Here is a 57,671-nt window from a genome sequence, read left to right as displayed (position 1 = left end):
TCACCGGGTTGTGGCTGGTAGTCGAAGAGGAAGATGTCCCGGGTCGCCTGGTCCTGGGCGCGGGCGGAGAGCCCGCCGAGGGTCGTGTTGACCACGACCCCGGTCGGGTACCGGTGCACCCAGTGGCCCTCGGCGTACCGGACCCGGCAGCGGGACTGCGAGCGGGCGGAGAGGAACAGCGAACCGAGCCCGGCGACCACGCGCCGGTCGACCCGCTCGTCCAGGGTGTCGAAGAGGCGTTTCCTGAGACTTGTCGGCATGCGTCGTGCTCCGATCTCTGCGCCGAGCGGCGGGACTGGTCAGCGGGCGGGACCGCTCAGCGGGCGGGGCTCGCCAGCGGGGCCGGCTGCCGGGGCAGGGATCCCGTCGCGTCCAGCCGGTCGCGGTACCACTCGAAGGTGCGGCGTAACCCGTCGGCCAGTGGGACGGCGGGTTCGAAGCCGGTCAGCCGTCGGAGTTTGCCCAGGTCGGGGCGGCGTCGCGTGACCGATCCGGGTGGTGCCGGCAGCCGCTCGATGGTCGGGCTGACGCCGGCCAGGTCGAGCACGAGGTGCGCCAGGTCGGCGATGTTGGTCTCGGCGGTGTCGTCGCCGATGTGTACGACCTCGCCGGTCACCTCCGGGCGGGCCATCAGCCGCAGCACCGCCTCGACCGCGTCGTCCACGTGGCAGAACGCCCGGTACTGGTCGGCGCCCCAGACCCGGAACGGGTCCTCGCCGCTCAGCGCCCGCAGCGCCATCTCCGGGATGACGTGGTCGGTGCCCATCCTCGGGCCGTAGACGTTGTGGAACCGCCCGACGACCGCGGTGCAGCCCTTGGCTGCCGCGCCGTGGATGAAGGCTGCCTCGCCGAGGAGTTTGCTGATCGCGTACGCGAACCGGGGCGAGGTCACGTCGGCCACCATCACCGGCACGTCCTCGGCGGTGGGTACGGGCACGATGCCGGCGTCGACGCCTCCGGCGTACACCTCGCTGGTGGAGCTGAAGAAGATCCGTTCGCCGGGCTGTACCCAGTCCAGCAGGTGCAGGGCGGTGAGCGTGTTGACCCGGATCACCCGGGCCGGGTCGGCTTCGACGTTGCGTACGCCGACCACCGCGGCGAGCAGGTAGATCTGGTCGTAGCCGGGTGGCAGTTCGGCCCATGCCCGCGCGCTGGTCAGGTCGGCGGAGCGGACGTCGACTCCGGGATGCGCGCGGAGCGCGCCGATCCGCTCGTCGTCCCGGCCACGGGAGAAGTCGTCCACGATGGTGACGGTGTGCCCGTCGGCCACCAGCCGGTCGGCGAGGTGCAGGCCGACGAAGCCGGCGCCGCCGAGGATGAGTGCGCGCATCAGGCACCTCTCGCCGGGGTGGGTGTGCGTGGGGACGGTGGCACCGCCGGGGTGGGTGCGGGCGTACGCGGAAGCGGCAGGTAGCCGATGCCGGCGTAGCGGACACCGGCCGCGGTGATGGCCGGCTCGTCCAGGATCCGCCAGGAGTCGTAGACCAGGGCGGGTCGCGGACCGCTCCCGGCGAGCAGGGTATCGACCCGGATCGCCCGGTAGTCGGGGTGGTCGTTGATGACGAGGACCGCGTCGGCGTCGCTGAACGCCTTGTCGATGCTGGTCGGCTCGCCACCGTAGCGGTGGATCACCTCGTCCGGCACCATCGGGTCGTGGCCGACGACGGTCAGTCCGGCGGACCGGAACACCGGCATCATGGTGGCGATCGGGGTGCCGCGCATGTCGTCGGTGGGCGGCCACCCCTTGTACGCCCACCCGAGTACGGCCAGCCGGGCGCCGATCGTGCCGCCGCGTATCTGGCGTAGCAGTTCCACGACCCGGTTGGCGACGTGCAGCGGGAGGTACTCGTTGAGCCGTCGGGCCGCGCCGACCAGGAAGGGTCCGGGTTCGCCCCCGGCACTGTCGATCATGATGTACGGGTCCTTGGACAGGCAGCCGCCGCCGACGTACCCGGGCCTGCTCAGGTCCGGCCGGGGGTAGTCGAGGTTGGCCGCGCCGATCACCTCGAGCGGGTCGAGCCCGTGCCGTTCGGCGATCAGCGCCAGCTCGTTGCCGAACGAGTAGATCAGGTCGGTGTGGCAGTTGTTGGAGAGCTTGACCAGCTCGGCCGCCTCCAGGCTGGACACCGGCACCACCCGGGTGGCGAGCCCGCCGAAGAACTCGGCTCCGGCCCGCCCGCTCTCCTCGTCCAGCCCCCCGACCACCTGCGGCAGCTCGACCAGTTCGCGCAGGGCCTGGCCCTGGATGGTCCGTTCGGGCGCCATCACCAGCCGGGCCCGGCCCCACGCGGCCAGGAGTGCGGGCAGCACCACCCGGCGGCTGGTGCCGACCGGTACGGTGCTGCGGACGACCACCAGCGTGTCCGGCCCGCACCGGGCGGCGACGTGCTCGGCGGCGGCGGCGAGGTTGGTCAGATCGGGTTGCCGGGTGTCGTCGTCGACCGGTGTGGAGACGGAGATGACCGCCACGTCGACGTCGGCCGGCAGGTCGGTGTGGACGAAGACGGTCCTGCCGACGGCTTCGGCGAACACCTCCTCGATGCCGGGTTCGAAGAGGTGGACCCGCCCCTGGCGCAGTGCGTCCCGGACGGCGGGCGAGGTGTCCACGCCGTGCACCTCGTAGCCCTTGCGCGCGAGCGCGGCGGCCAGGGTCAGGCCGACATAGCCGAGTCCCACAACGCCGATCTTTCGGTACAACTCAGGCCTCCTCAGGTAGGGAACACATCGGAAAGGGCAGGTAGCCGTCGGGTCAGGCGGGTGCTCCGCTGGTCGCCGGGGTCCGGGCGGGGTCGGGGCCGATCCCGGTGGCGGTGGCGACCGCCGCGTCCCAGAGGTCGCGGACGGAGTCGACCAGGTCGTGGGTGGGTGCCCAGCCGAGCACCCGCAGGGCGAGCGAGTTGTCCCCGCACATCCAGGGGACGTTGGCCGTCCGGGCGGCGGCGGGGGCCGGGGCCTCCTCGCGGATAGTGCCGGTGAATCCCGCGCTCCGGGCCAGCATCCGCACCGCGTGCCGGGTGGCGACCGCGTACCCGCTGGAGATGTTGAACACGACGTGGGGCGGCTCGGGCACGCCGATCGCGGCCCGGACCGCGAGCGCCACGTCGCGGACGTCGACAAAATCGCGGTACGCCCCGAGCGCGCCGAGCCCGATCTCCGGTGTCCCGGTCTCGCTCGCCTCCAGCAGCAGCGCCGCCGTCCGGCCGAGCACGTTCTCGGTGGACAGTCCGGGGCCGATCGGGTTGAACACCCGGAGCACCACCGCGTCGATCCGCCCGGCGGAGCGGGCCAGTTCGACCAGTTGGGTGCCGGCGAGGTGGCTGAGGCCGTACTCGCTGACCGGGGTGGCGGGTTCGTCCTCGGCGACCGGGGCACCGAACGGGACCGGCCCGTACTCGCCGGCCGAGCCGAGCCGGACGAACCGGGCCCGGGGGGCGCCCGCCGAGACCGCCTCGATCAGCTTGGCGGTGACCAGGGTGTGCGCGCGGATCATCGTGTCCGCGCCGCCGGTGAGCTGCCCGGTGCAGTTGACCACGGCGTCCGGCCGGGCCGCGTGGACCAGTTCGGTCAGCTCCGCCACCTCGGCGGCGAGCAGGTCGCACTCGGCCCGTCCGGGGCAGGTCAGCTCGGTGTCGGGTTCGAGTACGGCACGTACCCGCGCCCCGACGAAGCCGGACGCGCCGAAGAGCAGCACCCGGCTCACACCGGCTCCCGTACCCCGGTGGGGAGCAGGGTCGACCGGAGGTCGTCGAAGGTCCGGTTCGCCTCGTCGTAGTCCTCGGGGCGGCCGATGTCGAGCCAGTACCCGTCGAACGGGTAGCTGGCCGGCAGCCGGCCCGCCCGGAGGAGGTCGATCATGAGCTGGTCGAAACCGAACGGCAGCCCGGCCGGGTACGCCGAGATGGTGTCCCGGGACAATCCGTAGAGCCCCATGCTGACCTCGTAGTCGAGGGTGGGCTTCTCGGTGAACTCGACCACGTGGTCACCCCGGCTGACCAGCACCCCAAAATCGATCTTCACGCTCCGACGGAAGGTCGCCACCGTCAGCGGGGCGCCCGAGACGCTGTGCGCGGCCAGCAGGTCGGCGTAGTTGAGGTCGGTGAGGATGTCGCCGTTCATCACCAGGAAGTGCTCGGGGAGCCGGTCCCGGAGCCCGAACAGCGGGCCGACCGTGGAGAGCGGCACGCGCTCCTCCACGTAGTCCACCCGCAGGCCGTAGCGGGACCCGTCGCCCACGAACGCGCGGATCAGCGATCCCATGTGGTTGATCGCCAGAGTCGCCCGGGTGAACCCGCAGTCCGCCAACTGGAGCAGGACGATCTCCAGGATCGCGTGGCTGTCTCCGATCGGCACCAGGGGCTTCGGCAGTGACGTGGTGTACGGGCGAAGCCGGACTCCCTTGCCGCCAGCCATGATCACCACGTGCATGTCGTCTTCCACACAACCCCCCACCTGCCTGGCCCGGTCCTCTGTCGTCAACGACGGGCCCACCGACGAGTCACGCAAAGAGGCCGAGTACGCAAATAAAGTGAATGTGATGGCAAATAAAGTGAAACAACCCACCTAACGCGAAAAGAGCGACTAAGTGTTTGTTACCTGACAGCAACCGCAGCAGCCGCAGACCCGGACGCGGCGATGCCCGACCCGGATCAGGGAGCCATCCCATGCCACTCGCCGCAGTCCCCGCCCCCCACCTCCACCCCGTACGCCGACGACCGGGCGCCCGGCGTCGTACGGCGGCGCTGCTCGGCGTCGACACGGCCGCCTGGATCACCGGTTTCCTCACCGCGGCCTGGACCCGGTACGAGTTCGACCTGAGCACCCAACTGGTGAGCCAGGTCCTCGTCGCCGCCCTGCTCGCCAGCGTGATCTTCACCGGCCTGACCACGCTGCACCGCCTCTACCTGGGACGACACCCGCTGGGCAGCCTTCTGGAGGCACGTACGCTCACCGGCGCGGTCGCCGCCACCGCGGCCCTGATCGTGATCGGGGTGCTGCCGCTCGACACTCACCCGATCCCGGCCAGCACTCCCCCGGTCGGCGGGGCGATCGCTCTGCTGCTCATGCTCGGGCTCCGGTCCGTGCACCGGCACCGGCGCAGCCGGTCGCTGCGCCCGAGCACCGGGTCGGCCCGCCCGGTGCTGCTGTTCGGTCTCGGCTCGGCCGGTCAGTCCCTGCTCAAGGCCATGGTCAGCGACCCGCGCGGCAAGTACCTGCCGGTTGGGCTGCTCGACGACGACCCGGAGAAGCGACACCTGCGCCTGGACGGCGTACCGGTCCTCGGCGGACGCCCCGAGATCGCCACCGCGATCGGCCTGACCAGGGCGAACACCCTGATCCTGGCGATCGCCAGCGCCGAACCCGAGCTGATCCGTCAGGTCCGTGCGACCACCCTGGAGGCCGGCGCCGAGTTCAAGGTCCTACCCCCGGTACGCGAACTCGTGGACCACCGGATCAGCGTCGCCGACGTACGCGACCTGAAGATCACCGACCTGCTGGGACGCCCGCATGCCGTCGCCGACCTGGGCACCCGGGGCGCGGAGGTGACCGGACGGCGGGTGCTGGTGACCGGCGCCGGGGGCTCGATCGGCTCCGAACTCTGCCGGCAGCTCATGCGGGCCAACCCGGGCGAGCTGATGATGCTCGACCGGGACGAGTCGGCGCTGCACGCCCTGCAACTGTCGCTGACCGGACGGGCTCTGCTGGACGGACCGGAACTCATCCTCGCCGACGTACGCGACGCCGAGGGGATCGCCCGGGTGGTGGCCGAGCGCAAGCCGGACATCGTCTTCCACGCCGCCGCACTCAAGCACCTCACGCTGCTGCAACGGCACCCCGGCGAGGCGATCAAGACCAATGTCTGGGGCACCCTGTCGGTGCTCAGCGCCTGCAGGGACGTGTCGAGGTTCGTCAACATCTCCACCGACAAGGCGGCGAACCCGATCAGCGTGCTCGGCTACTCCAAGCGGATCACCGAGCGGCTGACCGCGCACACCGCCGCCGCCACCGACGGCACCTTTCTCAGCGTCCGCTTCGGCAACGTACTGGCCAGCCGGGGGTCGGTGGTGGGGGCGTTCCAGGCCCAGATCGACGCCGGACTGCCGATCACCGTCACCCACCCGGAGGTGACCCGCTACCTGATGACGGTGCAGGAGGCGGTGCAACTGGTGCTCCAGGCATCGGCGATCGGCCGCGACGGTGAGGCGCTGGTGCTGGACATGGGCAGTCCCGTACGCATCGACGACATCGCCCGCCAGCTCGCCGCGCAGGCCCCCGGCGCCCCGCAGATCGTCTACACCGGCCTGCGTCCCGGCGAGAAACTGCACGAGGACCTGATCGGTGCCGGTGAGGAGGACCTGCGTCCGCTGCACCCGCTGATCTCGCACGTGACCGTCCCCCCGCTCGACCCGATCGAGGCCAGCGCACTGGATCCGTTCGACACCCCGGCCAAGGTGATCGAACGTCTGGCCTGGCTCTGCGAGCAGCCCGCCACCTTCGCCCCACCGGTCATGCACGTCCCCAACACCCGCGCCACCCACCCCCCGATCACCATCCCCACCGAGGGGTGAGGAAGGGCGTTACAGCCGTACGGGCAGCGCGGCCAGCCGCCACGCACCCGGCACCAGCTCGCGCTGGAGTTCGTCCGGCGGCACGGCGAGCGCGAGGCCGGGAAACCGGCGCAGCAGGGCCCCGAAGGCGACCTCGCCCTCCTGGCGGGCCAGGGGTGCGCCCAGGCAGTAGTGCAGCCCGTGGGCGAAGGCGACGTGCCGCTCCCCGCACCCGTCCCGCTCGCGGGTCAGGTCGAGCCGATCCGGATCGTCGAAGACACGCGGATCGTAGTTCGCCGCGACCAGGATGGGCATCACCGCCTCTCCCCTGCGTACGAGCACGTCGCCGATCCGGATGTCCTCGGTCGCGTACCGCATCCGGGTCGCCTGGGCCGGGCCGCACCAGCGCAGCAGTTCGTGGACGGCGCCGGGCATCAGGTCGGGGTCGTCACGCAGCAGGGCGAGCTGGTCGGGGTGGGTGAGCAGGGCGACCGTGCCGTTGCCGATCAGGTGCGCGGTGGTCTCGTGGCCGGCGATCAGCAGGGTCAGGATCATGGCGATCATCTCGGTGTCGCTGAGCCGGTCGCCGTCCTCGTCCTGGGCCCGGATCAGCCCGGAGATCAGGTCGTCCGCCGGTTCGGTCCGGCGTTGCCCGATCAACTGCCGGGTGTGGTCGACCAGGTCGGCCAGGGCCTCGGCCAGACCCGCGCCGGACGGGTCGACCAGGGCCGCACTGGCCCGGCGCCACCGTGGACGGTCCTGCTCCGGTATGCCGACCAGGTCGCAGATCACGATGATCGGCAACGGGTAGGCGAAGTGCCGCAGCAGGTCGACGGCACCGCCCTCGGCCGCGTCGGGGAGCCGGTCGAGCAGGTCCTCGGCGATCTCCTCGATCCTCGGGCGCAGTTGCCCCACCCGGCGGGCGGTGAACGCCCGCGACACCAGCCTGCGCAGTCGGGCGTGGTCGGCCCCGTCGAACTCGAGGATGTTGGCCAGCAGGTAGCGGGCGTGTTCGTCGGGGACCCCACGGGCCCTGAGCACCATCTCGGCAAGGTTGACCCCGTTGCTGCCCGGCACGCTGGCCGGGTTGGTCACGAAGCGCGGATCCACGAGGACCGCCCTGACGTCCTCGTGGCGGGTGACCACCCACGGCGGTTCGATGCCCGGAATCGTGGCTCGGGCCATCGGTGTCTCCTCCCGGATCCGGGAGTATCCGGTGAACGGGTCGCGCAGCAACCGCTCGTCCATCAGGTCGAACGTCCCGGTGCTGGCAGCGGCGTCGGGCGGGGTCGCGGTCATGGCTTCTCTCCCGGGGTGCTCAGATCTTGCACGTTGCTCAGAAGGCGAGCTGACGGCTCAACTGGTGGTGCAGGCGGTCGAGCGTGCGGTGGAGCAGGGCGCGTACCTGCTGTGCGGCCGGGTCGGGTGCCCCCTGGGCGGGCGACGGTTCGAAGGCCGCACCGGCGATCCCGGCGACGAAGTCGGCGGTGGCCTCGGCGGCCGACGCCCCGACCGGCGCGCCGGCCTCGGTGAGCAGGTAGCCGGTCAACAGGGCGACGAATCCGTGGCACTGCTGCTCGGCGTCGACATCCGTACGGGCCACGCCGTGCTCGCGCAGGATGTCGAAGTAGTCGGCGATGATTCGGTCCCGCTCGTGCGGGATGCCGCCGACGTCCGGGCCGTGCGCCAGGGCGCCGAGGATGTCGGTGTCCCCGGTGAACAGTGCCCGGCTGATCGGCTCCTCCCGCATCCACCGGTAGCCGAACCGGGCGACCCGGCCGGGTGACACGGCCGACGGGTCGGCGTCGATGTCACGCAGCAGCGCGTCGACCAGCACCACCGCGGACCGGGTCAGCAGGGCCAGGAACAGCGCCTCCTTGGTGGGGAAGTGCAGGTAGACGGTGCCCTTGCCGACGCCGGCCCGGCGGGCGACCTCGCCGATCGTGATCCGCTGGTAGCCCCACGACACCAGCAGGTTGCCGGCGGCGTCCAGGATCCGATCGGCCCGCAGGCCGCGCTCGACATCCACCTGGCCGGAGTTCTGGCGCTCGACCTGGTCCACCCGAAATCTCCCCTCATGACCGCGTGACCAGATTCGACTATCCGGTCACGCCCTGCCTGAGGGCACGGTAGAGCAGCACGGAGTCCGTACGCAAGCCATCGAGGCGTGTGAGGGAACGCCGGGACCCCTATCCGGCGAAGACCTCGGGAATCCCGGTCCTGATCCGGTCCACGGTCCCGGCGACGTCGAGCCGGGTCGTGTCGACGCCCAGGTAGCGGTAGTCGGCGTCGGTCGCCTGCCGGAGGGTCGGGTCCTCCGGAATCAGGTCGACCATGTCCCGCCACTCCTGCGTGGTCCGCTTCGCCCGGGTGGTTCGCCGCAGGTCCCGTACGTCCTTGGCGACCAGCAACTCCACCAGGAACACCGCCGAGGGCTGGGGCAGCAGTTGCCGGAAGGCCAGGTAGTCCGGATAGCCACGGAGGAAGCTGCCGGCGATGACGTTGACGTACCCCGCCTCCCAGAAGTTCTCCACCAGGCCGGCGACGTTCCGGCGGAGCAGGCCGAAGAACCGGTCGTCCATCGGGCAGGGATTGGTCTGTCCGATGTCCTCCGCGTCGATCCGGGCACCGTCGTGCGCGTACGGCAGCAGGGCGCGGACGATGGTGGACTTGCCCGCACCCTCCTCGCCGTTGACGATGACGAGCCGGCGCTCCCGCCGCGGGTCGGGGGTTCGTTCCGGAGCAGACATCCACCGAGTATCACCGGACGGAGCCGCCGCTGCCCGGTGCTCATATCGAGCGGAGGCGGCGGCGTACCGGCGGATTGTCGATCCAGCCCACGAAGCGCGCCTCCACCTGCTCCGCCGTCAACTGGACCAGTACGAGTGCCGCCCGGTCCCGGAAGTGCACCATGAACGTGGCCAGGCGGTCGTGGTCGTCCTGGTAGAGGATCCACATCCGGCGCCGGAAGACCGGGCAGGGCCATTGCTCGCCGTCGTCGCGGCAGAGCCAGTCCCCACCGGGCCGATGCGGGGCCACGAGGTCGTCGTCGTCCGCATCGCTCACACCCGCGCCCCCATCTGCGTCGCCAGTTCGGTGACCAGCGCGGGGGCCGTACCTTTTGTTCTCCGGAGGATGTCCGCCATCAGCTCGTGCGCGATCGGCCGGCCCCGGATCTCCCACGGCGCGACCCGGTCCGCCTCGACCAGCGCCTCCCCGGCGCAGCCGGTCTCGCCGACCAGGAGGTAACCACGGGCGAGGTCGAGCAGGTGGTGCGCCCGCCGCTCCGGCAGCAGCCCGGCGAGCGCCCGGTGGTTGAGCTGGTGCGCGTGGATCGAGACCGCCTGCCGGCCGTCCCCCAGCTCGACTGCTGCCGCCGCGCGGTGCAACTCCACGTTGGTCGGGCCGAAGCTGGTCCAGTATTCGTTCCGGTCCCCGCCGAGCATCTTCGCCGCCTCGTCGGCGGCCCGGAACAGGTCGTGCACGCCCGCGTTGTCGCCGAGCCGGGCCGCTGCCATCGCCGCCTGGAGCAGCAGTGACCCGTACACCGACAGGTGGGCCGGGTCGGCGGTGCCGAGGTCGGTCGGGGCGAGCCGGTGGGCCATCACGATGTTCGCCTCGAAGGCCGGGCGGGCCCGGCCCATGGCCAGGAGGGCGTTGGCCATCCTGCTGGTCGCCAGCGCCGCGAGCAGGTCGTCCTCGGCCCGCCGGGCGGTTCCGATCGCCCGGTCGGCGGCCAGCCGGGCCAACTCGCCCTCGCCGAACTTCCGCAGCGCCGAGGAGGCGATCTGGAGCACCTGCCCGAGCAGGCTCGCCGCCTGCCGCCCGGCGTCGCCACGGTGGTACGCGTCCGCCGCCTGGGCGTCGCGCAACAGTCCCGGCAGCCCCCGGACCAGTACGCCGTACCGCGCGTACTGGTAGGTCAGCCAGGCGTGGTTCACCGACTGGGCCAGCTCGTGCAGCGGTGTGGCCGGGGCCCGACCGAGCGGGGCGACCGGCGCCGACCGCTCCAGCGCCTGCCGGAGATCGTCCAGCTCCCGTTGGTCGTAGCTGCCCGACGGGCTCGACCCCCGCTCGGGATCCCGGTTGAGCAGCATCGCCACGTCGATCTGGAGGACGACGGCGATCTGGTAGAGCATCGAGAACTTGTCGAGTCGCCGGTCCCCCCGCTCGACCTTGTCGACCCAGCTCTTGGATCGGCCGATCCGATCGGCGAACACCTGCTGGGACATCTTCCGCTGGCCACGCCAGTAGGCGACCCGACGCCCGATCGGCAACTCGTCCATCAGGCGGTCGGGTTGCGTCGGATCCGACCGGACACCCCAATCGAGAAGAATTCGTACGGTTCGGAGGCCGACTTGGTGTTGAACCTCCCGCCGTTGCGGGGCTGTTTGCGAGTTTCTGTTTCCGCCGGGATGCCAGGGGTGGTTGTCGCGTGTTCCGGGGTGACGGTCGGATCCGAACCGAGCGTTGTTTGCGATTCGCGTTCCTCGTTGGACATCGTGCTCTCCCTTTCGTCGTTGGAAGGGGCCGCCCCGGACGCTGGCTGGGGAAGCCGGAGCGGCCCCGCGGTCACACCCGGTCGAGTTTCGTTTGCCGACGAATCCGAGCACTTCCGCTAGTGACACTCTGCTGTGGAACCGCCTACCGTCGGGAGCGGTTACGCTCCGGCGTGGTTTGGTACCGAATCGACGGTCCACGCGTGAGACACGCGACGGACGATGTGAGGACGGTGTGGGATCCGATGGATGACCGGCTGCAATTTCTCCTGGACGAGTTGCGCCACGCACGCGCGTCGCGGGGCATGACGCAGGAGGATCTGGCCAGGGCGATGAACTACTCGCCCTCCACGATCGGGATGGTCGAGACCGGTGGACGCCGCCCGCCGCCCGGATTCTGGGAACTGTTGGACAAGGTGCTCAAGACGGGCGGCCTCTTCGTCCGCCTCCTGAAGCGACTCGGCTCCCCGCAGTGGATGCAGGAGTGGGAAGGCGCCGAACGCGAAGCCCTGGTGCTCCGGTCGTACCAGTCGATGGTGGTGCCGGGGCTGTTCCAAACCGAGGCGTACGCCCGCGCGGTGTATCTCAGCGGAAACGTGCTGACCGATGAGGAGATCAACGAAAAGGTGGCCGCTCGGTTGGAGCGACAGTCGGTGCTCACCCGCGAGAAACCTCCACAGGTCACCGCGGTGATCGACGAATCCGTGCTTCATCGTCCGATCGGCGGCCGTTCCGTCATGCGCGAGCAACTGCTGCATCTCGCCAAGGCAGCCGAACGACCCCGCGTCCGTCTGCACGTCGTGCCATCGACGGTCGGGGCGTACCTTGGCGTGAACGGGCCGTTCGTGCTCGCTACGCTGCCCGGTGGGGAGGATGTCGCCTATCTGGACAACCAGCTCAAGGGTCAGGTCATCGATCGAGCCGAGGATGTGACGCTGGTCCGTCAGGCGTGGGAGTCCATCCACGGCGAGGCACTTCCGCACCAACAGTCAGTCGAGTTGATATTGGGAGTGGCGGAGACATGGATCTGAGCGGCGCGATCTGGCGCAAGAGCACCCGTAGCAGTGCCAACGGGGGTGACTGCGTCGAGGTGGCCGACAACCTGACCGGACACGTGTACGTCCGGGACACCAAGGACCGCGACGGCGGCACCCTGACCTTCGGACCGAACGCCTGGCGTGCGTTCGTCTGCGCGGTCAAGGTCCGCTGATCCGATCCCCGTACGACGCCCCCGCGCCGCCAGGGCCGGGGGCTTCGTCCGATCCGCCGGTCTGAATCCGTGCCGCCGGCCGCTTGCGTCAGGCCCGTGGCCTGCGCCGGGTCCGCCCGGACATGCCGATCACGAAGGTCTTGTACGGCACCGACGCACCGCCACCGTCGGCCATCGAGCCGTCGGGGTCTGCCGTCTTTCCCGATGTCGTCTTCGGGATGACGGTGGTCGGGCGCTTGGGCGTGGAGGTCGTGGTCGACTCGGACTCTTCGCTGGGCATCAGGAGCTTCCTCTTCGTTGGGATGTGTATGCGGTACCCAACCGTAGGAGCTGACAACCGCCGACCGTACGCATCGACACGGAACTTGATCAGAACTTGAGCCTCCGTACTCGGGTAACTTGGGGGGCGGATGGTGGTGGGCCTCACAGTGCTTCGCCTGGTCACGCTCGGGGTCGTACGCCGGGGACGCCGGATAGCCTTGCCGGTTGGACGATGACCCCGACCGGGAAAAGTGGCAGCGATGAGCATCAGGCCCGACGAGCACGACATCTCAGGTAACCCCGTCTGGTCCTCGCTGACCGGTCGGCATGCCCGCTTCGCCACCGCCCACGGTCGGGCCGTCCGCTTCCAGCCGGACATCTCACCGTTCTCCGCCGTTACCGACTGGCACGACGAGGGGGCCTGGTCCGACCTGGCGACGCTGGCCGGACCCGGTGCGATGGTTGCCGTCGCGGGCGTCGGGCTCGTGCTGCCCGCCGGGTGGGATGTGGTGTGGCACGGCGAAGGGCTGCAAATGGTCGACGTCGCCGTGGAGGCGGCCGACGATCCGGAGGCGGTGACGCTGACCGGGGCTGACGTACCGGAGATGCTCGACCTGGTGGCGCGTACCGAGCCGGGGCCGTTCGCCCCGCGCACGATCGAGCTGGGCACGTACCTGGGGATCCGCCGGGGCGGTGCGCTCGTCGCGATGGGGGGCGAGCGGCTGCGGGTGCCCCGCCTGACCGAGATCAGCGCGGTCTGCACCGATCCCGGACATCGGGGCCAGGGGCTGGCCAGCCGGCTGGTCAAGGCGGTGGCGGCCGGGATCCGTCGCCGGGGCGACACCCCGTTCCTGCACGTCGCCGGGAACAACATCAACGCGATCCGGCTCTACGAGGCGATGGGGTTCAAGGTGCGTACGGAAATCACCTTCGCCGCCCTCCGTACGCCGTCGGCCGAACCGACCGGGATCGCCTGACCCGCGCGGACCCGGTCTTTCGAATTGATCGCGGCGGAGGCACCATGCCCACATACGTGATCGGGAAACACTGACCCCCGCCGAACCGCTCATCCGTCCGGCGGTGCCGGCCGACGTCGACGTGCTGCACCGTTCCTGCGCCTCGACGGCGACCTGCTGCGGGACCTGGCCGGCGCTACCCGCTGAACGCCCGCCGGCTGTGCACCAGCAACTCGCGCACGGCTGGGCTGTGCGCGTCCTTCCAGACCAGGGCGAGCAGAGCCGGCGTCTCCAGGTCGTCGACCATCCGGGCGACGAGCCGGTCGGTGTAGCGGGTGGCCATCGAACTGCTCAGGATGCCGACGGCGAGACCGCGGGCGGCCAGGTCCGCGATGGCATCGGCGGCGCTGGCCTGTAGCGCGATCGTCGGCCGGAGGCCCCGCGCGGCGCAGGCCTGGTCGAACACCGTGCGCAGGCCGGTCCCGACCGGCATGCAGACGATCGGGTACGCGTCTAGGTCGCGCAGGGCCACCCGGCGCTTCCTCGCCAACGGGTGCCCCGCCGGGACCGTGACGACGAGCCGCTCACTGATGATCGTCAGCGCCTCCAGCCCGTCCGGGGTGGCGGTCGCGCAACCGATGAGTGCCAGGTCGATGCTGCCGGCACGCACACCCTCCACGAGCCGGTCGGAGTTGTCCTCCAGTAGTGCGACCTCCACACCGGAGTGGGCGCGATGGAAGGAGGCGAGGGCATCGAACAGCGGCGTGACGGTGCATCCGATGACCATCCCGACGGTGATCCGCCCCCGGATCAGGTCGGTCACCTCACCCACCGCCTGCCCGACCGCTCCGGCGGCGGCGAGCGCGACGCGGGCGTGTTCGAGCGCCGCCTTCCCCGCAACGGTGAGCGTGGCGGTACGCGCGGAGCGGTCGAACAGCTCGGCACCCACCTCGCGTTCGAGCTGGCGGATCTGGGCGCTGACCCCGGACTGGCTGATGTGCACCCGCTCGGCGGCCCGGGTGAAGCTCTGCTCCTCGGCCACCGCGACGAAGTATTCGAGCTGCCTCAATTCCATAACCAGCGATTCTAGCTCCCAGCAGATCCATCTGTTGGACTTCTGATCGCCGGGCTACCACGCTGGGAAGCGACCAAGCCCCACGCACTTCCCCACCGCCCCGAGAAACGCAGGTATCGACATGCGCAAGTGGCTGCCGCTGATGACGGTCTGCCTCGGTACGTTCATGCTCCTGATCGACGTCACCATCGTGGTCGTCGCCCTGCCCGACATGGTCGGTGACCTGGACGCCTCCTTCGGCGCCCTGCAATGGGTGATCAACGCGTACGCCCTGGCGCTGGGCGCTCTGGTGCTCGGGGCGGGTTCGATCGCCGACCTCGTCGGGCACCGTCGCGCGTACGTCGTCGGGCTCGCGATCTTCGCCGCCTCGTCCCTGATGTGCGGCCTCGCCCCCAACACCGGCGTGCTGATCACCGCCCGTACGGTCCAGGGCATCGGTGCGGCGGCCATGTTCGCGACCACGTTCGCCCTGCTCAACAGCGCGTACGCCGGACGCGACCGGGGCACCGCGTACGGGATCTGGGGTGCGGTGTCGGGCGCCTCCGCAGCGGTGGGTCCGATCCTCGGCGGGCTGCTCACCGAGGGCCTGTCGTGGCGCTGGATCTTCTTCGTCAACCTGCCTGTCAGCGCCGTCGCCATCGTGCTGTGTCTGACCACGCTCGCCACCGTCCACATTTCGGGTCGGGGCAGGGTGGACATCGGTGGCATGGCCAGCTTCACGGCGGCGGCGGCCTGCGCCACGTACGCGCTCATCCGGGCGAACGAGGACGGCTGGTCCGATCCGGGGGTGTGGGCGCTGCTCGTACTGGCGGTGGCGCTGCTGGCCGGGTTCGTCGCGTTCGAGTCGCGCTCCCCGTACGCGATGTTCGACCTCGCCCTGCTGCGCAACCGCTCGTTCGTCGCGGTGCTGCTCGCCGGCCTGCTGCTGACGTTCGCCGCCTTCGCCACGTTCACCTACACCTCGATCTGGCTCCAGTCGGTGCTGGGCATGAGTGCGATCGGGGCGGGGCTGACCGGGCTGCCGATGTCGATCACGGCGTTTGCCGTCTCGGCGGTCCTGGGGCGGATCCTGCACGGGCGGCGGCCCGATCTGGTGATCGGTGGAGGGCTGCTGCTCGTCGGTCTCGGGAGCCTGCTCACCGCCGTGCTCGTACACGGTGCGGCCGGCTGGCCGGCGCTGGTTCCCGGTCTCGCCGTGGTCGGGGTCGGCGTCGGCCTGGTGACGCCGATCCTCGGCTCGGTCTCGATGTCGCTGGTGCCGCCACAACGTGGGGGCATGGCCGCCGGTGCGGTCAACACCGCCCGCCAGCTCGGCTTCGCCTTCGGCATCGCCGTGCTGGGCAGCGTCTTCGCCGCCCGCGCGCAGGCTGTCCTGTCCGGACGCGAGCTGCCGGATGCGGGTCGGGTCGCGCACGGCATCGCGGGCGGTCAGACGCCCGGCCTGCTGCACGCGGCGCCGCCGGACGGGCGGGAACTGCTCGACAGCGCGGCGCACGCGGCGGCGGTCACCGGCGTCCAGGGGACCTTCGCCGTGGCCGGAGCCGTCGGCATCGTCGCCGGCCTGGTCGTGGTCTTCCTCATGCGCCCCGCCCCGGCCCGGCTGGGACACGAGCACGAGCGCCCGCCGCTCCCCCAGCCGACGCCGCGCTGACACCTGCTCGCCCCGCCGACGCCGCGCTGCCACTGGGGCGTGCGCGGTCCACCGGCTCCCACCGTGCTGTGGCGTGCGCGGTCCACCGGCTCGGCCTGCCGAACCGGTGGACCCCCCACACCCGCCCAGCGGCTCGCCGCTGAACGACGGTGACTCGATCAGGGCTTACATACCCAGCGGAGTAGGTACATCAAAGATGATGTAAAGAAAATTCGCGTCGTACGCCTCGGGCGGTGCCCGGTCCCCCGGTCGCCCGGTCAGCGTCTCGGCGGCGACCGCCCGGGCCGTACCACGGGTCAGGCCGCCGGGCGGTCGGACAGTGGGCGTCGGCGGCGGACCGGGTCGGTCAGGGACACCGGACGCCAGGCGCCGTCGGGCTGGTAAACGTTGGTGCCGGGCGGGACGATCTCGTCGATCCGGTCCAGGGTGGCGTCGTCCAACAACAGCGAGGCGCCCTTGAGCGACGCTTCCAGGTGCTCCATCGTGCGCGGCCCGATGATCGCCGAGGTGACGCCGGGGTGGGCCACGGCGAAGGCCAGGGCAAGCTCCGGCAGCGTGCAGCCGATGCCCTCCGCGACCTCGACGAGCTGTTCGACGATCTCCAACTTGGTCACGTTGACCGCGAGGGAGGGGTCGAACCGGCCCGGGTTGAGCCGGGGACGGCCGGTCGAGAGGTCGACGGACTCCCCCCGGCGGTACCGACCGGAGAGAAAGCCCGAGGCGAGCGGGCTCCAGACCAGGACGCCCATGCCGTACCGCTGGGTCACCGGGAGCACGGAGGTCTCGATCCCCCGGGCCAGGATCGAGTACGGCGGCTGCTCGGTCCGGAACCGCCCGACAGCTCGGCGCTCGGCCACGTGGTGCGCCTCGACGATCTCCTCAGGCGGGAAGGTCGAGCACCCGAACGTACGGATCTTGCCTTGGCGTACGAGGTCGTCCAGGACCGACAGGGTCTCCTCGATGTCGGTGGTGTGGTCGGGGCGGTGGATCTGGTAGAGGTCGATCCAGTCGGTCTGCAACCGCTTCAGGCTCTCCTCGACCTCCTTGAGGATCCAGCGCCGGGAGTTACCGCCCCGGTTGCGACCCTCGCCCATGTGGAAGTGGACCTTGGTGGCGAGCACCACGTCGTCGCGCCGGCCCTTCAGGGCCTTGCCGACGATCTCCTCGGACTCCCCCAGGGAGTACATGTCCGCGGTGTCGACGAAGTTGATCCCCTGGTCGAGGGCGGCGTGGATGATCCGGATGCTGTCGTCGTGGTCGGGGTTGCCGACGGAGCCGAACATCATCGTGCCGAGGCAGTGGATGCTCACTTCGATGCCGGTGCCGCCGAGAATTCGATAACGCATGGACGGCAACGTATGACCTAGAGTCGACTCTAGGTCAAGCTCGTATCCTTGGCGGCATGGAGAGCACCCGGACCGAGAGCCCCGGTCTGAGCATCGGACAGGTCGCCGAACGCACCGGACTCAGCGTGCACGCCCTGCGCTTCTACGAACGCGAGGGCATCATCGAGCAGGCCGTACGGCGCGACGGCGGAGGCCGCCGGGTCTACACCGAGTACGACGTGGCCTGGCTGCGGGTCTGCATCATCCTGCGCGTCTCCGGCATGCCGCTGCCGACGATCCGCCGCTACACCGAGATGGTCCGGCAGGGCACCGGCAACGAGACCGAACGCCTCGCCCTCATGCTCGAACACCGCGACCGGGTCAACGCCCAGATCGCCCAGCTCACCCGGTCTCTCGACCTGATCAACCACAAGGTCGGGGTGTACGAGGACATCCTCGCCGCGAACCCCGCCGACCCGTCCGCCTCCTGCGTCATCCCGGAGGGCTGACCAGGGCGGAGACGCCGGTCGGGGCCACGCCGGTCGGGGCGACGCCGGTCGGGGCCACGCCGGTCGGGGCCACGCCGGTCGGGGCCACGCCGGTCGGGGCGACGGCGGTCGGGGCCACGGCGGGGGCGACGCGGAGGCTCACCGGGTGGTCGTCCGGTCGACGGCGACGAAGCGGAACTCGGCGCAGTAGCGGCGGCCGGCGGTGTCGGCGAGCCAGAGCTGGTCCGGGCCGGGCAGCATCTCGGTGACGGTCACCCTGGCACCGTCCGGGTCGAGCCGGGTCGCCCGGCGGACCGCCCGCGCGAGCACGTCCACCGAGGCGAGACTCGTCAGGTCCAGGTGGATCGGCTTGCGCTCCCCGGTGACCCGGGCGAAGACGTACCGGGGCAGGCCGTGCCGGGCGACCCAGCGACGTACGGCGAGGAACCGGTCGGCCTCGTCCGGCTCGGCGAACGGCGTCAGGGCCCCCGGCCCGAAGGTCCACGACTCGCGGTGGATCACCAGCCGGTCGACCTGCACCCTGGGCGTGTGCGGGGCGGGCGGCAGCAGCCGGAACTGCTGCACCAGCCGGGCCGAGACCAGGTCGGCGACGACCTCCAGCAGCTCGTACTCCCGGCCGCCGGAACGACGACGGACCACCAGGCGACCGTCGGACTCGTACAGCTCGCAGGCACCGACGAGCAGGTCCCGGTCCGGGTCGTAACCGCAGGTGTCGGGGGCGAAGACCAGCCGTACGTCGCCCGGCCCGGCCAGTTCCGGCGCGGTACGCACGGGTGTCCCGCCCTGCGCCTCGGTCGCCCCCATCAGCACCACCCCCGGCGACAGGTCCGCCGCCATCGCCGCCCGCATCCGCTCCGGCTCCGGGTGGTACGCGAACCAGCTCGCGTACCGCATGGTGTTCGCGCCGGGGTGCAGCTCACCGAGGATCCACTCGAAGTCGCCGGCCTCGACCGCGGCCGGGTCGGCGGCGGCGAGCATCAGGTCCGGGCTGTGCTGCACCGCCCCGGTCCAGCCCGGTCGGGTGGCCGGGAACGCCGCCCGGACGGCCGCCCGCAGCGCCGCACTGTCCCGGTGCACCCGGCGTTGCTCCGGCCCACCGATCCCGGGCGTGGTGCCGCCAGGCGTCCCGACACCGAGAACCTCGCCGCCGAACGTACCGACACCGGGAGCGTCGGCGGCGGGCAACACCAGCACCTTGGCCCACCGGGCCTGCAACGCCCGGGTCAGCGGCCGGACCAACGATTCCGCCGGCTGGACCAGCAGGTCGTGGGCGAGCAGCCAGAACTCGGCGAACGGGACCGGACCGGCACCGGTCGGGCCGGCGAGTTGCCGGTAGAGGTCGCGGAACGCCCGGCGGTAGAGCGCCGCGCCCGCCGAGGTGAACCAGCGGGCGCTGTCGAGGACCAGCCCGAGCGGGGCCCGCAGCGGCTCCAGCAGTGCCGGACCGAGGGTCACCTCGTCGGCCCGCCGGCACTCCTCGAACACCAGCGTCCGGCCCGCGTACGCCTGGCCGTTGTCGCGTCGGGCCGCCAGGTCGGTGAGCCGGGTGAAGGTGTTGTCGAGCCGGTCGAGGGCCGGCAGCAGCGCCCGGTCGTCCCCGCGTGCCGCCGCGACCGCGTCACGGGCGGCGGTCAGCTCGGCCAGGGCGGCGACCGCCGGGGCAGGCACCGCCGGATCGTCCACCCGGTCCAGGATCCCCCGCAGGGTGATCTCCGAACGCAGGTCGTCGGCCGGCGCCTCCAGGTCCCAGGTGATCCACCGGGCCGCGTGCAGGCGGTCGAGGGTGGCGAGCACCTCGGCCGGGTCGGTGGTCGCGGTGCTCGGGTCGGCCAGCACCTCGGCCACGATCCGGTCCGGCAGCCGTACGCCGTCACAGGCGCGCAGCACCGCCGCCGCAACCGGGTCCAACGGGACAGGGTCGGCCAGCGGCACCCGCAGCGCCCCTTCGACCACGTCGAGCAGCGGCATCCGGCGGGGTGCCAGCCACCGGCGCAGTCCCGGGGCGTGTGCCGCCGCCACCGCCGCCACCGCCCAGTGCTCGAAATAGAGCGTCCGGGCGGCGACCGGGTCCGCCGTCCGGGTGTGCCGCAGCGGGGTGACCTGGTCGGGGACGACCTCGGCCCAGCCGACCGGGCCGAAGAAGCCGATCGTGTCGTTCTTCGCGCAGTACCGGTGCAGGTAGTTGGTGACCAGCGCCTCGTACCGGCGGTGCCGGGCTGTCCGTACGACGGTGTCCGGGTCGCGGCGCAGGAGGGTGTCCAGCCCGGTGCGTACGGCGTGCGGGTTCTGCCAGGTGACCGCCTCCCGGAAGCGCGGCTCGGCCGCGACCCGGTGCAACGCCGCCGCCAGGTCCCGTCCGGCCACCCGGAACCGTTCCCGGTACGCCTCGGTCCCCGCCGTCGGCGCGCCCGGCTCGACGGAGGTGATCAACTGGTCGGCGGTGGCCGCGAGTGCCGGGCTGGCCAGCCCGTCGAGCAGGTCGAACGGGAAGCCCGTGCCCCGCAGGCAGACCGACCGCCAGAGCGCCCACTCGCGGTCAACCAGCGGTGTCAGGTGCGGGGCGGCCCCGGTGACCCGCTCCCCGGCCGGTGCTTCGTCGAGGTCGGCCGGCACGGGTTTCCTCCACAGGAGACGGTGGATCGGGCCGCGCAACGGTAACGCGAACGGGTGCCTACGGGACATGGCGAAACAGTGGGTTACCAACCGGTCACTGATCGCCGTAGAGCAACCGATCGAATCATTGACACGTCTGAGCCGGCACAGAATGCTCGCGCGTAGAGATCCTTCGAACGAGGGGGCGCAATGCGCAAAACACGGCTGGCGATCGCCGGCGTGTTCACTTTGGTCGGCGTTCTGGTGCTGACCACACCGGTAAGTGCGAAGCCACCGGCCACACCGGATGGCGGCAACAGCAACCTGGAGGTGTACGTCGGCTCGGCCGATGCGAAGCAGATCGACGTACTCCGAGATAGCGGGGTCGACGTCGGGCACGCGGTCGGTGCGGTCGACAAGGCCGGGAACTCCGCCGTACAGGTGGTGCTCAGCAAGGAGCAGGCCGCTCGGCTTGCCACCAAGGGCGTCAAGCTGTCCGTCAAGAAGGTACGCGGCAAGGAGGCCTCCCGGGCGCTGCGCGAGCAGTCCGCCAACGGGTGGTCGGCGTTCCGGTCGTACAGCGAGCCCGGCGGTATCCGGGACGAGATCACCTCGACCGCGGCCCGGTTCCCGAAGCTGACCAAGGTCGAGACGATCGGCAAGACCGTCCAGGGCAAGCCGATCCTCGCCGTCAAGGTCACCAAGAACGCCAAGAACGTCGAGGACGGCAAGCGCCCGGCCGTGCTCTACGGCGCCGCCCAGCACGCCCGCGAGTGGATCACCCCGGAGATGACCCGCCGGCTGCTGCACCATGTGCTCGACAACTACGGCACCGACCCGGAGATCACCCGACTGGTCGACACCACCGAGCTGTGGTTCCTGCCGGTGTCGAACCCGGACGGGTACGACTTCACCTTCACCGAAGGCAACCGGTTGTGGCGCAAGAACCTGCGCGACAACAACGGGGACGGTCAGATCACCTCCGGCGACGGGGTGGACCTGAACCGGAACTTCTCCTACAAGTGGGGGTACGACAACGAGGGCTCGTCGTCGGACCCGTCGAGCGAAACCTACCGTGGCACCGGCCCGAACTCCGAGCCGGAGACGAAGGCGCTCGACGGCCTGTTCCGGCGGGTGGGCTTCGAGTTCTACATCAACTACCACTCGGCCGCCGAGCTGCTGCTCTACGGTGTCGGCTGGCAGGTCGACACCCCGACCCCGGACGACGTGATCTACGAGGCGATGGCCGGTGACGACGCCAACCCGGCGATCCCCGGCTACGACCCGGACATCTCGGCCGAGCTGTACACCACCAACGGCGACACCGACACGCACGCCACGGTCCGCTACGGCACGCTCGGCTTCACCCCCGAGATGACCACCTGCGAGACAGTGTCGAACTCGGACCCGAACGACGAGTGGCTGGCCGAGGACTGCGCCAGCGGGTTCAACTTCCCCGACGACGAGGACCTCATCGCCGCCGAGGTGGCGAAGAACCTCCCGTTCGCGCTCGCCGTGGCCAAGTCCGCCGCCACCCCGGACAACCCGGTGTCGGTGGTCGGCCGCAGCACCCCGGACTTCGAGGTCGACAAGTTCGACACCTCGTACGGCAGCCGCCAGCCGGTCGCCACGATCGCCCGGCGTTCGCTGAAGAACGTCCAGATGCACTACGTGATCAACGGCGGTCGCCCGAAGTCGGTCGAGGTCAAGGAATGGCGGGGTGGCGAGCGGTACGGCGACACCCACGACGACTACTACGCCGAGGTACGCGGCACGGTGACCGGCGCCAAGGCCGGTGACCGGGTGGAGGTCTGGTTCACCGGCACCAAACCCAAGGGCGGCGGACCCACCGCCAGTGAGCACTTCACGTACCAGGTCAGCACCGACATCGGTGGCGACGTGCTGGTACTGGCCGTCGAGGACGTGACCGGGCCAAGCCCGGTGCAGACCGGCACCAGCGCCAAGTACGCCGACGAGGTGGCCGCCGCGCTCACCGCCGCCGGCAAGACCAGCGACGTCTACGACTTCGACACCCGTGGTCGCAAGGCGCCGCACCCGCTCGGTGTGCTGTCGCACTACGACGCGGTGGTCTGGGAGACCGGTGACGACGTGATCCTGCGGGCGCCGGGCCAGGTGGCCGGGACCACGGCGAAGGCCGCGATCGAAACCGAGTTCGCGGTCCGGGACTACCTCAACGAGGGTGGCAAGCTCCTGGTCAGCGGGAAGAACGCACTCTTCGCGCAGTCCGCGGACGGTGCGTACTACTACGCGCCGGGCGCACCGCCGGAGTGTCCCGCACCGGGCGGGACCTGCCTGCCGATCCTCAACGATTTCCAGCAGTACTACCTGGGCGCGCACACGTACGTCAGTGGTGGCGGCCAGGACGGCGACGGCAACCCGTACCCGGTGGTCGGCAACGACGGTGCGTTCGCCGGGTTCAACGGGGTGCTCAACGCGCCGGGCTCGGCGGCCAACCAGGACCACACGGCGTCGTTCCTGACCACGTCGAGCTTCCTCCCCCCGGACCAGTTCCCACAGTTCACCAGCACGGCACCGGTCGGCTGGGGCCGTCCGGGCGGCGCGCCGTTCGACCCGCGTACGGGTGACTGGTACCTGTTCAGCGGCCAGGCGGACGTGTCGTACAAGCGGCTGACCCGGACGGTCGACCTGACCGGGGCGACCAGCGGTGCGTTGAACTTCTTCATCTCGCACGACATCGAGGCGGACTGGGACTTCCTGTTCGTCGAGGCGCACGAGGTGGGGACCGACAACTGGACCACGCTGCCGGACGCCAACGGGCACACCGGCACCGGCACCGGCGAGAGCTGCGCGTCCGGTTGGGTGGCCGAACTGCACCCGCAGCTCGCCCACTACATCGGCGAGGACTGCTCGCCGACCGGCACCACCGGCACGTGGAACGCGGCCACCGGCGCCTCCGGTGGCTGGCAGGAGTGGTCGGTCGACCTGTCGGCGTACGCCGGCAAGCAGGTCGAGCTGTCCATCTCGTACGCGTCGGACTGGTCCACCCAGGGCCTCGGTGCCTTCGTCGACGACACCAAGGTGATCAAGAACGGTGTCGCCGTCGAGGAGACCTCGTTCGAGACCGACCTGGGCGGCTGGACGGTGGCCGGTCCGCCGGCCGGCTCCTCCCCCGGTTCGAACGACTGGTCGCGCAGCCAGACGGCGTTCGAAGAGGGTTCCGTGGTGACCACCCCGGACACCGTCTACCTCGGCTTCGGTCTGGAGGGGCTCGCCCCGGCGGCCCGTGACGACCTGGTGGCCAAGTCGCTCACGCACCTGCTCGGCGGTGGCGCGAAGAAGCCGCTGTCGTAACGGAACCACGCACCACGGCGGGGCGGTCGGCGCGAGCCGGCCGCCCCGTCGGCGTCAAAACCCTTTGCGGTACGGGTGACGGCGCTGACAGGATCATCGGATGCCCACCCTCACCAGCGTTGACGGGACCCTGCTCGCCTACCACGTCACGGGAACGGGTGAGCCGCTGCTCGTCCTGCCCGGTGGGCCGATGCGCGACTCGGCGTACCTCGGTGACCTGGGCGGGCTCGGGGCGCACCGGACCCTCTACCGGCTGGACCTGCGGGGCACCGGGGAGTCGGGCATCCCGGCCGACCCGGAGTCGTACCGGGCGGACCGTCAGGTGGACGACGTCGAGGCGTTGCGCGAGCACCTGGGCCTGGACCGGATCGACCTGCTCGCCCACTCGGCCGGCGGCGACCTCGCCACCCTGTATGCGGCCCGCCACCCGGACCGGGTCAGCCGGCTGTTGCTGATCACACCGGCCCTGTACGCGCTGGGTATCGCGTTCACCGCCGAACAGCGCCAGGAGGGTGTCGCGCTGCGCGCGGATGAGCCGTGGTACCCGGAGGCGGTGGCCGCGTTCGGCAACATCGCCGCCGGCAACCCGACCGACGAGGACTGGCGGGGGATCGTGCCGTTCACCTACGGCCGGTGGGATGCCGCCGCACAGGCGCACGCCGCGGCCGGTGTCGGGCAACGCCATCCCGAGGCGGCCGAGCGTTACTACGCCGTGGAGGCGGCCGACCCGCCCGGCATCCGTTCGGCGATCGCGGCGCTCGACGCCCCGGTCCTGATCCTCGCCGGAGAACTGGACACCAGCCCGAGGCCGGCGACCGCACGGGAAGGGGCAGCGCTCTTCCCCAAGGGTGAGAGCGTCGTCCAGCCTGGCGCTGCGCACTACCCCTGGCTGGACGACGCCGAGACCTTCACCCGCCTGGTGGCGGATTTCCTGCGCTGATCCGGGAGCGGCTACCGCTTGTTGCGGTAGAGGTACATGGTGACCGGGCCGAAGACCCCGACCAGCACCGCGCAGGTCAGCAGCACCGCAACCAGTTGACCGGCGGTGACCGTACCGGCCATCAGGCCGCGTACGGCGGTGGAGGCGTGACTGATCGGGTTGGCCCGTACCGCCGCCTCCAGCCACCCCGGCATGGTGCCCGGGTCGACGAAGATGTTGCTGCCGAAGGTCAGCGGGAAGAGCACCAGCATGCTCACCCCCATCACCGAGTTCTGGGTGCGCAGCATCAGGCCGAACATCGTCCACACCCAGGTCAGGCTGAACGAGAAGACCAGCACCAGGAGCACCCCGAGCAGTACGCCGAACACGCCGCCACCGGGCCGGAAACCCAGCGCCAGGCCCAGTCCGAGCACCACGACCGAGGCGAGCGCGTACCGGACGGCGTCGCCGAGCAGTGCACCGACGATCGCCGACGGCCGCCAGATCGGCAGCGTACGGAACCGGTCGAAGATGCCCTTTGCAATGTCGTTGTTCAACGTCATGCCGGTGTACATGGTGATCATGACAACGGTCTGGAGCAGGATGCCCGGCAGCAGATACTGCAGGTATTCGCGGGGCGAGCCGGCCAACGCCCCACCGAGCAGATAAGTGAAGATCAGGGTCAGCATCACCGGGAAAATAGTGACGTCGAAAAGCTGTTCCGGCACGTGCCGGATCTTGCGCATGGCCCGCCACCCGAAGGTCACCGAGGCCGACAACGCGCTGGGGCGGGGCGGCCGGTCCCGGGTGGCGAGGACCGTACGCAGCGCGTCGGAGTCGACCGGACGGGTCGGGGTGGTGGTTGTCGTGGTGGTGGTCATGCGGGCACCTCTGCCTTGGTCTCGTCCGCGCCCTCCCGGGCCGGGTGGCCGGTCAGGGCCAGGAAGACCTCGTCCAGGCTGGGCTGCCCGAGCGAGAATTCGGTGACCGCGAGCCCGGCCCGGGTCAGCGCGGCCAGCGCACCCGCCACCCGCTCCGGGTCGTTCACCCGGGCCGAGAGCGCCGACGGGTCGGACTCCAGCGTCACCGGCACACCCAGCGCCCCGGTCAGTACGAGTTCGGCCGCCGGTCGCTGCTCGGCCTCGCCCAGCCGGACGCGTACGGCACCGGCGCCGACCGACGACTTGAGCTCGCCGCTGGTCCCCTCGGCGATCACCCGCCCGTGGTCGATGACCGCTATCCGGTCGGCGAGCTGGTCCGCCTCGTCCAGGTACTGGGTGGTGAGCAGCACGGTCGTGCCCGAGGCGACCAGGGCCCGGACGATGTCCCAGACCTGGTTGCGGCTGCGCGGGTCGAGCCCGGTGGTGGGCTCGTCCAGGAACAGCAGGTCCGGCGTGACCACGATGCTCGCCGCGATGTCGAGCCGGCGGCGCATCCCGCCGGAGTAGGTCTTCACCAACTTTCCGGCCGCCTCGGTCAGGCCGAACGCGGCGAGCAGCTCGTCGGCGCGCCGACCTCCCGCCGCCCACCGGAAACCGAGCAGCCGGGCGAGCATGAGCAGGTTCTCCCGGCCGGTGAGCTCGTCGTCGACCGAGGCGTACTGGCCGGTCAGGCCGACCCTGGCGCGTACCGCGTCGGCCTGCCGGACGATGTCGTGGCCGAACACCCGCCCGGTGCCGCCGTCGGGGCGCAGCAGGGTGGCGAGCATCCGGATCGTGGTGGTCTTGCCGGCACCGTTGGGGCCGAGGAAGCCGTAGACGGTCCCGGCCGGTACGGCGAGATCCACCCCGTCGACCGCCCGGTTGTCGCCGAAGACTTTCACCAGCCCCGACGTTTCGATGGCAAGATCCGTATCTGAACTCAAGAAACCGTCCTCCAGTGAATCAGCATCACCGGGGTCCGATTCTCTGTCGCCGCGCCCCCGGTCACAGTTGCCCGACGTTATAACAGCGCGGTACGACATTCAGACGAATAAAACCGAACAAGGGCCGCTTTGTTGTCGACCGGCGACGACAAAGCGGCCCTGTTGCGATTCCGGATCAGCCCACGACGGTGCCGGAACTCCATATTGGTCGACCCGCGGAATAGATCACCAGGTTGCCGTCGCCCTGGAGGTAGAACACGGTGTCGGGTTGGCCGGCGGTGGCCGTACGCCAGAAGGTCTCGCCGGTGGAACCGGTCAGGGTGAGGTCGCCGTCGGACCGCAACGCCGCCTGGGCGACCGCGCGCCCGGCCGTCCCGGTGGACCAGAGGGCGGCGGTGCCCTGGTAGAGCACCAGGTTGCCGTCGCTCTGGAGGCGCAACTGGAACCGGCCGTCGCACGAGGCCAGGGTCTGCCCGGTGGTCAGGCCCTGGCCCGGCAGCAGCCGGCCGCAGTCGGTGGGGGCACCGATCGGTGTGGTCGGCGGCGGGGTGCCGCCACCGGTGAACAGGCTCGGGTTGACCGCGTTGGCGATCGCCTGTAAGCCCGCCTCGTTCGGGTGCAGGTGGTCGCCGGTGTCGTACGCCGGCAGGAACCACGTCGGCCGGGCCGGGTCGTGGGTGGCGTTGTCCTGGTCGACGACGCCGTCACAGCCGCTGCCGGCGCTGCGGACAAAGGTGTTGATCGCCGCACGCGACTGCTCGCCCTCGGCGGACCAGCCACCGGAGCCCTGGAACGGGGTAAGGGTGGAGCAGAGGAACTTCACCCCGCGCTGGTGTGCCCGGTCGATGAGCTGCCGGAGCCCGGCGATGAGCTGGTCGGCGCCCGGTCGGCCGCTGCCCGCCCCGAGGTCGTTGATCGGGTCGTCGGAGAAGATCACCCACCGTACGCCCGGCTGGTTGAGCACGTCCCGGTCGAACCGCTTCAGCGCGCTCTGCCCGGCCCCGTCCTGGAGCAGCTTGTTGCCGCTGATCCCCTGGTTCAGTACGCCGATCGTCCGCCCGGCGGAGGCTAGGTTGCGGGCCAGGTGGTTGGGCCAGCGGCGGTTGACGTCGAACCCGGAGCCGATGCCGTCGGTGATGGAGGCGCCGAGCGTCACCACCGCCCCCTCGGCGGCCGGGTTCTGCACGTCGAGGTTGGCCAGGAAGTAGTAACTGCCGTTCGTCTGCGCCCCGGTCAGGGTGGCGTTGCCGCTCTGGTTGCCGGCGGCCACGTAGTTGTTCTGCAACCCGCTCTGGTGGTAGGTCGCCGGCCCGGTCGGCTGGGGCAGGTAGAGGCTGACCACCACGTCGGCGCCGGTCGGGACGGTGAACGCCACCGCGTCGCTGGCCGCCAGCGCACCGACCGGGATGGTCACGCCCGGCTGCCCGCCGAAGGTGACCCGCCGGTCGGTGCCGGGGTCGATCGAGGAGCCGGAGGTACGCCGGGCGACGTGCACCTCGCTCACCACCAGCGGCCGGTCGCCGAAGGCGTTCGACAACTGGATCCGGGCAGCGGTTCCACCGATGCTGGTCCGGACGATCTGCCGGATGGTCTGCTGGTTGAAGCTGGTGCCGCCGCTCTGCGGCGATGCGGCCCAGGTGCCGGTCCAGGTGTCCGCAGCGGCGGCGGCCTGCGCGGGCCCGGGTGGGGTGAGGGTGAACGCGAGCATCGTCACCGCCCCCAGTGCGGCGCCCCAACGGGTGACTCTCATCCTGACTTTTCCTTCCTCTCCGACCGGTACGGGTACGTCACGTACCGGTCGGGTGATCTCGGACCAACCGGGTGGGTTTACCCACCTGCGGTACGAAGATCACAAAAGGAAAGATCACGTTTGGGCAACAGGAGTGAGCCGGGTCACACCTTCGCCAGGACCTCGGTCACCAGGGCCCGCGCCTCCTCCTGGATCCGGGTCAGGTGCTCCGGACCCCGGAACGACTCCGCGTAGATCTTGTAGACGTCCTCGGTGCCGGACGGGCGGGCCGCGAACCACCCCGACTCGGTGGTCACCTTCAGCCCGCCGATCGCCGCTCCGTTGCCCGGCGCGCTGGTCAGCGTCGCCGTGATCGGCTCACCGGCCAGCTCGGTCGCGGTCACCTGGTCCGGCGAGAGCTTGCCCAGTGCCGCCTTTTCCGCCCGGCTGGCCGGGGCGTCGATCCGGGCGTACGCCGGGTCACCGAAGCGGGCGACCAGGTCGGCGTAGTGCTGGCTCGGCGAACTGCCCGTACTCGCCTGGATCTCGGCGGCGAGCAGGCAGAGCACGAGCCCGTCCTTGTCGGTGGTCCAGACCGACCCGTCCCGGCGCAGGAAGGAGGCGCCCGCGCTCTCCTCACCGCCGAAGCCGACCGAACCGTCCAGCAGCCCCGGCACGAACCACTTGAAGCCCACCGGCACCTCGATCAACGTACGTCCGAGGTCGGCGGCGACCCGGTCGATCATCGAGGACGAGACCAGGGTCTTGCCGATCGCCGCCTGCGGGGACCAGTCCGTCCGGGTCCGGAACAGGTGCGCGATCGCCACGGTCAGGTAGTGGTTCGGGTTCATCAGGCCGCCGTCGGGCGTGACGATCCCGTGCCGGTCGGCGTCGGCGTCGTTCCCGGTGGCGATCTGGTAGTCGGCGCGGGCGGCGATCAACGACGCCATCGCGTACGGAGACGAGCAGTCCATCCGGATCTTGCCGTCCCAGTCCAGGGTCATGAACCGCCAGGTCGGGTCGACACCCGGGTTGACCACCGTCAGGTCCAGCCCGTGCCGGTCGGCGATCTCGCCCCAGTAGCCGACGCTCGCCCCGCCCAGCGGGTCGGCGCCGATGCGCACCCCGGCGGCCCGGATCGCCGCCACGTCCACCACCGAGGGCAGGTCGTCGACGTACGCGCCGAGGAAGTCGTACCGGTCGGTGGTGCCCGCCGTCCGGGCCCGCGCGTACGGGATCCGCCGGACCCCGGCGAGGCCGTCGGCCAGCAGTTGGTTGGCCCGGTCCTGGATCCACTTCGTGGCGTCGGTGTCCGCCGGCCCCCCGTTGGTGGGGTTGTACTTGAACCCGCCGTCGGACGGCGGGTTGTGTGACGGGGTGACCACGATGCCGTCGGCCAGGCCGGTGCCGCGCCCCCGGTTGTGGGTGAGGATCGCGTGCGACAGCGCCGGGGTCGGGGTGAAACCGTCCCGGCTGTCGATCAGCACGGTGACGTCGTTGGCGGCCAGCACCTCCAGCGCGGTGACCAGCGCCGGCTCGGAGAGGGCGTGCGTGTCCCGGGCCAGGAACAGCGGGCCGTCCACACCCTGGTCCCGCCGGTACTCACAGGTCGCCTGGGTGATCGCGGCGATGTGGTCGTCGTTGAACGCGGTGTTCAGGCTCGATCCCCGGTGCCCGGAGGTGCCGAACGCGACCTGCTGGCCGGGATCGGCCGGGTCGGGATGCTCGGCGTAGTACGCGGTGACGAGGTGCGCTACGTCGATCAGGTCGGCGGGGTCGGCGGGCTGGCCGGCACGGGCGTGGACCGACATCGGCGATTCTCCTCCTGGGTGTGGCACGGGCTGTACAAGCTGACCTTACGGCTCGACCCGTTGGCCCTTGCCGATGACGACGATCCCGCCGTCGGAGACGGTGTAGCGGGTCCGGTCGAGTTCCAGGTCCACGCCAATCTCGGCCCCCTCGGGGACCACCACGTTCTTGTCCAGGATGGCGTTGCGGACCACCGCGTGCCGGCCGATGTCGACACCCTCCATCAGCACCGACCCCTCGACGTGCGCCCAGGAGTTGATCCGGGCGTTCGGCGAGACCACGGAGTTCTCCACCAACGCGCCGGAGACGATCACACCGGGCGAGATCAGCGATCCGATCGCCCGGCCCACCCGCTCCTGCCAGCCGTGCACGAACTTGGCCGGCGGCCACGGGGGGTGGTCGGTGTAGATCGGCCAGGCCGAGTTGTAGAGGTTGAAGATCGGGTGGATGGCGATCAGGTCCATGTGCGCCTCGTAGAACGAGTCCAACGTCCCGACGTCGCGCCAGTAGCCCTGGTCCCGTTCGGTGCTGCCGGGGACCTGGTTGTCGCGGAAGTCGTAGACGTTCGCCTCGCCCCGCTCGACCAGCATCGGGATGATGCTCCCGCCCATGTCGTGCCGGCTGCTCTTGTCGGCCGCGTCGCGCTCCACCGCCTCGCAGAGCACGTCGGTGGTGAAGACGTAGTTGCCCATCGAGGCGTAGATCTCCCCCGGCGCGTCCGGCAGGCCGCGGGCGTCGGTGGGCTTCTCCCGGAACGCCTGGATCCGGCGCCCGTCGGCGGCCACCTCGATCACCCCGAACTGGTCCGCCTGGCTCAGCGGCTGGCGGATCCCGGCCACGGTGACACCGGCGCCGGAGGCGATGTGGTCCTCCACCATCTGCCGGGGGTCCATCCGGTAGATGTGGTCCGCCCCGAAGACGATCACGTAGTCGGGCTTCTCGTCGTTGATTAGGTTGAAGCTCTGGTAGATGGCGTCCGCCGAGCCGGCGAACCACCAGGGGCCACGGCGCTGCTGGGCGGGGACCGGGGCGACGTAGTTGCCGAGCAGGTTGGACATCCGCCAGGTCTTGGTCACGTGCCGGTCCAGCGAGTGCGACTTGTACTGGGTCAGTACGACGATCTTGAGAAAGCCGCCGTTGGCCAGGTTGGACAGCACAAAATCGATCATGCGGTACATACCGCCGAACGGCACGGCCGGTTTGGCACGGTCTGCGGTCAACGGCATCAGGCGCTTGCCCTCGCCGCCGGCCAGGACGATGGCGAGGACCTTGGGCGACATGCACCGACGCTAACCACACCCGGCCGTTCGCACCAGTCGTACCGGGCAACATGCTGGACTAGTGTGCGGAACGTGGCCGAAACCGCTCCGTACGACGGACGACTCCGGATCGATCTGCTGACCCGCGAGTACCCACCCGAGGTCTACGGCGGGGCCGGGGTGCACGTCGAGTACCTCGCCCGGGAACTGCGCCGGCTGGCCGACCTGCGGGTGCACTGCTTCGGCGCGCCGCGTACCGGGCCGGACGACCCGCCGGGGGTGACCGCGTACCCGGAACCGGTGGAGCTGGCCGGCACCAACGCCGCGCTCCGGACCATGGGCGTCGACCTGGCCATGGCCGCCGGAACCGCCGGGACCGACCTGGTACACAGCCACACCTGGTACGCCAACCTCGCCGGGCATGTGGCGAAGCTGCTGCACGGGGTGCCGCACGTGGTGACCGTGCACAGCCTGGAGCCGCTGCGGCCGTGGAAGGCCGAGCAGCTCGGCGGCGGTTACGCGCTCTCCTCCTGGTGTGAGCGGACCGCGCTGGGCGCCGCCGACGCGGTGATCGCGGTCTCCGCCGGGATGAAACGGGACCTGCTGGGCGCCTATCCGGAGGTGGCACCGGAACGGGTCCGGGTGGTGCACAACGGCATCGACACCCGCCAGTACGCCCCGGACCCGGAGACCGACGTGCTGCGCCGGATCGGGGTGGACCCGGACCGGCCGAGTGTCACCTACGTCGGCCGGGTGACCCGGCAGAAGGGCCTGCCGTACCTGCTCCGGGCGGCCAGGTCACTGCCGCCGGAGACCCAGCTCGTCCTGCTCGCCGGCGCCCCGGACACGGCCGAGATCGCCGCCGAGGTGGAATCCCTGGTGGCCGAGCTGCGGGCCAGCCGGTCCGGGGTGTTCTGGGTGGCCGAGATGCTGCCCAAGCACGAGGTGGTGCAGGTGCTCACCCACAGCACGGTTTTCGTCTGCCCGTCGATCTACGAACCGATGGGCATTGTCAACCTGGAGGCGATGGCCTGCGAGACGGCGGTGGTGGCCACCGCCACCGGCGGCATCCCGGAGGTGGTCTCCGACGGGGAGACCGGGCTGCTGGTCCCGATCGAGCAGGCCGCCGACGGCACCGGCACCCCGCTGGCGCCGGAGGTCTTCGTCGAGGACCTGGCCGGGGCGATCAACAAGCTGCTGGCCGACCCCGCCCGTACCGCCGAACTCGGTCGAGCGGGACGCCGTCGCGCGGTCCAACACTTCTCCTGGGACGCGATCGCGGAGCGGACGATGGGGGTCTACCGCTCGGTCCTGCCCGCCCTCTGACCGGAAACGGCCGTCCGACCTGCGGCGGCGGGGATGATCGGATTTCGACCGGGCGCCGGGACTGCCGGGGCAGTAGGTTGGCACCGTGACGGGACGGTTTCCGATCGAGAAGATCACGCCCTCGGTGGCCTGCGGTCGCTACCCGGCCAAGGCGGTGGTCGGTGAGCTGGTGCCGGTCTCCGCGCGGGCCTACCGGGAGGGGCACCGGGCGCTGGGCTGCAACGTGGTCTGGTCCGGCCCCGACGGCGAGACACGCCCGTTCACCCGGATGCGCCCCGGCCGGGACGACCACTGGCACGCGACCATCTCCCCGGACGCGGTCGGCGACTGGACCTTTGCCGTGGAGGCGTTCGACGACCCGTACCTGACCTGGCGGGACGCGGTCACCAAGAAGTCCGCCGCCGGGCAGGACGCGACCGAACTCGGCAACGACCTGGCCGAGGGCGCCGCCCTGATGGACGCGGCGTCCGCGCTGGTCCCGGCCGAGTTCCAAGCCGGCGTACGGGCGGCAGCGGCGGCGTTGCGCGATCGGGAACTGCCGTTGGAGCAGCGCCTCGCCCCGGCCCTGGACCTGGCCGAGCTGCTGTGGTCGTACCCGGTGCGCCGGCTGGTCACCCGCAGCGACGACCATCCACTCTGGATCGATCGCCCCCGCGCCCTCTTCTCCGCCTGGTACGAGTTCTTCCCCCGTTCCGAGGGGATCACCCCGCCGGGCGAGGGCAAACCGGCCGAGCACGGGACCTTCGCCACCGCCGCCGCCCGGCTCCCCGGTGTCGCCGCGATGGGGTTCGACGTGCTCTACCTCCCGCCGATCCACCCGATCGGCCGGGTCAACCGCAAGGGCCCGAACAACTCCCTGGTCGCCGGCCCGGACGACCCCGGTTCGCCGTGGGCGATCGGCGCGGCCGAGGGCGGCCACGACGCCATCCACCCCGATCTCGGTACGGCCGACGACTTCCGCCGGTTCGTCGCCTCGGCCGGCGAGGTCGGCCTGGAGGTGGCGATGGACCTGGCGTTGCAGGCCGCACCCGACCACCCCTGGGTGACCGAGCACCCGGAGTGGTTCACCACCCTCGCCGACGGTTCGATCGCGTACGCCGAGAACCCGCCGAAGAAGTACCAGGACATCTACCCGCTGGACTTCGACCGCGACCCCGACGGGATCCGGGCCGAGGTGCTGCGGGTGGTGACGCACTGGATCGACCACGGGGTACGGATCTTCCGGGTGGACAACCCGCACACCAAGCCGTTCGACTTCTGGCAGTGGCTGATCCACGAGGTCAAGCAGCTCGACCCGAACGTGCTCTTCCTGGCCGAGGCGTTCACCCGACCGGCGGTCATGCACGGCCTGGGCAAGATCGGGTTCACCCAGTCGTACACCTACTTCAGTTGGCGGTACAGCGCCGACGAGCTGCGCGAATACTGCACCGAGCTGATCGAAGCGGCCGACTACATGCGCCCCAACTTCTGGCCGAACACGCCCGACATCCTGCCCGAGCCGCTGAAGCTCGGCGTACCGTCGATCTTCAAAATCCGGGCGGTGCTGGCCTCCCTGCTCTCCCCCTCGTGGGGCATCTACGCCGGTTTCGAACTCCTCGAACACGAGGCCCTGCCCGGCGCCGAGGAGTACGCCGACAGCGAGAAGTTCCAGCTCCGTCCCCGGGACTGGACCGCCGCCGAGGCGCAGGGGCGGTCGCTGGCGCCGTACATCGCGCGGCTCAATGCCGTACGGCGGAAGAACCCGGCGCTGCACTGGCTGCGCAACCTGCGGTTCCACCACAGCGACAACCCGGCCCTGTTCTGCTGGTCGAAGCGGGACGAGCGGACCGGGAACACCGTCCTGGTGGTCTGCTCGCTCGACCCCTTCGAGGCCCAGTGGGGCAACCTCAGCCTCGACCTGCCGGCGCTGGGCCTGGACTGGGCCGACCGGTTCACCGTCTACGACGAGATGAGCGGCGCCCGGTACGACTGGGGGCAGCACAACGTCGTCGGGCTCGACCCGAACCAGCCCGCGCACGTGTTCACCGTGCACCGCAACGATCCGCCACCGCCACCGGCCACCGCCCCGAGCGTGCCCGCCACCACCGAGACCGCGAAGTGAGCCCGCTGATGGACGTTGACCTGGACTCGCTCGTCGCCGGGGTGGCGTACGACCCGCACGCCCTGCTCGGGGCGCATCCGCGCGGCGGGCAGACGCTGGTCCGTACCTGGCGGCGCGGTGCCCGGGAGGTCTCGGTGCTGGTCGCCGGGGACCGGTACCCGATGCGCAGGGTGCACAACGAGGGGGTCTTCGAGGCGACCGTGCCCGGCACGGTGCTGGACTACCGGATCGAGGTCGACGGGGAGCCGCGCGACGACCCGTACCGCTACCCGCCGAGCCTGGGCGAGGTGGACCTGCACCTGATCGGCGAGGGCCGGCACGAACGGCTCTGGTCCGCCCTCGGCGCCCGTCCCCGCACGGGCGGCGGGGTCGCCTTCGCGGTCTGGGCGCCGAACGCCCGGGGCGTACGCGTGGTCGGCGACTTCACCGGTTGGGGCGCGCACGAGGGCTGGCCGATGCGGTCGCTCGGCGGCAGTGGGGTGTGGGAGATCTTCGCCCCCGAGGCGGCGCCCGGCCAGCGGTACAAGTACCGGATCCTCGGCCAGGACGGGATCTGGCGGGACAAGGCCGACCCGATGGCCGCGCACACCGAGGTCCCGCCCCGGACCGCCTCGGTGATCTACCAGTCGTCGTACGAGTGGAACGACGCCGAGTGGCTCGCCGACCGTGCCCAGCGCCACCCCCACCGGGAGGCGATGAGCGTCTACGAGGTGCATCTCGGCTCGTGGCGCCCCGGTCTCGGCTACCGGGAGCTGGCCGACCAGCTCACCGCGTACGTGGTCGACCTGGGCTTCACCCACGTGGAGTTCATGCCGGTGGCCGAGCACCCGTTCGGCGGTTCCTGGGGTTACCAGGTGACCGGCTACTACGCCCCGACCTCGCGGTTCGGCACCCCGGACGACTTCCGCTACCTGGTGGACCGGCTCCACGCCGCCGGGATCGGGGTGCTGCTGGACTGGGTACCGGCGCACTTCCCCCGCGACGAGTGGGCGCTGGCCCGGTTCGACGGAACCGCCCTGTACGAGCACGCCGACCCGCGTCGCGGCGAGCACCCCGACTGGGGCACGTACGTCTTCGACTTCGGCCGCCGCGAGGTACGCAACTTCCTGGTCGCCAACGCGCTCTACTGGTGCGCCGAGTTCCACGTCGACGGGCTGCGGGTGGACGCGGTCGCCTCGATGCTCTACCTGGACTACTCCCGCGAGGACGGCAAGTGGCTGCCGAACCAGCACGGCGGCCGGGAGAACCTGGAGGCGATCGGCTTCCTCCAGGAGACGAACGCGACCGTCTACCGGGAGCATCCCGGCGTGGTGATGATCGCCGAGGAGTCCACCGCCTGGCCGGGGGTGACCCAACCGACCCACGCCAACGGGCTCGGCTTCGGCTTCAAGTGGAACATGGGCTGGATGCACGACACCCTGACCTACCTGAGCAAGGAGCCGGTCCACCGCCAGTGGCACCACAACGAACTGACCTTCTCCCTGGTGTACGCCTGGAGCGAGAACTACCTGCTGCCGATCAGCCACGACGAGGTGGTCCACGGCAAGGGTTCGTTGGCCGGCAAGATGCCCGGCGACACCTGGCAGCGGCTGGCGAACGTCCGTGCGCTGCTCGCGTACATGTGGGCGCATCCGGGCAAGCAACTGCTCTTCATGGGCAGTGAACTCGCCGACGACCGCGAGTGGAGCGAGGACCGGGGACTGGACTGGAACCTGGTCTACGACCCGGCACGGGCCGGGGTGCAGCGGCTGGTCCGGGACCTGAACCGGGCCTACCGGGCCGCCCCGGCGCTCTACTCGCAGGACACCTCCCCGGACGGGTTCCGGTGGATCGTCGGGAACGACTCGGGCAACAACACGGTGGCGTTCATCCGGATCGCCGCCGACGGGTCGCCGCTGGTCTGCGTGGCGAACTTCTCCGCCGTACCGCACGAGAACTACCGGCTGGGCATGCCGGTGGCCGGTGTCTGGCAGGAGACCCTGAACACGGACGCGGAGAGCTACGGCGGCTCCGGGGTGGGCAACCTCGGCACCGTACGGGCCGAGCCGATGCCGTGGCACGGGCAGCCGGCCTCGGCCACGCTCCGGATCCCCCCGCTCGGTGTCCTCTGGCTCCGCCCGGCACCCCGCTGACGGTTCGCTAGCGGGGCAGCAGGCCGGCAAGGTACGACTGGCTCAGGTCATTCTGTCCGTCGAAGTCGGTGGACCGGCTGACCTCGGCCCACCGGGAGGTCTCCTGGCCCCGTGCCACCGACGCCTGTTCGGCCAGCTCGAGGGCGTCGGAGCCGAGCAGGAGGCGTAGCGGCGGGTCGGGCAGCGCGACGACGCCGACGATCACCTGGGCGGCCCGCCCCGGATCACCGGGCTGCTTGCCGTCCGCCTCCCGGCGGTAGGCGTGGATCCGTCCCACCGTCTCCTCGTAGGCCGCCCCCACCTCGGCGATCCGCATGGACGAGCCACCCCAGTCCGTACGGAAGGCGCCCGGCTCGACGATCGTCACCTTGACCCCGAACGGCTTGACCTCGTTGTTCAGCACCTCGGAGAACCCCTCCACGCCGAACTTCGCGGTCTGGTACGCGGCCAGCCCCGGTGTCCCGCCGACCCGGCCGCCGATCGAGGAGAACTGGAGGAAGTGACCGGAACGCTGGCGGCGCAGGATCGGCAGGGCCGCCTTGGTCACGTTGATCACGCCGAACAGGTTCGTCTCGATCTGCCGGCGGAAGTCCTCGTCCGAGGTCTCCTCGATCGGCTCGCTGTCGGCGTAACCGGCGTTGTTCGCCACCACGTCGAGCCCGCCGAACACGTCCACCGCGACCCGGACGGCGGTGTGCGCGGCGGCCGGGTCGGTCACGTCGAGGGCTACCGCGCGGACCCGGTCGCCGTACGTGTCGACGAGTTCGGCAAGCTGCTCGGGGCGGCGGGCGGTGGCGACGAGGTTGTCACCGCCGGCAAGGACGGCGCGGCTCAGTTCCCACCCCAGTCCACGGGAGCTTCCGGTGACGAGCCAGGTCTTGGCCATGGTCGAAAATCCTCTCCTGATCCTGCCCGCTGCCTGCGGTTGTGTCAGACCGAGCTTCGCAGGAGGGTCGTCCGCTCGCGGGTCGCCTGTTAAAGTGGAGGCGTACCTCCAGATTAACGGAGGGATGCCTCCGGTACAAGTCGGGTCGGTCACAGCCCGTCGGATCGGCCACAGCTCGGGAGGAACGGTGACGGAGCAGGGGTCCGGAACACCCCGGGTCGCGGTGCGCCGCCCGCACCGGGCCGACGCCCGCCGCAACTTCGACGCGCTGCTGGGCGCCGCCCGCGAGGTCTTCGCCGAGAGCGGCACGTCGGCCTCCCTGGAGGAGATCGCCCGTCGGGCCGGAGTCGGCATCGGCACCCTCTACCGGAACTTCCCCACCCGCCAGGACCTCTTCGACACCGTCTACCTCGGCGAGGTCGAGGAGCTGTGCCAGGCCGCCGACGAGGTCGCCGACCTGCCGCCCTGGGACGGCTTCGTGATCTGGCTGCGCCGGTTCGTCGACTACGTCGCCACGAAACGAGCCATCTACGAGTCGCTCAACCGGGACTCGGAGACGTTCCGCTCCTGCCGGGTCGCCATGTACGGCGCCGGCGAGCCCCTGTTCGAACGCGCCCAGGCGGCCGGCGAGGCGCGTACGGATGTCAGTTTCGACGACGTACTGCGCATGATCACCGGGCTCACCGCGACCGGGTTCACCGACGAGCGGCAACGCGACCGGGTGCTCGGCATCGCCCTCGACGGCGTACGGAGACGACCCGCGGGGTAAGCGGGTGGCATGGAGAACCCGAGGGGTGTGCTCTTCGACATCGACGGCACCCTGGTCGACACCACGTACCTGCACACGGTCTGCTGGTGGGAGGCGCTGCGGCAGGCCGAACACGACGTACCCATGGCCTCGATCCACCGCTCGGTCGGGATGGGCGCGGACAAGCTGCTGGAACACGTACTCGGGCCGGAGCACGACCGCGACGGCGACCAGCGGATCCGCGGCGCGCACGACAGTCTCTACGCCGAGTACTGGCCCCGGCTGCGCCCACTGCCCGGCGCCGTCGCCCTGCTGCGCGCCTGCGCCGGCCTGGGGCTGCGGGTGGTCCTGGCCAGTTCCGCTGCCGAACACGAGGCGTCCGCCCTGCGCGCGGTGCTGAACGCCGACGACGTCATCGCCGCCGTGACCACCTCGGCGGACGCCCGGGAGAGCAAACCCGCCCCGGACATCGTGGCCGCCGCGCTCGACCAGTCCGGCCTGGAAGCCTCGCGGGTGGTGTTCGTCGGCGACTCGATCTGGGACGTCGCCGCCTCCGGCCAGCTCGACATCCCCTGCATCGGCCTGACCTGCGGCGGAACCAGCCGGGGCGAGTTGGCCGGCGCGGGCGCGGTGGCCGTCTACCACGACCCCGCCGACCTGCTCGCCGCGCTGTCCGAATCCCCGATCGCCGCCCTGTCCTGAGTCCGCAAACAGTTTCCCGGCCTGAGTCACCGGCCACTTCAGGAGTGGGCGGGGCCGCGCCGGGGAAAGCCTAGGCACCACCTGCCCGTCGGGCAGATCGGGAGAGGTGGTGGCGTGGAGCCGGTCGATGTGGCGTTCGCTCTGGTCGGAATCGGTGCACTACTGGCCGGGATCCTGCCCCGGATGGTGGAACACCGGCCGCTCTCCATGCCGATAGCGTTCCTCGGGCTCGGCATGCTGGTCTTCCTGCTGCCGACCGGGCTACCCAGCCCCGATCCGATCGCCCACCCCCAGGTGACCACCCACCTCACCGAAATCGGGGTGATCGTCGCCCTGATGGGCGCCGGCCTCAAGATCGACCGTCGGGCCGGGTGGCGACGCTGGTCGTCGACCTGGCGACTGCTGGCCATCGGCATGCCGCTCTGCATCCTCGCCGTGGCCCTGCTCGGGTGGTGGTGGGCCGGGCTGGTGCCGGCCGCCGCGCTGCTGCTCGCCGCCGCGCTCGCGCCGACCGACCCGGTGCTCGCCGCCGACGTACAGGTGGGTGAGCCGACCGACGTCGAGGACAACGAGGACGAGGTCCGGTTCGCGCTGACCTCGGAAGCCGGGCTCAACGACGGGCTCGCGTTCCCCTTCGTGTACGCCGCCATCGCGATCGCCGCCACCAGCCTCGCCCCGGCCGACTGGCTCGGCCACTGGCTCGCCGTCGACGTCCTCTACAAGATCGCCGTCGGGGTGGGTGGTGGGCTGCTCGTCGGCTGGCTGCTCGGCAAGCTCTTCTTCCGGGCCCCGTCGCAGTTGCGGCTGGCCCGCCACGCCGAGGGCTTCGTCGCCATCGCGGCCACCTTCCTCGCGTACGGGCTGATCGAGGTGGTCGGCGGCTACGGCTTCCTCGCCGTCTTCTTCGCCGCACGGGCGATCCGGGCATCGGAGCGTACGCACGAGTTCCACGGGGTCCTGCACGACTTCGCCGAGCAGATCGAGCGGCTGCTGACCGTACTGCTGCTGTTGTTCCTCGGCGGAGCCGTGGTCGACGGCCTGCTGGCACCGCTGACCTGGCCCGCCGCCCTGTCCGGGCTCGCGCTGCTGTTCGTGATCCGCCCCCTGGTCGCCTGGCTCTCGCTGCGCGGCGCACCGGGGCGACCCGCCGAGCACTGGGTGATCGCGTTCTTCGGCATCCGTGGCGTCGGCTCGATCTACTACGTCGCGTACGCCGCCAGCCACGCCGAGATCCCGCAGCTCGACCTGGTCTGGGCGACGGTGGGCCTGGTGGTGATCGTCTCGGTGGTCCTGCACGGGATCGCGGCCACACCGGTCATGCGCCTGCTCGACCGCACCGGCGAACGGACCACGGACGGAAACGAGCGCCGGTCCGCCCCCGGTAAGCCAAACGCCGAGCGGACCCCGGTTGACGTCCCCCGTCCCGGCTAGCCGGCACGGGCGCCGGGGTGCGGCGTGCGACCGGCGGGAGCGGGCAGGACCGGTAGATTGCCGGCATGACGGACCAGGCGGCCGAGAAGGTCGTGGAGATCTACACCGACGGCGCGTGCAGCGGAAACCCCGGACCGGGCGGCTGGGGTGCGGTGCTGCGCTACGGCGAGCACGAACGCGAACTGTACGGGGGCGAGTCGGCGCCCACCACGAACAACCGGATGGAGCTGATGGCCGCCATCCAGGCGCTCGAGAGCCTGAACCGGCCGGTGACCGTACGCCTGCACACCGACAGCACATACGTCCGCAACGGCATCACCAGCTGGATGGCGAGCTGGAAGCGCAACGGCTGGCAGACCTCGGCGAAGCAGCCGGTCAAGAACGCCGACCTGTGGCAGCGCCTGGAACTGGCGGTCAAGTCGCACAAGGTCGAGTGGCTCTGGGTGAAGGGGCACAACGGCGACCCCGGCAACGAACGAGCCGACGCCCTGGCCAACCGGGGCGTGACGGACGCCCGGAGCGCCCTGTCCGGTCGGTGAGTCGGCACCTCGGAGCAGGGCACTCATAATCCCTCGATCGCGGGTTCGAGCCCTGCCCGCCCACCCGCTGCGCCTGGTGGTGCGTGGGGTGCCCCGATGGCCAGCTTCCGGGGTGACGGCGCGATTCAGAAGTCGTCCAGTACCTGTCAACTGGGTCTCCCTATCTTCGGACTCAACGGGATCCCGGCTTTCCTGCCGGGACCGGATCGTCCACCGAGAAGCTGAGGGTGACCTTGACCGCGCAGGAAGAAGCCGACGTTGTCGTGGTCGGATCGGGCATGGGCGGTCTGGCGGCGGCCCGCATGCTCGCGCAGTTCGGCCGGAAACGGGTTCTCGTCCTGGAACAGCACTACACCCTCGGTGGGATGACGCACGAGTTCTCCCGCGAAGGGCGGTACAAGTTCGGAACCGGACTGCACTACATGAGCGCGAACGCCGGTCCCTTCCTCGACTTCGTGACCGACGGGCGGGTGCAGCTCTGGCCGCTGCCGGACGACTACGACGTCCTGCACTTTCCCGGATTCGATTTCACCGTACCCGCCGGCCGGGAACAGTTCCGGGCCCGACTCAAGGACCGGTTCCCGGGCGAGGCCGAGGCCATCGACCGCTATTTCCGAACGGTACGGCAGGCGATGGCCGGGCTCGCCACGCGCAATATTCTCTCGTCGATGCCCGCGCCGGTGCGCAGACTCGGGTTCCCGATCGTCGAGCGACTCTTCCCGGCCACGTACCGGTCGTCGCGGGACCAGATGGCCCGCAGCTTCCGGGACCCGAAGCTCCGGGCGATTCTGGCCGCGCGGTGGGGGCTCTACGGGACGCCGCCCGGGTCGAACGCCTTCGGCTACCACGCCGCGGTGCCGACCACGTTCTTCATGGCGGGCACCGCGCATCCCGTGGGCGGCCCGAGGGCGCTCAACCAGATCGTTCTCGAGATCCTCGACCGGTACGGTGTCGAGCTGCGGACCCGTCAACAGGTTCAGCGGATCGTCCTGGAGCGGGGCCGGGTGGCCGCTGTCGAGGTGGAGGACCGCGCCACCGGACGCACCTATCGGGTACGGACCCCGGCCGTCGTCTCGGCGGCGGGCGTCCGCAACACGTACGCCTTGCTGGAATCGGCGGCCGAGCCACAGTGGAAGCGCGAGGTCGCGAACCTGCCGGCGGAACCGTCCGCGATCATGCTGTTCCTGGGCCTGGACCGGTCACCGGCCACGTTCGGCCTGCACGGGGAGAACCACTGGTTCATGCCCGACCTCGACGGTCATGACGGTTTTCACCGGCAGCTCGGTGACGGCACGCTCTACGTCTCCTTCGCCTCCCTCAACAACCCGGCCGCTCGCCACCACACCGTCGAGGTGGTGGAACTCATCGACCCGGCGGCGTTCGACCAGTGGCAGGGGACGCCCGACGACGAGCGGCCGGACGACTACCACAGGCTCAAGGACGCACTGACCCGGCGACTGATCGACCGCCTCGACGAACGGTGGCCCGGCATCCGGGAGACCATTGCCTTCGCCGAACTCGCCACACCGCTGTCGTTCGAGACCTACCAGCACAGCGTCCGGGGTTCCTTCTACGGCCTCGCAGCGACCCCGGAACGGCTGCGCTCGCCGCTGGCGGGGGCGCGTACGCCGGTGCGGGGCCTGGTCGTGGCCGGACAGGACGCCTGGGGTTCCGGCGTGGTCGGGGCGCTGGCCGGAGGGCTCGTCGCGGCCGGCGCCGTGCTGCGGCCCAGGCAGACCGGAGCGATGTGGAGATCCATCTTCGCCCGCAACCCGGTACGCGAATCGACCACCACCTGGCAGGGCTACCTGCGCGTCACCGAGATCGAGGCGCTCACACCGACGATCCGGAAAATCCGGCTGGAAGCGATGGACGGCGGCACGGTGCCGTTCTCCTTTGCCGCGGGCCAGTACCTCAAGATCGATCTGCCCGTGGCGGTCGAGCCGATCGAGCGCTCCTACTCGATCTCGAGTGGCCCGGGTGCGAAGCATCATGTCGAGATCGGGGTGAAGCGGGATCCGATCGGCCTCGGCTCCACCTTCCTGCACGACGACCTGGAGATCGGGCAGGCACTGCGGGTGAGCGGCCCGTTCGGTGAGTTCACCTGGGACCCACAGCGCGACACCGGTGGCGGCACACTGCTGCTGATCGCCGGCGGAGTCGGGATCACCCCCCTGATCAGCGTCCTGGCCGCAGCGGCGGACGCCGGTCATCACGGCCGCATCGTCCTGCTGGCCGGGTGCCGGACCGAGGACGAAATCCCGTACCGGCAGGAGCTGGAGCAGCTTCAGGCCCGGCTGCCCGGGCTCGAGGTGGCCGTCTTTCTCACCCAGCCGGGTGCCGGGTGGCCGGGCCGGCGTGGCCGGATCGACCTCGAAGCGCTCCGCCCCTACGTCGCCGGCGTCACGCGCGTACACCTCTGCGGCCCGGCGCCGATGATGCAGGACGTGCTCGGTCTGCTGACCGCACTCGAGGTGCCCCGCGACACCCTCCACACCGAAGCCTTCGTGTCGGGCCGCAGCACACAGACCCGCCGGGAAAGGGCGCACGCCATCGCCGTCGCCGCCGAGCAGGCCGGCGTCACGGGCTACACGATCGCCGAGCGGGACCGGAGCACGACGTTCGCCTGCCCGCCCGGGCAGACGGTCCTGGACGCCGCCAACGCCGCCCGCATCCCGTTCCCGCAATCGTGCAGCGAGGGCGCCTGCGGCACCTGCAGGGTCCGGATCCTCTCCGGCAGCTACGAGACGGACACCCGGGGGATGTTCTCCACCGAGGAGATCGACCAGGGCTGGCGGCTCGCCTGCCAGACGCTGCCCACCGAAGACCTGGTGATCACCCGCAGTACGTGATCGCAGGAACCAACGTCCGCCGAACAATTCGAGATGCGAGGACACCAAGATGAAGACAAACCATTCCGCGAGCCCTGCCGATCCAGACCCGGTGCGCGCACGCGCCATCCGCCGGCTGCGCCAGAAGATGGGCGTGCAGGCCCACGTGCTGGTCTACCTGTTGGCCAACATCACCCAGGTCATCGTGTGGTGGGCCTACACTCCGGACCAGTTCTTCTGGCCGCTGTGGTCGATCCTCGGCTGGGGCGTCGGGTTGATCTTCCACGTCTGGGCGGTGAATTCGTGGTCGGGCCTCGACGAGGGTCGTATCGCCCAGGAGATGAACCGGATCGAGCCCACCGGACCGGCTCAGAACTGAGCGTTTAGTTCACCGTCCTCCACCGTCCTCGTCGTCCGCGAGCGATTTGCGGAAGGTCATCCGAGGGCGGTGCAGGTTGGTCCGGAGACCCGCCCGGACATCAGCGCGCTTGCCCCGGTAGGAAAAGTCACCGTCTCTAGTTCACCGGATGCTCGGCCGCGCTGCGGAGCATGCAGAACTCGTTGCCCTCCGGGTCGGCCAGCACCGCCCACCCCGTTCCGTCCGGCCGACGGCGGTCGTCGACCATCGTCGCGCCCAGACCGAGCACCCGTTCCACCTCCCCGTCCCGGAGCTGGTCCGGTTCGAGGCAGACGTGCAGCCGGTTCTTGACCGTCTTGGGCTCGGGCACCTCCGCGAAGTACAGCGTCGGCCCCTCCGACATCTCGACCACAACCTCCTCGTCACCCGGCTTGTCGTCGGCGCCGAGCGGTCGACCGACCACGACGCTCCAGAACGAGGCCAGCTCGTACGCGTTACGGCAGTCGAAGACGATGTTCTGCAGTCGCATGGCCGGAACGTTATCGCCCGGCTGCCATCGCTCGTTGAACCGGTAGGTGCCCCGGTAATTTGCAACCGCGCGGACCGTGGCGGCATGTATGCGACCGTTACGGGAACGAGGCATCTTCCGGCCCGGAGGGAGTGGAGCGCTGATGACGCTCGTCGACATGCGGTTCGTCGGCGGTCCCGCCGACGGCGAGATCCACCAACTACCGGTCGACCCGGACGGGGTGCCACCGGCGCGTTGGGTGCTGAGCCATCGAGGCGAAGGCGACCGTCTCCCCGAGATAGATCATCTTTACCAGCGTCAGCCCGTCGGCAATGGCGGCTGGGAGATGAGCTTCGTCCGATCCGACCCCATGGGCATGACCGAATAGCGGGTACGACCCGGTGGGGGTGGGCCCTGTTCGGGCACACCCCCACCGGTATCTCCCCGTGAGTGAAGATCAGTCGGACGTACGGGCGTGGCGTACCGCCCAGTCCAGGGCGTAGTCGGCGACCTCTTCCCACCCGGGCTGGGCGGGGAGCAGGTGGCAGCGGCCGGCGTACTCCTTGACCTCGGTGACGGTGTTCGAGGTGTAGTGCTTGGCGTTGGAGTGCTGGACCGCAGGCGGCATGAGGTGGTCCTCACCACCGGCGACGAACAGCAGCGGCGCCCGGTTGTCGTTGGCGTAGTCCACCCACGCGGCCTGGTGGCCGGGCTGGAAGTTCGCCAGTACGCCCGCCCACACGATCTGTCCGGGGCCCGGGATCGCGTACCGGGCGTAGAGCTGCCGGGACTCCTCCTCACTGAAGGTGTTGGTGAAGGCGTAGCGCCACTGGTCGTGGGTGAAGGCGACGGCCCGGTGCCGGTTCGCCGGGTTCTTCAGCACCGGGAACGTCGACTTCACCTGCGAGGCCGGCAGCACGGTGACGCCCTCGGTCGGGGCCGAGTTGATCGCCACACCGACGGCTCCCACCCCGTGGTCGAGCAGGATCTGGGTGAAGACCCCACCGGCGGAGTGGCCCATCAGGATCGGCGGGCGGTCCAGCTCGGCGATCACCGACTTCAGGTGGCTGACGATGCCCGGGATGGTCACCGCCTCGATCGGTGACGGGTCGGCGTTCAGCGCCTCGACCTCGACCTCGAATCCGGGGTACGCCGGAGCGATGACCCGGTAGCCCCGCTTCTCGTAGTGCTCGATCCAGTGTTCCCAGCTTCTCGGCGTCACCCAGAGGCCGTGGATCAGCACGATGGTGTCGGGTGCGGTACTCATCGGTCGTCCTTAGCTGTTGAGGAAGGCGAGCAGGTCGGCACCGAGCTGCTCCTTGTGGGTGTCGGTGATGCCGTGCGGGGCCCCCGGGTAGACCTTCAGAACCGCACCCTTGACCCGCTCCGCCGATGCCTTGCCGCCGACCTCGAACGGGACCACCTGGTCGTCGTCGCCGTGGATGACAAGCGTCGGTACGTCGAACGCGTCGAGGTCCGCGCGGAAGTCGGTCGCGGAGAACGCGGCGATGCACTCCAGGGCGTTGCGGTGTCCGGCCTGCATGCTCTGGAGCCAGAACGCGTCCCGGATGCCCTGGGAGACGTTCGCGCCGGGCCGGTTGTTGCCGAAGAACGGGCCGTCGGCGAGGTCCTTGTAGAGCTGGGACCGGTCGGCCAGTGACCCGGCGCGGATCCCGTCGAAGACCTCGATCGGCACCCCACCGGGGTTGTCGTCGGTCTTGAGCATGAACGGCGGCACCGCCGAGACCAGCACGATCTTCTCCACCCGGCCGGTGCCGTACCGGCCGATGTAGCGGGCGACCTCCCCGCCGCCGGTGGAGAACCCGACCAGGGTCGCCTCGCGCAGGTCGAGGGTGTCGATCAGGGTGGCGAGGTCGTCGGCGTACGTGTCCATCTCGTTGCCGTGCCAGGTCTGGGTCGAGCGGCCGTGTCCGCGCCGGTCGTGGGCGATCACCCGGTATCCGTTCGCGGCCAGGAACAGCGCCTGCGCCTCCCAGCTGTCCGAGTTCAGCGGCCAGCCGTGGGCGAGGACAACCGGCTTACCGGTCCCCCAGTCCTTGTAGAAGATCTGCGTACCGTCCGGGGTGGTGACAAAGCCCATCGTGAATCTCCCTGTGCTCAGCGGACGGTGGTCCGGGCGGCGTCGGTGACGAGGTCGACCACCGCGGTCGGCTTCGACATCATCGCCACGTGCGAGGCGTTGACCTCGACCTTGTGGGCGTTCGCCCGACCGGCCATGAAGCGCTGCGCGGCGGCCGGGATCAGGTTGTCGTTGCGGGCGACCAGGTACCAGGACGGGATGGTCTTCCACGCCGGTGCCCCGGCCGGTTCCTGGAGCGTGTGCCCGTCGCCGGGGCGCTGGGTGGCGGCCATGACGGCGGTGGTGGCGGCCGGCAGGTCACCGGCGAAGATGTCGCGGAACAGGGCCGGCTTGACGTAGCCGTCGACGCTCGGGCTGCCGTCCGGCAGCAGGTACGGACGGAAGTCGAGTGCCGCCGGGCTGAGCTTGCTGCCCGGGAACTTCGTCTGCAGCCCCTCGACGGTGTCACCGGCGTCGGGTGCGAACGCGGCCACGTACACCAGGGCCTTGACGTTGGGGTTGCCGTTCGCGGCGGCGGTGATCACCATGCCGCCGTACGAGTGTCCGACCAGGACGATCGGGCCGGTCAGCGTCGCCAGGATGCTGGCCACGTACGCCGAGTCGGAGGCGACCCCGCGCAGCGGGTTGGCCGGTGCGATCACCGGGTAGCCCTGCCGCTGGAGCTGGCGTACCACGTCGTTCCAACCGGAGGCGTCGGCGAAGGCGCCGTGCACCAGGACCACGGTCGGCTTGGTCCGGTTTGCGGTTGCGGCGGACGCGACCGGGGTCGCGGCGAGCCCTCCGGCACCGAGCAGCAGCACGAGAGCGACGAGCATGCTGATCAGGAGCGGACGACGCCGGCGGGCGGAATCGGTAATCGGAACTGCGGTCATGTGCTCTCCCTAGATGGCCGGTCCGTGTCCACGCCTGGGCATGGCACGACCGGTCGGGACTGACGGGACGATGCAGGGGTGCGGTCGTCGGACCCACTGCCCGGCACATTCCAGAGCGGGCCGGTAGGGTATTGCGCCCAACCGCCGCGATAATGGGCAGGTGACCTGCCCATCGGGGTGTGCCGGGGTCGACCGTAAACCGGGCTGCACAGGGAAAAACTGAAGAAGAAGTGAGGGCCCGCCAGCCGGGCCGTCCGTAACGGGGACGCAGGAGTCAGTGACAGAGGAAAAGACCGATCCGGTACGCCTCACCGTGCTCGGCCCGGTGCGTCTGTGGCGGGACGGGACCGAGGTACAACTCGGCGCTCCCCAGGTACGCGCACTGCTTGCCGTACTGCTCGCGCAGGTCGGCACACCGGTCAGCCTCGCCGAGATCGTGGACGTGCTGTGGGGGCAGGACCCGCCGGCCACCGCGACGAACGCCGTACACGGGCACGTCGGTGCCCTGCGTCGACTCCTGGAACCCTCCCTCGGCGCCCGGGAACACGGCCGGTGGCTGAGCCGCTCCGCCGGGGGCTACCAGCTCGCCGGGGACGCGGAGAGCGTCGACCTGCTCGACTTCCGCCGCCTGCTCGGGCAGGCCAGGGCCGCCGTCGCCGCCGGTCGGGACGGTGCGGCGGTGGCCCATTTCGTCGCCGCCCTGCGGCTCCCGCAGGGTCCCTGCGCCGCCAACGTCAGCGCCACCGTCCGGTCGCATCCGATCTTCGGCGGGCTCGAACGGGAGTGCCTCGCCGGTGTCCGGGAGGCGGCCGACTGCGCGCTGCGGGCGGGACGGGCGGCCGATCTCGTCGCCGGCATCCAGCGGATAGCGGAACGTTTTCCGCTGGACGAACCGTTGCAGGCCCGGTTGATCCTGCTGCTCGCGGCGAGCGGACAGCAGGCGCAGGCGCTCGTCCTGTTCGGGCGGGTGCGTACCGCCCTCGCCGACGATCTGGGCATCGACCCGGGGGCGGAACTGCGGGCGGCGTACGAGGCGGTGCTCCGCCAGCAGCACGGCACCGGCGCGGCTGCCGTCGGCGACCGGCGACCGGACACCACTCGCCCGGATGCCGTCGGGCCGACCGGATCGCCACGTCCGGTACGCCCGGCCCAGCTCCCACCCGACCTGTCGACCTTCGTCGGCCGCCGGGGGGAACTCGCCCGAGCCCTGTCGCTCATGCCCGAGGAGGGCGCCGAGCCGGGAACAGTCGTGATCAGCGCGATCAGTGGAATGGCCGGTGCGGGGAAGACGACGCTCGCGGTCCGCTGGGCGCACCGGGTGATCGGGCGGTACCCCGACGGCCAGCTCTACCTGGACCTGCACGGCTTCGGTCCGAGCGACGCGGTGGTGAGCCCGGACGACGCGCTCCGGGAGATCTTCGAGACGCTGGGGGTGGCACCGGACCGGATCCCGGAGAGCCTGGACGGGCGGACCGCCCTCTACCGCAGCCTGCTCGCCGGCAGGAAAATGCTGGTGGTGCTCGACAACGCCCGCGACGCCGACCAGGTACGCCCGCTGCTGCCCGCCAGCCCCGGTTGCCTGGCGATCGTGACCAGCCGCAACCAGCTCGCCGGACTGGTCGCCGTGGACGGGGCGTACCCCCTGGTCCTCGACACCCTGCCGGTGCGGGACGCGCACAAGCTGCTGTCGCTGCGGATCGGCGGGGACCGGCTCGACAACGAACCCGAGGCCACCGCCGCCATCCTGCGCCGGTGCGGTGGGTTGCCGTTGGCGCTCGCCATCGTCGCCGCGCGGGCGGCGACCTATCCGGCCCTCTCCCTGGCGAGCATCAACGCCGAACTGGACGACGAGGAGGGTCCGCTGGACGTCTTCGCCGACGCGGACAGCGCCGTCGACCCGCGTGCCGTCTTCTCCTGGTCGTACCACGCCCTCAGCCCCGGTGCGGCGCGGCTGTTCCGGCTGCTCGGCGGGGTTCGCAACGGCCACGACATCGGCCAGGCGGCCGCGGCTAGTCTGGCCGGCGTACCGGTCCGGGAGGTCCGCCCGCTCCTCGCCGAGCTGACCAGGGCGAGTCTGGTGCTCCAGGGCGACGGCTCCCGGTACACGATGCACGACCTGCTCGGCGCGTACGCCGACGAGCTGGCCCGGCAGCACGACAGCGGAGCCGAGCGCCGGGAGGCCTGGCACCGGTTGCTGGACCACTACCTGCACACGGCACACGCCGCCGAACGGCTGTTCTCCCCGCTGCGGCCCACGGTCCCCCTCGGGCCGGCACCGTCCACGATCACCGTGGCACCGATGTGCTCGGCGGACGAGGCGCTGTCCTGGTTCGTCGCGGAACGCCACACCCTGGTCGCCTCGATCGCCCGGGCCGCCGCCGACGGGCTCGCCGGACACGCCTGGCAGCTGGCCAGAGCACTGGAACCGTTCCTCGTCCTGCGCGGGCACTGGGAGGGTTGGCTGCCGACGATGGTGAGCGTGCTGGCGGCGACCGAGCGGGACGACGACCGGACCGGGCAGGCGTACCTGACCCGGGTGGTCGGGTCGATCCTGGTCAGGTACGGCCGGTACGACGAGGCAAGCGTCCACCTCGCCCGTTCCCTGCGCCTCTTCGCCGATCTCGGGGACAGGGTGGGGCAGGCGGTGGGCCACCGCTGTCTCAACGACATCCGGGACCGGCAGAACCGGACGGAGGAGGCGCTCGACCACGCCCGGCAGGCGCTCGCGCTCTACACCTCGGTCGACGACCGCAACGGGCAGGCGCTCGCGCTGAACGCGATCGGTTGGACCCATGCCCGGATCGGCGAGTACGAACCGGCGGTCGAGCACTGCAACCGGGCGCTCGCGATCTTCGAGGAGGTCGGCAACCCGCGCGGTCTGGCGGCCACCTGGGACAGTCTGGGCTTCGTCCACCACTGCCTGGCCGAGTACCCGCAGGCCACGCAGTGTTATGACGAGGCGATCCGGATTCGGGGCGAGATCGGTGACCTGACGTACGAGGCGGCCAGTCTCGACCGGCTCGGCGACACCCTGCTCGCCGGGGGTGAGCTGGACGCGGCCCTCTCCACCTGGCACCGTGCGGTGGTGATCATGGCCGAGGTCGGCCATCCCCGGATCGACCAGGTGCTGGCCAAGCTGGCCGGCCACTGAACGATGACCACAACGGACAACTATCGGAGCGGGGCACCGGTACGCCTGACCGTGCTCGGGCCGGTGCGACTCTGGCGGGGTGGCGAAGAGGTCCAACTCGGCGCACCCCAGGTACGGGCCCTGCTCGCCGTACTGCTCGCCCGGGTCGGCACACCGGTCAGCCTGGCCGAGATCGTCGACGTGCTCTGGGGGCAGGATCCGCCGCCCACCGCGGTCAACGCCGTACATGGGCACATCGGCACCCTGCGCCGGTTGCTGGAACCCACGCTCGGTCCACGGGAACCCGGCCGGTGGCTGGGCCGCTCCGCCGGGGGTTACCAGCTCACCGGGGACGCCGACAGCGTCGACCTGCTCGACTTCCGGCGTCTGCTCGGGCAGGCCAGGGCCGCCGTCGCCGCCGGTCGGGACGGCGCGGCGGTGCCACATTTCGCCGCCGCGGTGCGGCTGTCGCAGGGGCCGGGTGCCGGCAACGTCAACCCCGCCATCCGTACGCATCCGGTCTTCGGCGAACTCGACCGGGAGTACTTCGACGCCGTCCGGGAGGCGGCCGACTGCGCGCTCGGGTGCGGGCAGGCGGACGAACTCGTCACCGACATCCGGCGCGCGGCCGAACGGGCGGTACTGGACGAGCCGCTACAGGCCAGGCTGATCCTGCTGCTGGTGGCATCCGGTCAGCAGGCGCAGGCACTGGCGGTCTTCGCCCGGGTCCGGGCCGCCCTCGCCGAGGAGCTCGGCATCGACCCCGGTGCGGAGCTGCGGGCCGCGTACGAGACGGTGCTCGACCGGCAGCGGGGCAACTCCGTACCGGAGGCTGACCGGCCGACCCCGACCGGTCCGGTGGTACGCCCGGCGCAGCTCCCGCCCGACCTGTCGAGTTTCGTCGGACGGCGGGGAGAGCTGCGGCGGGCCCTGGCCCTCGTCCCCGAGCAGGGCGCCCCGTCGACCGCCATGGTGGTCAGTGCGATCAGCGGCATGGCCGGTACGGGTAAGACGACGATCGCGGTCCACTGGGCCCACCGGGTCGCACCGAGCTATCCCGACGGGCAGCTCTACGTGAACCTGCGCGGCTTCGATCCAACCGGTTCGGTGATGAGCCCGGCCGAGGCGCTGCGCGGGATGCTCGACGCGCTCGGGGTCGCCCCCGAGCGGTCGCCGCGCACCGTCGAGGGGCAGACCGCGCTCTACCGCAGCCTGCTCGCCGGGCGCCGGATCCTGGTGCTGCTCGACAACGCCCGCGACGCCGAGCAGGTACGTCCCCTCCTGCCCGGCGGTCCGGGGTGCCTGGCGATCGTGACCAGCCGCAACCAGCTCTCCGGGCTGGTCGCCGCCGACGGTGCGCATCCGCTGGTGCTCGACATCCTGCCGCCGACCGACGCGCGGGAACTGCTGGCCCGCCGGGTCGGCGCCGCCCGGCTGAACGCCGAACCCGAGGCGACCGGGGCCATCCTGGGCCGGTGCGGCGGTCTGCCGCTGGCGTTGGCGATCGTCGCCGCCCGGGTGGCCACCTCGCCGGCCCGGTCGCTGGCGGGGATCGCGGCCGAGTTGCACGACGAGGAGGGCGGGCTGGACGGGTTCGCCGATCCGGACGACGTGGTCGACGCGCGGGCGGTCTTCTCCTGGTCGTACCGCGCGCTGAGTGCCGACTCGGCCCGGCTGTTCCGGCTGCTCGGCGGGACCAGGACCGGGCCGGAGATCAGCCTCCCGGCCGCCGCCAGTCTGGCCGGTGTGCCGGTTCGGCGGGCCCGTGCCCTGCTCGCCGAACTCGTCCGGGCCAACCTGGCCGTCCAGCCCGTGCCCGGCCGCTACACGATGCACGACCTGCTGGCCGCGTACGCCGGGGAACTCGCCGCGACCAGCGACGATGCGGGGCAGCGGCGGGCGGCCCGGCACCGGTTGCTCGACCACTACCTGCACAGCGCCCTGGCGGCGGACCGGCTGCTGTCCCACCACCGGCCCTCGCCGGGCCCCCCGGCGGATTCACCGGGGTCGTCCGCCGTCCCGCAGGCGCAGCCCGGTGGCGCCGCCGAGGTGCCGTCCGACGTGGACGCCGCCTGGGCCTGGTTCACCACCGAACGTTCGACCCTCCTGGCGGCGGTCGGACGGGCCGCCGCGGACGGTTTCCCCCACCACGCCTGGCAGCTCACCTGGGCGATGGTGCCGTTCCTGCACCGGCGCGGCTACTTCGACGACTGGGTCAGCGCGCAGGAGACCGCGCGGGCAGCGCTCGACCCGCGCGAGGACCGTCTCGGGCTGGCCCACACCGGCAGCCAGTTGGGCCTGGCCTACACCGAACTCGGCCGGTACGACGATGCCAGGGCGCTGCTCACCCGGTCGGTGGCCCTCTTCGCCGAACTCGGCGACCACACCGGCCAGGGCGACACCTACCGTCGCCTCGGCGGGATCGCCTACAAGGAGGAGCGGTACGACGACGCCCTCGCACACAGCCTGTCCGCGCTGGACCACTACACGGCGGCCGGTGACCGTCCCGGCCAGGCCCACGCCCTCAACAGCATCGGGTGGGTGCACGTGCTGCGCGGCGACCACCACCTGGCGATCGACCACTGCGGGCGGGCGCTGGTCATCGTGCAGGAGGTCGGCAACCGGCAGGGTGAGGCAGCCACCCGGGACAGTCTCGGTTACGCCCACCACCACCTGGGCGAGTACGCACACGCGACCGAGTGCTACCGGGAGGCGATCCGGATCCGCCGGGAAACCGGTGACCGGGTGTACGAGGCGAACAGCCTGCACCGCCTGGGTGACAACCACCTGGCCGCCGGTGAGCCCGACGAGGCGTACGCGGTGTGGCGGCAGGCGCTCGACATCATGACCGAGATCAGCCACCCGGACACCGGGAAAGTACGGGCCAAACTGAGCGCCGGCCCGGTCGACGGTTAGGTGATCTCGGTGTCGCGGAGCAGGCGCCACAGACCGGCGCCGTCCGGGGCGTACAGCCACGGCTGACCGGCCAGGCCGGAGGCGTGCGGGTCGCCGTTGTGGTGGCCGGGCAGGCCACCGGCGAGCACCGACTGGGTGGGGGAGAGCCGGCGGATCGCGACCGCGGCCACGTTCTCCGGGTGGGCGGCGGCGAACTCGGCGTAGATCTCCTGGTCGTGCTGGCCGTCGTCGCCGACCAGCAGCCAGCGGACCTTCGGGAACTCACGGGCCAACTGGGCCAGGGTGGCCCGCTTGTGTTCCCGCCCGCTGCGGAACCACCGGTCGACCGTCGGCCCCCACTGGGTGAGCAGCAGCGGACCGGCCGGGTAGAGGTGCCGGGAGAGGAACCGGGTCAGCGTCGGGGCCACGTTCCAGGCGCCGGTGGAGAGGTAGAAGACCGGGGCGCCGGGGTGGGCGGTGACCAGGCGCTCGTAGAGCACCCCCATGCCGGGTACGGCCATCCGGGCGTGTTCGTCGAGCACGAACGTGTTCCAGGCGGCGAGCAGGGGCCGGGGCAGCGCGGTGACCATCACCGTGTCGTCGATGTCGGAGAGGATGCCGAAGCGGGCCTCCGGGTCGACCACGCGTACCGGGGCGTCGACGGGTTCGGCGCCGGGACTGGTCAGTCGCGCCGTTCCCCAGCCGGGCGGCAGGTCGGCCTTGATCACGGCGTCGATGAACCCGCTGCGGTCCGTACGCGCCTCGTGCCGGCTGCCGCCCGCCTCGATCAGCACCGGGGCGTCCTTCACCGGCAGGGTGACGAAGCTACGCCAGCCGCGTACCTTCTCGGCGGGTCGGGGTGCGCGGGGATCGATCCGGGTGAGCAGCATCCGGCCCATCACCCGCAGCCAGCCCTGGCCGCCGTAACCGGCGTACGCGACGATCGTGGGCGGCCATCCCCGTTGCCGCAACCGGCGGGCGAACAGCTCGTGCACCGCGTCCTCGACCCGGGCCGCCCGGTGGGGGCGCCGGGTCACTTCCGACGATCGGGCGGGTACGAGCGACACCCCTGACACCCTGCCATAAGCGGTCCCCGCCGGCCATGCGAGCACCGGGCACAATGATCAAAAATTCCCCGGACCTGCCCGTTTTGCCGAGATGAACGGTTTTCACCCTATTCAACGTGCGACACTGCCTGCGGGACGACGACGGGGGCGTTGGTCGTGTCAGTGGCCGTGGAGCAGACCGAACGGCAGCACCGGTGGCTCGACGCGCCGGGGCTGGTGGCCCTCCTACTCGGGCTGGTCGGTATCGGTTACCGGCTGGTCCTGATGCTGCTCACCGTGCCGGGCGGGAACAGCGACGAGGCGACCTTCGGGCTCGCCGCGGCACACATCGCCACCGGCAGGGAATGGCCGATCTTCCTCTACGGGCAGCACTACATGGGGGTCGTCGAGTCGTACCTCGCGGCGCCGCTGTTCGCCGCCTTCGAACCGAGCTGGGTACTGCTCCGGCTGCCGCTGATCTTCCTGTACGCCGCCTTCGTCTACCTGATGTACCGGCTCACCCGGCGGCTCTACTCCCCCTGGCTCGCCACCCTCACCGTCGGGCTGTTCGCGCTCGGCTCGGAACGGATCATCCGGGACCAGCTCACCGCGGTCGGCGGACGGCCGGAGGTCAAACCCGCCGTCGCCCTGCTGCTGCTGATCGCCCTGGCCCTCGGCGAGCGCCGGATCGTCCGCCGCCGCTGGCTCGCCTTCGGCGCCTTCGGCCTGGTCACCGGGCTCTGCGTGTGGGACGACTGGCTGATCCTGCCGTACCTGGCGGTGGCCGCGCTCGTGCTGCTGATCGGCAACTTCCGGGAACTGTTCGGCTGGGCCGGGCTGCTGCTCGTCGCCGGGTTTCTCCTCGGCGTACTGCCGCTGATCCTGGACAACGTGTACGCCCCGCCGGGGCAGGACTCGCTTTCCGTACTGTCCCAGGTCAGCGCCGGTGAGGGCGGGGACACCTCGACCGTCGACCAGTTGCACGGCAGCGTACTGGTCGGCATCCCGCTCGCCACCGGGATCTGCCTGCCGACCGCCTGCACCGGGTGGCAGATGGCCTGGGGTGCGCTCTACCCACTGCTGTTGCTGGTCGCGGCGGTGCTCGCCGTACTCTGCCTGCGCCGGCCGGGACCGGTCGAGCCCGCCGCCGGTCACCGTGACGAGCCCGCCTCCGGGGACACGCCGCTCGTCCGCCGGCTGCGGTACGTCACCCAGCTCGCCCTGCTCGCCGGTGCCGCCCTGACCCTGGCCGGGTACGCCCGCAGCTCGCTCGCCGCCACCGCCCCGTTGGCCAGCGCCCGGTACCTGTCGATCCTGCAACTGTCCCTGCCGGCCGTACTCTGGCCGCTCTGGCTCGCGGCCGGCTGGGTGCGGCGGGGCCGACAGGGGGCGAGGGTGGCCGGGGTCCTGGCGAGCGGGGTGCTGGTGGTGTTGGCGGGCACGATGGTCTACACCACGGTCGACCTGATCAGGGAGGTGCCCACGATCAGGGCCGAGGAGGGCCGGTCACGGGAACTGGCGACCGTACTGCGCCGGGCCGGGATCACCCGGGTCTACGGCGACTACTGGACCTGCAACCGGCTGATCTTCAACAGTCGGGAACGGGTGCTCTGCGCCGTACTCGGGGACAGCCTGCGGCCCGGTCAGGACCGCTACCCCGCGTACCCGCGCCAGGTGCACGCGGCCGACCGGCCGGCGTTCGTGTTCGGCCGGCTCGAACCGGCCGACCAGGCCTTCCGCGACCTGCTCCGGGAGCGTGGCATCGGGACGCGGACGATCGAGTTCGCCGAGTACCGGATCTACCAGCCCGACGTCACCGTCCGGCCCGGCCGGTGACGCTCCGCTCAGCCGTAGAGGCGTTCGGCGTACGCCGGGCCGTAGTAGCGCTCCAGCTCCTCGAGGGACTGGTCGGGGGACTCGAGCGCCTTGGCGATGCACGCCCGCGACGGCACCACGTCCGGCTGCCAGCTCTCCGGCCGCCACAGGTCGGAGCGGAGGAACGCCTTCGAGCAGTGGTAGAAGATCTCCTCGACCTCCACCACCATGGCCAGGGTGGGCACCCGGCCCTTGACCGCGAGCCGGGGGAAGAACGGGGCGTCGCGGACCAGCCGGGCCCGACCGTTGATCCGCAGCGTGTCGCCCCGGCCGGGGATCAGGTAGACCAGCCCGACGTGCGGGTTGTCGAGCACGTTGTGGAAACCGTCGGCCCGCCGGTTGCCCAGCCGGTCCGGGATGACGATCGTGGTGTCGTCTAGGACCAGGGTGAAGCCGGCCGGGTCACCCTTGGGCGAGACGTCGCAGGTGCCGTCCGCGCCGGCGGTGGACATCAGGCAGAACGGCGACGCGGCCAGCCACTGCCGGTCGTAGTCGTGCAGGGACTTGCGCGCCTTTTCCGCCACCCGTCGCAGCGGTGCGCCGAGCAGCTCGCGCAGCTCGTCGTGCGAGGTCACCTCGACCAGTTCATCCGTGTCCGTCATCGCGCCACTCCCCCGTGCCGTCGGCTCCACCGGGTCCGAACCGTCCGAACCA

General features: G+C 70.9%; 48 protein-coding genes and 1 pseudogene (1 of these 49 only partly in view). 21 read left to right on the top strand and 28 right to left on the bottom strand.

The annotated features are described in order from the left end of the window. The 5 genes in view from ACWEFB_RS07875 to ACWEFB_RS07855 are tightly spaced (at most 56 nt apart) and all read right to left on the bottom strand, a layout consistent with a single transcriptional unit that may run on beyond the window. Positions 1-260 carry the 5' portion of an FkbM family methyltransferase gene (locus tag ACWEFB_RS07875; RefSeq protein WP_452283342.1) on the bottom strand. 583 nt of this gene lie to the left of the window's left edge, so the window shows 260 of its 843 coding nt (coding positions 1-260); the start codon lies at positions 258-260; its stop codon lies off the left edge, out of view. 56 nt (positions 261-316) lie between these two features. Beyond that, positions 317-1,330, bottom strand: a complete 1,014-nt coding sequence (locus tag ACWEFB_RS07870; RefSeq protein WP_452283340.1) for an NAD-dependent epimerase/dehydratase family protein — start codon at positions 1,328-1,330, stop codon at positions 317-319. Continuing rightward, positions 1,330-2,697, bottom strand: coding sequence for a nucleotide sugar dehydrogenase (locus tag ACWEFB_RS07865; protein WP_452283338.1), 1,368 nt, complete (start codon positions 2,695-2,697; stop codon positions 1,330-1,332). The genes ACWEFB_RS07870 and ACWEFB_RS07865 overlap by 1 nt, the downstream gene beginning before the upstream one ends. A gap of 52 nt (positions 2,698-2,749) precedes the next feature. Continuing rightward, positions 2,750-3,700: an NAD-dependent epimerase/dehydratase family protein gene (locus ACWEFB_RS07860; RefSeq protein ID WP_452283336.1), complete on the bottom strand. Its 951-nt coding sequence runs from the start codon at positions 3,698-3,700 to the stop codon at positions 2,750-2,752. After that, the gene (locus ACWEFB_RS07855; RefSeq protein WP_452283334.1) at positions 3,697-4,437 is read right to left on the bottom strand and encodes a sugar phosphate nucleotidyltransferase; all 741 of its coding nucleotides are present in this window, start codon (positions 4,435-4,437) and stop codon (positions 3,697-3,699) included. Before ACWEFB_RS07855 ends, ACWEFB_RS07860 begins: the two co-directional genes overlap by 4 nt. A gap of 224 nt (positions 4,438-4,661) precedes the next feature. Here ACWEFB_RS07855 and ACWEFB_RS07850 point away from each other — a divergent pair, with 224 nt between their 5' ends. Next, entirely contained in the window at positions 4,662-6,566 is a 1,905-nt protein-coding gene (locus tag ACWEFB_RS07850) for a polysaccharide biosynthesis protein (protein ID WP_452283332.1), read from the top strand. A 9-nt stretch (positions 6,567-6,575) separates the two neighbouring features. Here ACWEFB_RS07850 and ACWEFB_RS07845 read toward each other — a convergent pair whose 3' ends face one another. From ACWEFB_RS07845 to ACWEFB_RS07820, 6 genes are all read right to left on the bottom strand, one after another. Further along, a complete protein-coding gene (locus ACWEFB_RS07845; RefSeq protein WP_452283330.1) occupies positions 6,576-7,844 on the bottom strand; it encodes a cytochrome P450 family protein in 1,269 nt (422 codons plus the stop codon). 37 nt (positions 7,845-7,881) lie between these two features. Beyond that, entirely contained in the window at positions 7,882-8,607 is a 726-nt protein-coding gene (locus tag ACWEFB_RS07840) for a TetR/AcrR family transcriptional regulator (protein WP_452283328.1), read from the bottom strand. Positions 8,608-8,734: 127 nt separating this feature from the next. Beyond that, positions 8,735-9,295: a hypothetical protein gene (locus tag ACWEFB_RS07835; RefSeq protein WP_452283326.1), complete on the bottom strand. Its 561-nt coding sequence runs from the start codon at positions 9,293-9,295 to the stop codon at positions 8,735-8,737. 40 nt (positions 9,296-9,335) lie between these two features. Further along, positions 9,336-9,611 carry a hypothetical protein gene (locus ACWEFB_RS07830; protein ID WP_452283324.1) on the bottom strand — a complete coding sequence of 92 codons (276 nt, stop codon included), beginning with the start codon at positions 9,609-9,611 and terminating at the stop codon, positions 9,336-9,338. Further along, positions 9,608-10,831, bottom strand: a complete 1,224-nt coding sequence (locus tag ACWEFB_RS07825; protein ID WP_452283322.1) for a helix-turn-helix domain-containing protein — start codon at positions 10,829-10,831, stop codon at positions 9,608-9,610. Before ACWEFB_RS07825 ends, ACWEFB_RS07830 begins: the two co-directional genes overlap by 4 nt. Then, positions 10,831-11,046 carry a hypothetical protein gene (locus tag ACWEFB_RS07820; protein WP_452283320.1) on the bottom strand — a complete coding sequence of 72 codons (216 nt, stop codon included), beginning with the start codon at positions 11,044-11,046 and terminating at the stop codon, positions 10,831-10,833. The genes ACWEFB_RS07825 and ACWEFB_RS07820 overlap by 1 nt, the downstream gene beginning before the upstream one ends. 243 nt (positions 11,047-11,289) lie before the next feature. Between ACWEFB_RS07820 and ACWEFB_RS07815 the strand changes: the two genes are divergently transcribed. Further along, entirely contained in the window at positions 11,290-12,075 is a 786-nt protein-coding gene (locus ACWEFB_RS07815) for a helix-turn-helix domain-containing protein (protein WP_452283318.1), read from the top strand. Beyond that, the gene (locus ACWEFB_RS07810) at positions 12,066-12,254 is read left to right on the top strand and encodes a DUF397 domain-containing protein (RefSeq protein ID WP_452283316.1); all 189 of its coding nucleotides are present in this window, start codon (positions 12,066-12,068) and stop codon (positions 12,252-12,254) included. The genes ACWEFB_RS07815 and ACWEFB_RS07810 overlap by 10 nt, the downstream gene beginning before the upstream one ends. 88 nt (positions 12,255-12,342) lie before the next feature. Here the strand turns inward: ACWEFB_RS07810 and ACWEFB_RS07805 are convergent, their stop codons facing one another. After that, positions 12,343-12,534, bottom strand: a complete 192-nt coding sequence (locus tag ACWEFB_RS07805) for a hypothetical protein (protein ID WP_452283314.1) — start codon at positions 12,532-12,534, stop codon at positions 12,343-12,345. A gap of 241 nt (positions 12,535-12,775) precedes the next feature. Between ACWEFB_RS07805 and ACWEFB_RS07800 the strand changes: the two genes are divergently transcribed. Continuing rightward, positions 12,776-13,492: a GNAT family N-acetyltransferase gene (locus tag ACWEFB_RS07800; protein ID WP_452283312.1), complete on the top strand. Its 717-nt coding sequence runs from the start codon at positions 12,776-12,778 to the stop codon at positions 13,490-13,492. Positions 13,493-13,667: 175 nt separating this feature from the next. On the opposite strand, the gene ACWEFB_RS07795 is transcribed toward ACWEFB_RS07800, so the two are convergent. Beyond that, entirely contained in the window at positions 13,668-14,546 is an 879-nt protein-coding gene (locus ACWEFB_RS07795; protein ID WP_452283310.1) for a LysR family transcriptional regulator, read from the bottom strand. Positions 14,547-14,667: 121 nt separating this feature from the next. Here ACWEFB_RS07795 and ACWEFB_RS07790 point away from each other — a divergent pair, with 121 nt between their 5' ends. Then, complete coding sequence (locus tag ACWEFB_RS07790) at positions 14,668-16,197, top strand: MFS transporter (RefSeq protein ID WP_452283308.1); 1,530 nt, start codon at positions 14,668-14,670, stop codon at positions 16,195-16,197. 296 nt (positions 16,198-16,493) lie between these two features. Here ACWEFB_RS07790 and ACWEFB_RS07785 read toward each other — a convergent pair whose 3' ends face one another. Then, positions 16,494-17,543, bottom strand: a complete 1,050-nt coding sequence (locus tag ACWEFB_RS07785; RefSeq protein WP_452283306.1) for an aldo/keto reductase — start codon at positions 17,541-17,543, stop codon at positions 16,494-16,496. A gap of 56 nt (positions 17,544-17,599) precedes the next feature. Between ACWEFB_RS07785 and ACWEFB_RS07780 the strand changes: the two genes are divergently transcribed. Continuing rightward, positions 17,600-18,031: a MerR family transcriptional regulator gene (locus tag ACWEFB_RS07780; protein ID WP_452283304.1), complete on the top strand. Its 432-nt coding sequence runs from the start codon at positions 17,600-17,602 to the stop codon at positions 18,029-18,031. On the opposite strand, the gene ACWEFB_RS07775 is transcribed toward ACWEFB_RS07780, so the two are convergent. Together ACWEFB_RS07775 and ACWEFB_RS07770 are read right to left on the bottom strand one after the other, a co-directional pair. Continuing rightward, a complete protein-coding gene (locus tag ACWEFB_RS07775; protein WP_452283302.1) occupies positions 18,015-18,173 on the bottom strand; it encodes a hypothetical protein in 159 nt (52 codons plus the stop codon). The two genes, ACWEFB_RS07780 and ACWEFB_RS07775, sit on opposite strands and share 17 nt — an antisense overlap. After that, positions 18,170-20,644: a lantibiotic dehydratase gene (locus ACWEFB_RS07770; protein ID WP_452283300.1), complete on the bottom strand. Its 2,475-nt coding sequence runs from the start codon at positions 20,642-20,644 to the stop codon at positions 18,170-18,172. Before ACWEFB_RS07770 ends, ACWEFB_RS07775 begins: the two co-directional genes overlap by 4 nt. Positions 20,645-20,833: 189 nt before the next feature. On the opposite strand from ACWEFB_RS07770, the gene ACWEFB_RS07765 reads away from it, so the two are divergent. Both ACWEFB_RS07765 and ACWEFB_RS07760 read left to right on the top strand, forming a co-directional pair. Further along, on the top strand, positions 20,834-23,956 hold the full coding sequence (locus ACWEFB_RS07765; protein ID WP_452283298.1) for a M14 family zinc carboxypeptidase: 3,123 nt from the start codon (positions 20,834-20,836) through the stop codon (positions 23,954-23,956). Positions 23,957-24,056: 100 nt separating this feature from the next. Then, positions 24,057-24,896, top strand: coding sequence for an alpha/beta fold hydrolase (locus ACWEFB_RS07760; protein WP_452283296.1), 840 nt, complete (start codon positions 24,057-24,059; stop codon positions 24,894-24,896). An 11-nt stretch (positions 24,897-24,907) separates the two neighbouring features. Here ACWEFB_RS07760 and ACWEFB_RS07755 read toward each other — a convergent pair whose 3' ends face one another. The 5 genes from ACWEFB_RS07755 to glgC all read right to left on the bottom strand — a co-directional run bounded on the left by ACWEFB_RS07755 (position 24,908) and on the right by glgC (position 31,557). Continuing rightward, positions 24,908-25,756 carry an ABC transporter permease gene (locus tag ACWEFB_RS07755; RefSeq protein WP_452283294.1) on the bottom strand — a complete coding sequence of 283 codons (849 nt, stop codon included), beginning with the start codon at positions 25,754-25,756 and terminating at the stop codon, positions 24,908-24,910. Next, positions 25,753-26,739 carry an ATP-binding cassette domain-containing protein gene (locus ACWEFB_RS07750; RefSeq protein ID WP_452283292.1) on the bottom strand — a complete coding sequence of 329 codons (987 nt, stop codon included), beginning with the start codon at positions 26,737-26,739 and terminating at the stop codon, positions 25,753-25,755. Before ACWEFB_RS07750 ends, ACWEFB_RS07755 begins: the two co-directional genes overlap by 4 nt. Positions 26,740-26,914: 175 nt before the next feature. After that, positions 26,915-28,489 carry a GDSL-type esterase/lipase family protein gene (locus tag ACWEFB_RS07745; protein WP_452283290.1) on the bottom strand — a complete coding sequence of 525 codons (1,575 nt, stop codon included), beginning with the start codon at positions 28,487-28,489 and terminating at the stop codon, positions 26,915-26,917. Between the two features lie 143 nt (positions 28,490-28,632). Beyond that, a complete protein-coding gene (pgm, locus tag ACWEFB_RS07740) occupies positions 28,633-30,279 on the bottom strand; it encodes a phosphoglucomutase (alpha-D-glucose-1,6-bisphosphate-dependent) (RefSeq protein ID WP_452283288.1) in 1,647 nt (548 codons plus the stop codon). Between the two features lie 45 nt (positions 30,280-30,324). After that, positions 30,325-31,557 (bottom strand): glucose-1-phosphate adenylyltransferase, encoded by a 1,233-nt coding sequence (glgC, locus tag ACWEFB_RS07735; RefSeq protein WP_452283286.1) that lies wholly within the window; start codon positions 31,555-31,557, stop codon positions 30,325-30,327. Between the two features lie 72 nt (positions 31,558-31,629). On the opposite strand from glgC, the gene glgA reads away from it, so the two are divergent. The 3 genes from glgA to glgB all read left to right on the top strand — a co-directional run bounded on the left by glgA (position 31,630) and on the right by glgB (position 37,095). Next, on the top strand, positions 31,630-32,862 hold the full coding sequence (glgA, locus tag ACWEFB_RS07730) for a glycogen synthase (protein WP_452283284.1): 1,233 nt from the start codon (positions 31,630-31,632) through the stop codon (positions 32,860-32,862). 85 nt (positions 32,863-32,947) lie between these two features. Continuing rightward, positions 32,948-34,963: an alpha-1,4-glucan--maltose-1-phosphate maltosyltransferase gene (locus tag ACWEFB_RS07725; RefSeq protein WP_452283282.1), complete on the top strand. Its 2,016-nt coding sequence runs from the start codon at positions 32,948-32,950 to the stop codon at positions 34,961-34,963. A gap of 20 nt (positions 34,964-34,983) precedes the next feature. After that, the gene (gene glgB / locus ACWEFB_RS07720; protein WP_452283462.1) at positions 34,984-37,095 is read left to right on the top strand and encodes a 1,4-alpha-glucan branching protein GlgB; all 2,112 of its coding nucleotides are present in this window, start codon (positions 34,984-34,986) and stop codon (positions 37,093-37,095) included. Between the two features lie 7 nt (positions 37,096-37,102). Here glgB and ACWEFB_RS07715 read toward each other — a convergent pair whose 3' ends face one another. After that, the gene (locus ACWEFB_RS07715; RefSeq protein WP_452283280.1) at positions 37,103-37,981 is read right to left on the bottom strand and encodes an oxidoreductase; all 879 of its coding nucleotides are present in this window, start codon (positions 37,979-37,981) and stop codon (positions 37,103-37,105) included. Positions 37,982-38,168: 187 nt separating this feature from the next. Here ACWEFB_RS07715 and ACWEFB_RS07710 point away from each other — a divergent pair, with 187 nt between their 5' ends. The 6 genes from ACWEFB_RS07710 (at position 38,169) to ACWEFB_RS07685 (ending at position 44,611) form a co-directional block, all read left to right on the top strand. Further along, the gene (locus tag ACWEFB_RS07710; RefSeq protein ID WP_452283278.1) at positions 38,169-38,750 is read left to right on the top strand and encodes a TetR/AcrR family transcriptional regulator; all 582 of its coding nucleotides are present in this window, start codon (positions 38,169-38,171) and stop codon (positions 38,748-38,750) included. A 9-nt stretch (positions 38,751-38,759) separates the two neighbouring features. Beyond that, positions 38,760-39,431 (top strand): HAD family hydrolase, encoded by a 672-nt coding sequence (locus ACWEFB_RS07705; protein WP_452283276.1) that lies wholly within the window; start codon positions 38,760-38,762, stop codon positions 39,429-39,431. Between the two features lie 114 nt (positions 39,432-39,545). Further along, positions 39,546-40,862 carry a cation:proton antiporter gene (locus tag ACWEFB_RS07700; RefSeq protein WP_452283274.1) on the top strand — a complete coding sequence of 439 codons (1,317 nt, stop codon included), beginning with the start codon at positions 39,546-39,548 and terminating at the stop codon, positions 40,860-40,862. A gap of 65 nt (positions 40,863-40,927) precedes the next feature. Beyond that, entirely contained in the window at positions 40,928-41,401 is a 474-nt protein-coding gene (rnhA, locus tag ACWEFB_RS07695) for a ribonuclease HI (protein WP_326559759.1), read from the top strand. Positions 41,402-41,628: 227 nt separating this feature from the next. After that, positions 41,629-44,253, top strand: a complete 2,625-nt coding sequence (locus ACWEFB_RS07690) for an FAD-dependent oxidoreductase (RefSeq protein ID WP_452283271.1) — start codon at positions 41,629-41,631, stop codon at positions 44,251-44,253. Between the two features lie 91 nt (positions 44,254-44,344). Beyond that, positions 44,345-44,611, top strand: a complete 267-nt coding sequence (locus ACWEFB_RS07685) for a 2TM domain-containing protein (RefSeq protein ID WP_452283269.1) — start codon at positions 44,345-44,347, stop codon at positions 44,609-44,611. A gap of 136 nt (positions 44,612-44,747) precedes the next feature. Here ACWEFB_RS07685 and ACWEFB_RS07680 read toward each other — a convergent pair whose 3' ends face one another. Next, positions 44,748-45,119, bottom strand: a complete 372-nt coding sequence (locus ACWEFB_RS07680) for a VOC family protein (protein ID WP_452283267.1) — start codon at positions 45,117-45,119, stop codon at positions 44,748-44,750. Positions 45,120-45,261: 142 nt separating this feature from the next. On the opposite strand from ACWEFB_RS07680, the gene ACWEFB_RS07675 reads away from it, so the two are divergent. Beyond that, complete coding sequence (locus tag ACWEFB_RS07675) at positions 45,262-45,486, top strand: hypothetical protein (RefSeq protein WP_452283265.1); 225 nt, start codon at positions 45,262-45,264, stop codon at positions 45,484-45,486. Positions 45,487-45,555: 69 nt separating this feature from the next. Here ACWEFB_RS07675 and ACWEFB_RS07670 read toward each other — a convergent pair whose 3' ends face one another. From ACWEFB_RS07670 to ACWEFB_RS07660, 3 genes and pseudogenes are all read right to left on the bottom strand, one after another. After that, positions 45,556-46,365, bottom strand: a complete 810-nt coding sequence (locus ACWEFB_RS07670) for an alpha/beta hydrolase (protein WP_452283263.1) — start codon at positions 46,363-46,365, stop codon at positions 45,556-45,558. Positions 46,366-46,374: 9 nt separating this feature from the next. Further along, a complete protein-coding gene (locus ACWEFB_RS07665; protein ID WP_452283460.1) occupies positions 46,375-47,391 on the bottom strand; it encodes an alpha/beta fold hydrolase in 1,017 nt (338 codons plus the stop codon). Then, positions 47,313-48,014, bottom strand: a pseudogene (locus ACWEFB_RS07660) (alpha/beta fold hydrolase); the annotation flags it as partial. The gene ACWEFB_RS07665 and the pseudogene ACWEFB_RS07660, both read right to left, overlap by 79 nt. A 334-nt stretch (positions 48,015-48,348) precedes the next feature. Between ACWEFB_RS07660 and ACWEFB_RS07655 the strand changes: the two are divergent. Together ACWEFB_RS07655 and ACWEFB_RS07650 are read left to right on the top strand one after the other, a co-directional pair. Next, entirely contained in the window at positions 48,349-51,222 is a 2,874-nt protein-coding gene (locus tag ACWEFB_RS07655) for an AfsR/SARP family transcriptional regulator (protein WP_452283261.1), read from the top strand. A 3-nt stretch (positions 51,223-51,225) separates the two neighbouring features. After that, a complete protein-coding gene (locus ACWEFB_RS07650) occupies positions 51,226-54,117 on the top strand; it encodes an AfsR/SARP family transcriptional regulator (RefSeq protein WP_452283259.1) in 2,892 nt (963 codons plus the stop codon). Here the strand turns inward: ACWEFB_RS07650 and ACWEFB_RS07645 are convergent. Then, on the bottom strand, positions 54,114-55,163 hold the full coding sequence (locus ACWEFB_RS07645) for an App1 family protein (RefSeq protein ID WP_452283257.1): 1,050 nt from the start codon (positions 55,161-55,163) through the stop codon (positions 54,114-54,116). The genes ACWEFB_RS07650 and ACWEFB_RS07645 overlap by 4 nt on opposite strands. Before the next feature lie 162 nt (positions 55,164-55,325). On the opposite strand from ACWEFB_RS07645, the gene ACWEFB_RS07640 reads away from it, so the two are divergent. Beyond that, complete coding sequence (locus ACWEFB_RS07640; RefSeq protein WP_452283458.1) at positions 55,326-56,978, top strand: hypothetical protein; 1,653 nt, start codon at positions 55,326-55,328, stop codon at positions 56,976-56,978. A gap of 8 nt (positions 56,979-56,986) precedes the next feature. Here the strand turns inward: ACWEFB_RS07640 and ACWEFB_RS07635 are convergent, their stop codons facing one another. Beyond that, a complete protein-coding gene (locus ACWEFB_RS07635; RefSeq protein ID WP_452283255.1) occupies positions 56,987-57,619 on the bottom strand; it encodes a pyridoxamine 5'-phosphate oxidase family protein in 633 nt (210 codons plus the stop codon). Positions 57,620-57,671: the final 52 nt, after the last annotated feature.

The sequence above is a fragment of the Micromonospora sp. NPDC004704 genome (genome assembly GCF_053601675.1).
The sequence above is the reverse complement of the archived record's forward strand: the minus strand, read 5'-3'. Positions and strand labels throughout refer to the sequence as shown.

What these genes read in the sequence shown, in the direction of transcription:
- ACWEFB_RS07650 (WP_452283259.1), top strand. Translation starts at nt 51,226, where the DNA reads ATGACCACAACGGACAACTATCGGAGCGGGGCACCGGTACGCCTGACC.
- ACWEFB_RS07755 (WP_452283294.1), bottom strand. Translation starts at nt 25,756, where the DNA reads ATGACCACCACCACGACAACCACCACCCCGACCCGTCCGGTCGACTCC.
- ACWEFB_RS07670 (WP_452283263.1), bottom strand. Translation starts at nt 46,365, where the DNA reads ATGAGTACCGCACCCGACACCATCGTGCTGATCCACGGCCTCTGGGTG.
- ACWEFB_RS07870 (WP_452283340.1), bottom strand. Translation starts at nt 1,330, where the DNA reads ATGCGCGCACTCATCCTCGGCGGCGCCGGCTTCGTCGGCCTGCACCTC.
- ACWEFB_RS07815 (WP_452283318.1), top strand. Translation starts at nt 11,290, where the DNA reads ATGGATGACCGGCTGCAATTTCTCCTGGACGAGTTGCGCCACGCACGC.
- ACWEFB_RS07790 (WP_452283308.1), top strand. Translation starts at nt 14,668, where the DNA reads ATGCGCAAGTGGCTGCCGCTGATGACGGTCTGCCTCGGTACGTTCATG.
- rnhA (WP_326559759.1), top strand. Translation starts at nt 40,928, where the DNA reads ATGACGGACCAGGCGGCCGAGAAGGTCGTGGAGATCTACACCGACGGC.
- ACWEFB_RS07810 (WP_452283316.1), top strand. Translation starts at nt 12,066, where the DNA reads ATGGATCTGAGCGGCGCGATCTGGCGCAAGAGCACCCGTAGCAGTGCC.
- ACWEFB_RS07845 (WP_452283330.1), bottom strand. Translation starts at nt 7,844, where the DNA reads ATGACCGCGACCCCGCCCGACGCCGCTGCCAGCACCGGGACGTTCGAC.
- ACWEFB_RS07635 (WP_452283255.1), bottom strand. Translation starts at nt 57,619, where the DNA reads ATGACGGACACGGATGAACTGGTCGAGGTGACCTCGCACGACGAGCTG.
- ACWEFB_RS07715 (WP_452283280.1), bottom strand. Translation starts at nt 37,981, where the DNA reads ATGGCCAAGACCTGGCTCGTCACCGGAAGCTCCCGTGGACTGGGGTGG.
- ACWEFB_RS07835 (WP_452283326.1), bottom strand. Translation starts at nt 9,295, where the DNA reads ATGTCTGCTCCGGAACGAACCCCCGACCCGCGGCGGGAGCGCCGGCTC.
- ACWEFB_RS07805 (WP_452283314.1), bottom strand. Translation starts at nt 12,534, where the DNA reads ATGCCCAGCGAAGAGTCCGAGTCGACCACGACCTCCACGCCCAAGCGC.
- ACWEFB_RS07760 (WP_452283296.1), top strand. Translation starts at nt 24,057, where the DNA reads ATGCCCACCCTCACCAGCGTTGACGGGACCCTGCTCGCCTACCACGTC.
- ACWEFB_RS07680 (WP_452283267.1), bottom strand. Translation starts at nt 45,119, where the DNA reads ATGCGACTGCAGAACATCGTCTTCGACTGCCGTAACGCGTACGAGCTG.
- ACWEFB_RS07785 (WP_452283306.1), bottom strand. Translation starts at nt 17,543, where the DNA reads ATGCGTTATCGAATTCTCGGCGGCACCGGCATCGAAGTGAGCATCCAC.
- ACWEFB_RS07800 (WP_452283312.1), top strand. Translation starts at nt 12,776, where the DNA reads ATGAGCATCAGGCCCGACGAGCACGACATCTCAGGTAACCCCGTCTGG.
- ACWEFB_RS07825 (WP_452283322.1), bottom strand. Translation starts at nt 10,831, where the DNA reads ATGGACGAGTTGCCGATCGGGCGTCGGGTCGCCTACTGGCGTGGCCAG.
- ACWEFB_RS07675 (WP_452283265.1), top strand. Translation starts at nt 45,262, where the DNA reads ATGACGCTCGTCGACATGCGGTTCGTCGGCGGTCCCGCCGACGGCGAG.
- ACWEFB_RS07795 (WP_452283310.1), bottom strand. Translation starts at nt 14,546, where the DNA reads ATGGAATTGAGGCAGCTCGAATACTTCGTCGCGGTGGCCGAGGAGCAG.
- ACWEFB_RS07765 (WP_452283298.1), top strand. Translation starts at nt 20,834, where the DNA reads ATGCGCAAAACACGGCTGGCGATCGCCGGCGTGTTCACTTTGGTCGGC.
- ACWEFB_RS07850 (WP_452283332.1), top strand. Translation starts at nt 4,662, where the DNA reads ATGCCACTCGCCGCAGTCCCCGCCCCCCACCTCCACCCCGTACGCCGA.
- ACWEFB_RS07745 (WP_452283290.1), bottom strand. Translation starts at nt 28,489, where the DNA reads ATGAGAGTCACCCGTTGGGGCGCCGCACTGGGGGCGGTGACGATGCTC.
- ACWEFB_RS07705 (WP_452283276.1), top strand. Translation starts at nt 38,760, where the DNA reads ATGGAGAACCCGAGGGGTGTGCTCTTCGACATCGACGGCACCCTGGTC.
- ACWEFB_RS07780 (WP_452283304.1), top strand. Translation starts at nt 17,600, where the DNA reads ATGGAGAGCACCCGGACCGAGAGCCCCGGTCTGAGCATCGGACAGGTC.
- pgm (WP_452283288.1), bottom strand. Translation starts at nt 30,279, where the DNA reads ATGTCGGTCCACGCCCGTGCCGGCCAGCCCGCCGACCCCGCCGACCTG.
- ACWEFB_RS07820 (WP_452283320.1), bottom strand. Translation starts at nt 11,046, where the DNA reads ATGTCCAACGAGGAACGCGAATCGCAAACAACGCTCGGTTCGGATCCG.
- glgC (WP_452283286.1), bottom strand. Translation starts at nt 31,557, where the DNA reads ATGTCGCCCAAGGTCCTCGCCATCGTCCTGGCCGGCGGCGAGGGCAAG.